Source organism: Kyrpidia sp., assembly GCF_023512215.1.
Lineage (GTDB): Bacteria > Bacillota > Bacilli > Kyrpidiales > Kyrpidiaceae > Kyrpidia > Kyrpidia spormannii.
Window position 1 is genome coordinate 1 of the sequence record NZ_JAILZZ010000025.1, and the last position, 40,411, is coordinate 40,411.

A 40,411-nucleotide genomic window follows, 5' to 3' on the forward strand; every position below is an offset into this window, starting at 1 on the left:
TAGATCGACAGGCTTGGGATCAGCCTCGGCATGGCATCGTAGGTGACGTAAAGCGGGCCGCCCGAGAAAATGATAAAAGCACAGGCCGGAGTGAGGAGCACTGCGTCCGCGAATAGGTAGATGATCTTCTGGAGTTCGCTGAGGCGCTTCACCCCCGCAAAGGGTTGGATCACCGGCAACCAGTTGATAAACGCCGCAATCATCATCACCAAGTGCACCCAGACGGCCAATGAGCCGTGGGACATGAGAAAATCGAACACGGACGGGAAATGGTAGGCCGTGAATAACAGGTTCAACGTGATCAACGCAAACAGGGGGCGGCTGAGGACCCGGATCAGCCGTTCAATCCCCCGGACCTGCATCCATGCCCGAACGATCCATTCTGGGAGGCCCAACAGCACCAGCGGCGGGACCACCATGTACTCCAGGGCCATGGCCGTCATGTGGACGCTGAACAGGTACATGTGCCCAATGTAGTCGACAGGACTGCCGGCCACCAGGTAAAACAGGGTCAAGCCACTATAGAAGGAAACTTTCCGGCCCACCCCGGCCGATCGGTCTCCGGTGCCGCCCGAGGCCCGCCACCTGCGCCATGTGGCCCAGTACCACACTCCTATAGCCAGAACGACAGCCAGCAGCGGAATGTTCCAAGAGGACCACAGGGATCCATCAATGGGCGTGCCGCAAAATGGCAACGGGAATCCCCCCTTATCCTAGGGCCACAAAACCAAAACCAACACGAAAATGAATCCCAGCAGCGCCCCGGACGTGATAAACAGCGTGGGAAAAGAGTGACCTTTTTGGTTCAGGTGCATGAAATCCCACAGCTGCAGAATCACCTGAATGACCGCTAACGCCAGGATCACCGGGATGACCACTGTAGGGGACATGCCGGCGCCGACCATCGCAAAGGCGATCACCGTAAACAAAATCATAATCGCGAAGGAAATGATGTGTTTCCGAACCGACCCATGCCCGGAGCCGGATTCGGTACCGGTGTTGTGGGTCTCCGTCGGTACGTTCGTCATCCTTGCACCATCCTTTCACACCAAACGCGGACTTGGTGGATTCAGGAAATCCCCAAGATGCCCATGAGATAGACCACGGTAAAAATGAACACCCACACCACGTCGACAAAATGCCAATACAGGCTGGCGATGAACACCTTAGGCGCTTTCCTTGGGGTAATTCCGCTTCGCCTCAACTGGAGCATCAAGATCGAGATCCAGATCACCCCGAAAGCCACGTGGCCACCGTGAAATCCGACCAGGGTAAAGAATGCGGAAGAGAAGGCACTCGTACCGAAACCGAATCCCTCTCCGGCGTAGGTGATGAATTCCACTACCTGCACGGCCAAAAACCCTAGGCCGAGCAACACAGTGACCCCCAACCAACGGAGAAGCGAGCGAAGGTTGCCCCGGTGCATGGCATTGATGCCGAGCACGCCGGTCAGGCTGCTCGTCAAAAGCAAGATGGTGGCCAGGCCGATGATCGGCAGGTGAAACAACTCGTGGGCAGTCGGACCGTTTAGGGTGTGCCCTCGAAGGGTCAGGTAAGTGGCAAAGAGGGAGGCGAACAGGGCGCATTCGCCCCCCAGGAATACCCAGAATCCAAGAACCTTATTTTTCCCCTCAAGGGTCGCTGTTTCTGGTCCTAATTCAAGCCGATCCCCGGCATTGACCAGCCTGGGCTGAGTTTCCATGGCTTCCATTACGCCCGCACCTCCCTCACCCGAGTGCTCTCCTCCGGAAGAATGTGATGTCCTTCGTCGTCATTGAGGGAGTGATAAAACATCGCCAATGCAATCACCTCAAGTCCCAGCACGATGAAGAAGAGGCGATGGTAGATAGCCGCAAATCCGGCGATAAACAGTCCGACGGCCATCACCAAAGGCAGAAACGAATTCGACGGCATGTGAATGGGACCCAAGGGTTCGGCTGCCGGGACCGTCGAGCCCTCTTCTTTGGCGATCCACAGGGGATCCAGGCCGCGCACCAAAGGCGTCTGAGCGAAGTTGTACTCCGGAATCGGGGATGGAACCGCCCACTCCAGGGTCCGGGCATCCCAGGGATCGGCCCCCGCCACCTTGCCCTTGGTGAAGGCATACACCACATTGGCAGCGAAGACGATCATCGACACACCCATGATAAAGGCGCCGATCGTCGACAATTGGTTCCAGATCTCCAGCCCCATACCAGGGTTGTAGGTGGGTACCCGGCGTGGCATGCCAAACAGTCCGGCCAAGTGCATCGGGAAGAACGTCAGGTGGAACCCAATGAACATCAGCCAGAAATTGATATGGCCCAGCACCTCGCTCATCATCCGGCCGGTGATCTTCGGGAACCAGTAATAAAGACCTGCGAAGAAACCGAACACCACGCCGCCGATCAACGTGTAATGGAAGTGCGCCACCACGAAGTAGGACCCGTGATACTGAAAGTCCGCCGGAGCAGCCGCGAGCATCACGCCCGTGAACCCGCCGATCACGAAGGTGGGCAGGAATCCCAAGGCGAACATCATGGGGGGCTTGAACCGGATCTGACCGCCCCACATGGTGAACAACCAGTTAAAGACTTTCATCCCGGTCGGGATACCGATGAGCATCGTGGAAATCGCAAAAATCGAGTTGGCCATCGCCCCCAAGCCCACCGTGAACATGTGGTGCACCCACACCATGAAGCCGATAAAGCCGATCAACACTGTCGCAATGACCATGGAGGTGTAACCGAAAATGCGCTTCCTGGAGAAGGTCGCCACCACTTCGGAGATCATCCCGAAAGCTGGGAGCACGACGATGTACACTTCTGGGTGTCCGAAGATCCAGAACAGGTGCGTCCACAACAGCGGGTTCCCACCCATGGTCGCATCGAAGAAGTGGCCGCCAAAAAGTCGCTCGAACATATACAAGAACAGGCCTACGGTCAACGGCGGAAATCCGAACACGATCAGGCCGGAGGTCACCAGGCTGGTCCACGTGAACAGCGGCATCCTGAGCAGGGTCATGCCCGGCGCCCGCATGTTGAGAATCGTGGCGATGAAATTGATCGCGCCCATTAACGACCCGAAGCCCGCAATCTGTAGGCCGATGACGTAAAAGTCCATCCCTGTGCCGGGAGTATACTTATCGAGCCCGATGGGGGTATAAGCAAACCAACCGGCACTTGGAGCAGGGCCAAAAAACCAGCTGATGTTTACGAGCAAAGCCCCCACGAAAGTGAACCATAGGCTGACGGCGTTCATGAAGGGGAACGCCACGTCCCGAGCCCCGATCTGAACCGGCATGATCAAGTTGACCAATCCGAAGATCAAAGGCATGGCTGCGAAGAAGATCATGTTCGTTCCATGCATGGTGAATAATTCGTTAAAGGTCGGGTAACTCACAAACTGATTATTGGGCACAAACAGCTGAATACGCATCAGAAGCGCTTCCACGCCCCCGACGAGCAGATAGAACACCCCGATCAGCACATACATGATCCCGATCTTTTTATGATCCACCGTCGACAGATAGTCCAACAACCAGTGGCGCTTATGAGGCGCTTCGACGGTATGCACGTGATGGCTCAACACTTCTTCCAGCGGTTTTGCCATCCCATAACCCTCCTTTTCGACCGAACTGCCCCCTCGAAACAAGCCGCCGTGGGATGAGTCGTTATTTCAACCCCTCCAAGAATGCGGAGAGCGCCGAGATCTGCTGCTGATTCAAGGGCAGTTTGGGCATCTTGGTGCCCGGTTTGATCGCCGCCGGATCGCTGATCCACTTCTCCACATCGGTGGGGTTATTATCCAGCACCCCAGCCACTTTCGGACGATCCGCAAAACCCGTCAAATCCGGCCCCAGAACCCCTTTGAAGTTGGTTCCCGCAATGGCGTGGCATGTGGCGCAATTTTGCGCGAACAACTTCTCGCCCTCAGCCGCCTGCGCACTCGTCGGCTGCACCTGGGGATTTTTCATCTTCTGAACCCAGGCTTGGAATTGCTGCGGCGTGTCGGCAATGACAACAAAGTCCATCACACCGTGGCTCGGGCCGCAGTATTCTGCACATTTCCCTTGATACTCGCCCGGTTGACTGGCCTCGAACCACATGGTGTTCACCCGGCCGGGGATGAGGTCGGTCTTGCCGGCCAGTCGGGGCACCCAAAACGAATGCATGACATCGGTGGTTTCCAGCTTGAGGTTGACCTTGGTTCCCACGGGGATATGTAAGGCTTGCGCCGTTACAATTCCCAGATCAGGATATTCAAACTGCCACCAAAACTGAGACGCCTTAACCGTGACATTCATGGTGTTCGGACCCGTCTGTTTCTGATCCAGCGCAAAGGCGGTGGACACCGTCGGAACAGCCAGAATCCCCATAAGAATGAGTGGAATAATGGTCCAGGTCAACTCCATCCAATTGTTTCCTTCCACCTGTTTTGGCGGCAAATCCTGCCCCTTCCGCCGACGGAAGCGGATGAGCACATAAACGAGAATCGCCATCGCCACAATAAATACTCCGGTCATAATGTACACGCTGGTCATAATCACCGATAATTCCATCTTGGCCACCGGCCCGGCCGGATCGAAAACGGACATATCGGTCCTTCCGCAACCGGTCAGCCCAAACAGGAGCCCTACCATGACAAACAGTAGTCCGATGCGATGTTTCGGCCTCACCCACCAAACCCTCCCTTTCCCTTATCTCCTAGTGCGGCCAATCCCCTGCTCAGGAGTCTATTTCCATAATATCAAAAAATCCTGGGAGTTAATATGGCCAAAATGTGACAGTATGGCCGATCCTTTGCGTTTTTTCCCGATGTCGAGTAAACGGGGAAGGGTTTGTCATCTAAGGTAAATAGTGAAGGTTCAGAATCTGCCGTCCCGACCGGTGAGAGCCCATCACGTCCCGAGCTCTTCCCGGCCCGCCTGTCGGCGGCCGCTCCCGTACACCCAAAGGGCTGTGAGGAAAAAGACCACCATCGTGGTCCAGAACACCGAACTAAACCCCAGAGTTGTTCCGAGCGCCCCGCCCACCAAGGGGCCCAACACCGTACCCATCATTTGAAAACTCGTGGTCATTCCGAAAGCCGTGCCCCGTTCGGATTCCGAGACGAGCTGGCCAATCAACGCATTGGAAGTCGGAAGAAGTCCCCCAATAAAGAGTCCCGCCGCCGTCCGCAAGGCGATCAACTGCACAATTGTCTCCGCTGTCCCGGTCCACCCGAACACAATGGCGGCGCCAATACACATGAAGACGAGCAAGCGGCGATGGCCGTAACGATCCCCAAGCTGCCCCGCCACCACCGCCGACACCGAGCCCGCCACCCCCGCCAGCGCCACCAAAAGGCCTGTCACCGTCCCCACGAACCGCGAATCACCGAGTAAATGCCTGACGAACAAGGGAATCACCGGCGCGATGACCACCACGCCGAACTGGACCATGGCGCCCGTCATCGCCAGACTCAGCAACCCCGGGCGTCGGACCAGGGTCCATATTTTACCGAAAAACCCCTGTTCGGCCCCCCGGCCGACCGGCCGAACACCGGAAGGTTCGGCCACCCCGAGCCAAACCAGCAGGGCGGCCACCACGTTCAACGCGCCAAGCAGGACGTAGGGAAACCGAATGCTCACGAGATCGGCCAGCAATCCCCCAAAGAAGGGCCCTATCGCAGCCGCCGTAAAATTCGACGTCTGGTACAGCCCCAAGGCGGACCCCAAGCGATCCGCCGGGGTGATGGACGTCACCAAAGACAGGGACGCCGCCGCCACCCCGCCCAGGGCCCCCTGAAGAATCCTGAGAATGAACAGCTGCCACGGCTGATGTACAAATCCCATGGCCCCGATAATGAAAATATTGGCGAGATAGACCTGGATCACCACCCGGCGACGCCCGTGCTTGTCTGCAAAATTCCCCCACAGCGGACCAGTGATCGCCGCCACCAAGGGAGTGACCGCCATGATCGCCCCGGACCACACCCCCACCGCCCGGGTGGAGGTCACCCCCAGATGAGGAAGATAGAGGGGGATAAACGACCACTGAAAATTGAGCCCCAACACCGCAATAAAATTGCTGAGCCACAGAAGGTAGAGTGGTCGCCGCCAAGAGGTTTCCGGATCCTCAACGGTCTCCCGCCGCCCGATCCTCATTCCGCCACCCCGAGGGCGCGGCGCACAAAGGCGGGCAAGGCAAAACTCCCCTCCGCAAGATCGGCGGTTACATACCGTGTACTCTCCTCGCGAATCCGGCGGGTCCATCCGGAATCCTCAAACGGATCGAACAAACACCCCAAAGTAAAGGTCCACAAAGCCCCAGGATATGTCGGTACCGGGGCCCAATAGGTCCGGGTAACGGGAAACAACTCGTTTAGCACCCGGCGGGTATTTTGAAGCACCGGCAGATAAAAAAGCGGGGACTCACTCTGGCAAACCATGATTCCGCCCGGGCGAAGAGCCGCTTTCACCGAGCGGTAAAACGGTTCCTCAAAGAGAACCGTGGCGGGGCCAATGGGATCCGAGGAGTCGACGATGATCACATCGTACTGATTCTCGACGCCCTTTACATACTGCACCCCGTCTTCAAACCGCGTGCGCACCCGGGGATCGTCCAACTGTCCAGCGAGCTCGGGCAGATACGTCCTGCAAGCACTGGTGACCTGCTCATCGATCTCCACCAGATCCACCCGCTCCACCGAAGGATATTTTAGACACTCCCGCACCGCGCCCCCGTCGCCTCCGCCGATCACCAGGACTTGCTTCGGATTTGGGTGCAAGGCCAAGGGGACATGGCTGATCATTTCGTTATAGATAAACTCATCCCCCGCCGTGGTCTGCACCACGCCGTCCAGGACCAGCGCCCTGCCGAAGGTTTCCGTGTCCACGATAGCGATCTCTTGAAAGGGCGACCGTTCCACGTGAAGAACGTTTTTTAATCTCCAGTTTAATTTCAGATGACCCGATTCCACTTCAGTCAACCACAAAGCCCCGTCTCGCTCCTGAATGTATTCAGGCCGGTTCATCTCCTTCACCCCCCCGCACATCGCCAAAAGCCAGTATAACAAAAGCGTTGCCCGACGACAAAAAGGCCGGCGCGCGAGGCGCCGACCCTTCTGCCTTCTACCTCCTTGTACCGCCGGGGTACCGCCCTCGCGGACCGGAACTCACCAGCCTCAATCGGCGAGAACTTTCTTCAATTCCTCGGTGAGCATGGGAACCACTTCGAACAGATCGCCGACAATCCCGTAATTCGCCACTTTAAAAATCGGCGCTTCCGGATCTTTGTTGATGGCCACGATCACCTTAGAGTTCGACATGCCGGCCAGGTGTTGGATCGCACCCGAAATTCCGCAGGCGATGTACAGATCCGGCGTCACCACCTTGCCGGTCTGCCCGATCTGCATCGAATAATCACAGTAACCGGCATCACAGGCCGCCCGGGAAGCACCCACCGCCGCCCCGAGAACCTCGGCCAGTTCATACAGCGGCTTGAAGCCCTCCGCGCTCTTGACCCCCCGACCGCCGGAAACGATAATCTTGGCCTCGGTCAAATCCACACCGGAAGTGGCCTTTTGCACCACTTCTTTCACCACGGTCCGCAAGGAGGCGCCCGATAGACCCGCCCCCACCGTTTCCACAGTGGCACTCCGTCCCGCATCCGGCTCATCAGCGGACAGGTTGTTCGGCCGGACGGTCGCAAACACCTTGCCGTCTGAGATCGTCACCTTGGTAAAGGCTTTCCCGGCATAAATCGGCCGCGTAAACACGATCTTGCCGTCTTCCAGCCCCACGTCCACCACATCGGACACTTGACCCGCGCCAAACCGGGCCGCGAGCTTCGGCGCCAAGTCCCGGCCAATAGCGGAGTGGGCGAAGAGCACCACGTCGGGATCTGCCGTTCGGATCAGCCGCTCCATCACCGAGGCATAAGCGTCCGGTGTATAATACTTCAACCCGGCATCTTCCACGACGTACACTTTATCGGCGCCGTACGCCCCCAGCCCCTGGGCAAATCCGCTTACGCCATCCCCGACGAGAGCAACAGAAACTTCTCCGCCCTCCGCCAAGCGCCGGGCAGCGGCCAGAGCTTCATAGGTCACATTCCGGACTTTGCCCCCGCGCAGGTCCGCCATCACCAAACATGTACGCGCCATTGTCGTCTCTCCTCTCTCTATACCTTACAGGACTTTTTCGTCTGAACGCAGGGCCTGAACCAATTCCTTCACCTGATCGGCCAAATCCCCCTGGAGAATCCGCCCGCCAGCCTTTGGCTTGGGCAGGAAGGTCTCCAGAATCTCCGCCTTCGCAGCGACGCCTGCGGCGTCGAGGCCGAGGTCAGCCGCCGTATATCGGGTGATCGGCTTCTTGTTCGCCTTGCGAATACCGATCAACGACGGATACCGCGGCTCATTGAGCCCCTGTTGGGCGGTGACCAGGATGGGCAAGGTGCCCTCCACCACCTCGACGTCCCCTTCCGCATCCCGCTCTGCCCGCACCTTCCCGTCCGCCACCTCGAGCTTTGTAACCGTGCCGATATGCGGGATGCCGAGTAGCTCGGCCAGCCGGACAGCCACCTGACCCGAGCCGTCGTCCACCGCCTGATTCCCCGCAAGAATGATATCGTACGGATGCTTCTCGACGGCCTTGGCCAACACTTGAGCCGCCGTGAATTCATCTCCCAGCAAGCCGGGATCGTCGACGATAACCGCTTCGTCCGCCCCCATGGCCAACGCCGTCCGCAACGCTTCCTCCGCCCGGGCCGGCCCGAGAGTGATCACCGTAACCTGGCCTCCGTGCTGTTCCTTGAGGCGGATCGCCTCTTCCACCGCGAACTCGTCATAGGGGTTGATCACGAACTTGACCCCGTCTTCCTTAATCTTTCCATTGTCGAGAACGATGCGTTCCTCGGTATCGAAGGTCTGTTTCATGCACACAATGATGTTCATCCCAAGGACTCCTTTCTGTCCGGTTCTCTTCGCCATCGCTCATCTTCGCGGCGGACCAGCCCTCCGAGTAACAAGTCTACCACCGGACCCGCCAAAGCGACCAGGTCATATTTCGCCCCAGTTAAAACCCAGGCGGTGACCGTTTCGTCCATGGTGCCAAAGATCATTCGCCGGGCGATGCGCCGATCGATGGTCGGTCGAAACATCCCCCGCTCCACTCCCCGCTCGATGATCCTGTCGATGATTCGATAATACGGGCGCATAATGTCGCCGATCTTGCGCCTCACGTCGGGATTGGTCTGACGGAGGTGGACCTGGGTGACCATGGCCAGGTCTTTCGTTTCCGCAAGTCCCCGAAAGTACAGAAACACCAATCGATGCAACATTTCGGCGGGATCCTCGAGCCCGGTCAGGGCCGCCTGGACCCGTTCGATGATCTCCCCGATGGTCTCCCGGAGGATGGAGATGAGAATATCCTCTTTGTTTTTAAAATAGAGGTACACGGTGCCGTCCGCGACCCCGGCCTCCCGGGCAATCCGGGACACCTGGGCATTGTAGTACCCGGACTCGGCCATGACTTTTACGGCCGCCTGCAGAATCGCTACGTACTTTGCTCGATCCTTGCGCAGCGCAATCGCTCTCACCCCGATAAAATGAATGGTGATTCATTCATTCTTATTCTATCGACCGACCGTTCGCTTTGTCAATAAAAAAGACGAGGGCGGCGCTGGGCCGTCCCCGCCTCTGCTGTCGAATCCCGAGACTACCAGGTCCTTATCCCCGGGGCCCCGGGAGGTGCATTCTGGATCACGTCGATCAATGGATATGCGTAGGCGACGAGGATGAGCACCGCAGCCAGGGAAATAATCACCGGCCAACGTTCGTACAGTCGTGGTACTTCTTCCTGCTGGGCCGGCTCCCCGACCGGGTATTCTTCAAAACCTTTCGGAGCAAACCAGGTCAAGTAGATTACGTTTCCGACCATGATCATGGCACCAATGAACAGCAGCACACCACCTACGGCCATGACGCCCTGAAGAGGCATCCAACTCAGTGCGGTGGGATCGTTCATGTACGTTGTGTAGGCTGTGCGCCGCGGCACGCCCAACAAGCCTAGGTAATGCATGGACCCTGACATGAGTAGCATCCCTGTTCCCCAGACCACCGCTTGGATGAGTCCCGCTCGATTGGCTGCAGGAGTGAGTTTACGACCCGTGAGATGGGGGATGAGCCAATACGCGATGCCGAAAAACGTCATGGCCACTGCCGTCCCAACGGTCAGGTGGAAGTGACCCGTCACCCAGATGGTGTTGTGCACAACCTCGTCCAACTGGTAACTTGCGTTGACGATCCCCCCTGCACCACCGGGGATAAAGGCAACCATGCCCATGAACGGAACCATAAACCTCGCGTCGCCCCACGGGAGCTTCTTAAACCAGCCGAAAAGTCCCGTGCCGCCTTTCGCCCGACCTGCCATCTCGAAGGTTGCAAACAGGCTGAAGGCCGTCATCAAGGACGGAACAACCACCATCAGCGTCAGTACAACGTGAAAGAATTTCCACTGGGGCGGAATACCCGGATCCAGCAATTGGTGATGAAAACCAACGGGCGTAGATAGCAGGATAAACAAAAGAAAACTGGTGCGGGCCAAAGTATCACTGAAGACTTTACCGCCGATGATGCGTGGGATGTTGACGTACCACATGGCATAGGCCGGCAGCAACCAGAAGTAAACCAGTGGGTGGCCAAAAAACCACAACAACATGCGGCTGAGCAGGACATTTATGGTCGGCACCCATCCGAACGACCATGGGATCAACTGCAACAATACTTCCAGTGCCACGCCGATTGTCGCGATTTGCCACAGCACCATGGTGGCGACAGCCATAAACGCAAGCAACGGTGTGGGTTTCCCTCGATTTTTCTTTTTCCAGATGTGTGTGGCCACAAACATACCGTAGCCGCCGAACCAGCTTCCGACCACCAGGAGGGCTGCACCAATGTAGAAATACGGTGATGCTTTCATCGGAGCATAAAATGTGTAGAGCACCGAAGCATTCCCCGCAAGGACCTCCACCGTGGCCATCAATGTCCCAATAACCATCAGCCACCAGCCGATCCACCCGAGACGTCTGGCTGGTGCCGGTAACGATCCACCGGTGGTTCGAGCCACTCCTGAAAAGAGGAACCCAATGATGAAAAAGGTCGTGAAGAGTAACGCCATGTACACCCCATGCGCCGTCAGCACCTGGTAGTAATTTAACCACTTGGGTAAGGTGATGACGCCGCCCCGGTCCAAACCCTGCAGCATCCCGAAAATGGCTGCGATTCCGAACGCCAAAAACGCCACCAACACATGGGCCAAGCTCAGCCTGGCGGCCGGCCGATCGAGCTGAACATTTTGGAGGCCCACCGCTTGCGATTCAGCAGGCATCGCGGTTCACATCCTTCCCATTTCCTATTTCACGATCAAATGGGCTGCCATCAATTGATGTCCCGTTCCGCAGTACTCATTGCAAAGGATGAGATAATCCCCGGGCTGGGTGAAAGTGTGTGTGGCCGAGTTCACCAGGCCCGGCACCACCATCATGTTGACGTTGGTGCCCACAATTTCAAAGCCGTGAACCACGTCTTTGCTCGTCACATTGAACGTCACCGTGGACCCCACGGGAACCTCCAACCGATTCGGTGCAAAACTGAAAACAAACGAAGTCATATTTGCGACGTAGTTGTTAGGTCCCAACTGTTTGAGCCCAGGTTGGTCAAAGGGAGGTGTCTGACTTACCTTGGTGGGATCCATCGCTTGGGCGTCACTGGGCGGTTGCGCTCCCATGACGAATGCGAACACTCCCAGGACGACAGCAAACGCAAACATCGTGAGAAGCCCCACCGTCAACCAAATCTTTTCTGCGCGGGGCATGTGCATATTGTGAAACCCCCTTCCGCTGTTACACCCTGAAAACAGACGGCTTCTCGTCAACGGCCTCCTGTCGGGCGCTCGGCCCGGTCATCCTCTTTGCAAAAAGAGCGCAAACACTCCTACCCACACCGCCACAAGAATGGCACCCATGATGAGAACGGAAGCCAACGATCCGCTGTACGACTCCTCCTTTTCCTCCGGCTGTTTCCGGACGTCCTGACTTGACAGTTGAGCCATTGTGCCCCCTCCTTTCATAACCATGGCCGCTGAACAGATGAACCGCCTCGGCTAATTCCACCCTCAGTTTCCTGCTTCCCTCAAACCAGCGCATGATAAAAAGGGACCATTGCCGATAGTACAAAAATACCAGGAATGTTAAATAGACACATAACCGACACAAAGGTTTCACGTGAAAGACACAAACGCCATCTTTTTGCCAAAAATAAAAGCCCGCAGACGGGAAATTGACCTTCCCGTCCCGGGCTTTCCCCTTTTCCGACAAATTCTGCGCGGTGCTGTCAAAAAAGATTCGAAGGCATCACCGGTGCGCCCGGCCCCGAACGCCGGCCAGGGAGTACGCCCGATCCACCCCCACCGCCGCCGCCGCGGCAATCACCGCTTTGACGAGATCACCCGGAATAAAGGGCAACGCCCCCAGGGCGATGGCTTGTCCCGCGGTCAGATGCCCGACGTGGGCCAGCCAGGCCGCCCCGGGGATGTACGCCACCAGGGCGCCCCCGACCACACTCCCCACAAGAGCCCGAAAAATCGTCAACCGCCCTCGCACGAACCAACCGATGACGAAGGCACCGAGGATAAATCCGATCAGATATCCGCCCGTCGGCCCGAGCAGAACCCCGAGGCCCGCATGTCCCCGGGCGCCGATGGGTACGCCCAGCGCCACCAACAGAACGTATAAGACCATACTTAAACCGCCCCACCAGGGCCCGAGCAACAGCCCCGACAGCATGACGCCGAGGTTTTGCCCGCTGATGGGCACCTGGGTGAAAGGCAGCGGGACCGCCACATAGGCCAGCGCTCCGGTGACCGCGGCCATGAGCGCCGCCATCACCATTCCCCGGACCTGCATCTCCATTTTCCTCTCCCCCCTTCGCCGATCTACTTTACCATGGGAAACCGCCCGGGACAAACGGGTTGCCGAAGATCGGCCGATTCACTACAATGCTCGTGGACACGAGTGCTCGTCGACCCGGGATTCCACAAGGGATTCCAGGTCATCGCCGGGGACTTTGACGAGAGGATTTTGACACCATGCTGGCACTGAACTGCGCGACTATAGGATGGGACGACGGGGGAAACCATGCCCCCGTCCTAGAAAATGTGGATTTTCAAGCGCCCCGGGGGACATGGACCTGCGTGATCGGCCGGAATGGATCGGGCAAGTCCACCTTACTTCTGGCCTTGGCCGGCCTTCTGCCCGTGACCCCAGGAGGCCTCACGGTGGACGGACAACCGTTGGAACAAGTCAACTCCGCCGCCCGCTTGGTGTTGGGCCGGGGAAGTCATCAGATCGTGGGCAGCACCCCCGCCGAGGATATCGCTTGGGGCCTGCAATTGCAACGCCTCGCCCCGGACGCGATCCGGCGCCGGACTGCTGGGGCCCTGGAGGCATTCAATCTGGTGGATATAGCCGAACAGCCCATTCATCTTCTTTCCGGCGGTCAACTCCAAAGGGTGGCCCTGGCGGGGGCATGGGCGATGAAACCGGGATGGATTCTCGCCGATGAACCCACATCGATGCTGGATCCCGATCATCAGGAACGAGTCTTGGATCTCCTCGCCACCCTTCGGGACCGGGGGGTCGGCATTGTCCACACCACCCATTCATTGGAAGAAATGGAGCGCGCGGACCGGGTGTGGCTGGTGGACGGAGGCCGGGTGATTCCGCTGGGAACGCCCGAAAAAGCCCGAGAGGCATGGGAGCGGATCGCCGAAGCGGGTTTCCCAAAACCGTGGAAATGGAAAGTTATGGAGCACATGACAGTCCCCCCTCGGGAAGAAGAAGACTCCCGTCGACCTAAACCCGCGGGCGCAGACCCGGGAGTCCACCCCGGTGCGGCGGCCGGCCCGGTGTCCTGGATTTTTCTCGCCGGGGTCCTGCAGGGTGTGAATGCCGGGAAACCTGGGCCGGATCCGCGGCCACAAGATGCTGAACCCATCGCCACCCTGACCGATGTGGTCGTGGAGGGCCGGCTGCAATTGGAACGGTGTGAACTCTACCCGGGCATCACCGCCCTCCTCGGACCCAGCGGGGCAGGCAAAACGACGCTCCTCGCCCTCCTCGGGGGGCTCCTGCCGCCGAACTCCGGCAATTTTCACATGAAGGAAGGCGACCCCTACCGGGCCCGCCGGGCCCTGACACAGCTCAGGCAAAACGCGGCCATGGCTTTGCAGTTTCCCGAGCAACAACTTTTTGCGCCGACGGTGTACGAAGACATGGCCTACGCCCTGCGGCGTCGGGGCCTTCGGGCCGAAGAAGTCGACAAAAGGGTTCGGACGACGGCGTCCGATCTCGGCCTTACCCACCTGCTGGAGCGCTCGCCTTTTACCCTCAGCTTTGGCGAACAGCGCAGGGTGGCCCTGGGGGGCATTTTGGCCCTCAACCCGCGCATCCTGCTGCTCGACGAGCCCTTCGCCGGGATCGATCCTGCCGGCCGAACGGCCCTGGCCGGGCTTCTTAAAAATTGGGCAAAACGAACCGGAGGGGCTCTCGTGGTGGCCAGCCACCACATCGAAGAGCTCCTGGATGTGGCCGACCGGTGGTGGCTGCTGGAGGGTGGGCGACTGACTGCCGCAGGTTCCTTGTCCGCCGTCGCCCGGGCTGCCTCGTCCGGAGGGGACCACCCCATCGCAGCGGCCAAGCTTCGCCTCGCCGCCCGGTGGTCTTCCCGGGTTTGAGATGGCCTCCAGGGCTGCGAGGGAGAGGAGGGAGAAATCCATGAAAACCGAACTGTTACTCGGACAGTACCTTCCAAGGCAAACTTTCCTCCACCGGCTGGACCCTCGAAGCAAACTGTTGATCGCTCTCCTCCTCACCATCGATCTCATGAAGGCCCAGTGGCCATGGGAAGTGTTGGGATTGGGTGCATTGGCTCTTCTGGGCATGGGGGCCGCACGGGTGCCTCTGCGGGCCGCTCTCAAAACTTTACGCCCCATCCTTTTTCTGATCGCCTTCAGCGCGGTCATGAATCTCACCGCCCCGGGAACCCGCTGGATCGAGGTCGGCCCAGTCACTCTCACCCGCACGGGCCTGGTTCTCGCCCTGGACACCTTGACCCGGATCCCGGCTTTGATTCTCCTGGCCTCACTTCTGGTCTGGACCACCTCCCCCGGGGCGTTGGCCGAGGGACTCGCATCCGCTGTCCGCCCCCTGGAGCAATTGGGCCGCCCGGGTCGGGCGACGGCAGCGAGCTTGCGGGACGTGGTGTTTTTCGCGGGGCTGGCCCTGCGCCTGATCCCACAAGTGCACCAATCGTTCCGCCAGGTCCGCACATCCTTTCTGGCCCGGGGCCTGGAGGTGGACACCGGGCCAGCCCGGGTCAGGTGGCGCTACCTCGCGGAGATGATCGTCCCTTGGCTGGTGGCGATCCTCCGGAGCGCCGACGACATCTCCCTGGCCCTGACCGCCAGGGGTTACCGCCGGGGTGCCGCCCCCACCCCGCTGTACGTCCAACCCTGGTCCCGGCGCGAAATCCTCTCGGTGGCGGCCGCTGGCCTCGTCACCCTGTGGGTCTGGCGACACGCCTTCGTCGGCCTCCTCGGCATCGCGGCTCTCCCTTTCTAGCCGCCTGTCCCGGATCGCCACCATCGAACCGAAACTAGACGATCTCGCACTTCAGCACGTGCTCCATGTGATTCAACGCCATCTCGTGAGCCTGGGCATTGAAAGACGCCACCCCTTGGCGATGAACGACAACCTCCAGATCTCCCCGTTTCGTCACCCGGTGTTTGTACAAGCCCAGGCAGGTGCTGACCACGCAGATGTCTGTGCAAACCCCGGCCACGTGCAATCGGGTGATCCCTTCTCGATCTAAGTAGTCCAGCAGCGGCGTCTCGTAGGTGGCGTCATACGTTTTCTTCGGCCAGGTCACATACCCCTCGTAGCCCTCCACCGCCGCGGCCAGCCGGTCTTCCAGCTCCCGACCCGGGGTCCCGGTCAAACAATGGGGCGGAAAAAGTCCGGCCCGGATCTCATAATCGGACTTCAGATGATCGTCCCGGATATCCAGGATCGGGCGGCCCTCCCGGCGGAACTCTTCGACGAGCCCCTGAACATAAGGGATGATCTCCTGTCCCGCAGCTCCACACGTCAAAGCCCCATCCATATCGATAAAATCTTTCGATAAGTCGATCAAAAGCAGAGCTTCTCGCACAGCCGGCACCCCCTCTGCGAATGTTGTGCATTTATCATAGCAAAAAATGGCTGGCGGGCCAAGGACCCGCCCTACGCCCTATTTTCCCGGCCAATCGGTGCGAAGGCCCGCGAACAGCCGCTCCTGGTCCCGCTCCGGCCGCACTGCCACGCGAAAGTATCGCTGGTCCAACCCGACAAACGTTCGGCAGTCCCGGACGAATACCCCCCGACGGGCAAGGCGGGGCCACGCCCGACCGATGTCAAAATCCTCCCGCCACGCTAACAAAAAATTCGCCTTCGAGTCGGTGACAGAAAACCCGAGCTGCCCGAAAGCCCCCACCATCCGCCGGCGCTGCTCGATGACCCACCGCCGGCTCCAGACCGCAAAGGCCTCATCTTGCAAAGCCGCCGTCCCCGCCGCCAGGGCAACACCGTTCACCGACCACGGGGGGCGCAAACCCTCCATCCGCCGGATCACATCCGGAGACGCCGCCCCGTAACCCAGACGCACTCCGGGAATACTGTAAAATTTGGTCATCGAGCGGAGGACGAAGAGCCCCGGCCGCCGGCCGACCCGGGGGATCTGACTCCGAATTTGCTCATCGGAGCAAAAATCGAGAAACGCCTCATCCAAAAGCACCCGCACTCCGGCCTCCTCCGCCTCATCCAACACCTTTTCCAGGGCTGCCGAATCCCAAAGAACACCTGTGGGATTATTGGGATTGGCAAGAACCAACAGATCCACCCCGGTCCCGAAGGCGTCCATCAGCACCCCGACATCGGGGACAAACCCCCGCTCCGGACGGAGTGGGATACGGTGGATCTCAGCCCCGGCCGCCAGGGCGGCGTCTTCGTATTCCGAAAAGGAAGGGGCAAGAGCCAGGATCCGCCGAGGCCGCCACGCAAACATCAAGAGAAAAATCAGTTCCGCCGCTCCATTGCCCACAATTACCGCGTCCGGGCTCATGCCCCACCGCTCGGCCACCTGCCGGCGAAATCCCTCCTGGCGTGGGTCCGGGTAGCGATGGACCTCTTCCAGGGCCGCCCTCATGGCCGACCTCACCGACTCCGGGGGACCCAGGGGATTGATATTGGCGCTAAAATCAGCCAGGTCCTCGGGATCGCCGCCCCAGCGCTCCCGATACTCCCGGACATTTCCCCCGTGATCCATGAATGGGCGTGTCATATCCACCGCCCGATCACCTCCATCGCCACCAGGGCGCACACCTGGGTGAACACGCACAAGGCTCCGTAGACGTCCCCGGTCAAGCCCCCCAATCGTTTGGCCACCCGGCCTGCCCAAAACCGGGCGGCAACAAAGGCGACCCCCGCACCGAGAAGCACCGACCACTGGCTGGAGATCACCGCCGGGACCCCGGGGATCAGCAGGGCCACCCCCGCCACGGCCACATCCCCAGGTCCTGCCCCCCGAAGGGCCGCCCCCATTCCTTCCGCCCGGGCGTAGGGCAACGCCACCACCGCCCAGACCATGATCCAGCGGGCGATGCCCCAGGCGGCCGCCGTCACCTCAAAGGGCGCCCCTTCGGCGATCCACATATCCAAGAATGCCCATTCCGTCAGGAGCGCCCCGATGGCCGTCATGACGCCAAAGGCGCCCACCCGGCTGTCCCGCATAATTTCCAGGGCCCGCTCCCGCTCCCGGCGACTGCCCAGCCCGTCTGCCGTATCCATCCACCCGTCCAGGTGAAGCCCCCCGGTGAGCCACAGATCTGCCGCCACCACCAGGGCCGCCGCCCCGGGCGCCGGCACCCGCAGAACGTGCAAAAGCTCCGCCGCAACCCACAATAGGGCTCCGAGGATGACCCCGACAAAGGCGTACCAGCGAAGGCTGCGCTTCTGCCGTTCCTCTCCCGTCTCCCCCAAAAGGGGCACCGGAATTCGGCTGAGAAACCGTACGGCGGTGGTCAGGGCCGCCCCTTCCCGGGCCGCCCATCGTCCAATCCCGGCTACCGCCACCCGGCCATCCCCTCCGCCAATAAAATCAACACCGCCATCTCTCCGGTGGTCCAGGCCATGAGTCGCACAGTCCGGGGGATATCTTCCGGTTCCAGGGGGCGTGCGTCAGGGCCCAAGTAAGGGCGGAAGGATCGCCGCCCGTGATAAAGGTTCCAGCCCCCGAGCCGCACTCCCAGAGCCCCGGCCGCCGCCGCCTCCGGAATACCCCCGTTGGGGCTGGGATGCCGCCGGGCATCCCTCCGTATGGCGCGAAAGGCCCCCCGCACGTCCAGTCCAAGCACCCCCGCCGCCCCGAGCATCAGGACCCCGGTGATCCGGGCCGGAATCCAGTTGAGTGCATCATCCAGCCGGGCCGCCACCCGGCCGAAATCCAGGTATCGAACATTGCGGTACCCAATCATGGCATCAAGGGTGTTGGCCGCCCGGTACGCCATGGCCGCCGGCCCCCCGCCGAGGGCGGCGTAGAATAAAGGGGCGATGATGGCGTCCACGATATTTTCCGCCACACTTTCCACAGCCGCCCGGATCACCTCCCCTTCGGGAAGACCGCCGGTGCTTCGACTCACCATCATCCCGGCCGCCTTCCTGGCTCCCTCCAGGTCCCCCGCCAGGAGGAACCCGGACACCCGCCTTGCCGCCTGGGCGAGATTTCGAGGCGCCACCGCCACCCAGACCCACAGGGCGGACACCACAAACCCGAGGGCAGGATGAAAATGCCCTCCTAGCCACACGGTCAGCCCCGTGACCGCGTAGGTCAGTCCCACCACCCCGACGGCCAAAATACCACCTGCCCATCGTTCCCGGACCCCACGACCAAAGGGAGCCTCGGAGGCGTTCCCACCTCCGCGCCCAGCACCGGGAACTGAGCCGGATGGGCCCACGCCGCCCGGATCGCCGCTCTCTCCCTCAAGTGGAGGCACCCGAAACAGACGGCGCAACCCCCTCTCCCCGGCTTCGATGCAGCGCCCGAGTCCCACCACCGGATGAACCGCCCCGGGCGGTTCTCCCACCAGGACATCGAGAATCAGGCCGGCCAAAGCCTCCATCACGGCGCTCCGCCTCCCAGACCGGCTTCAACACGGCTGTCTATCGCCCTGGAGCGAATCTCGACCGGTAGACCCGCCGTCATCCGGTACACCCGCCCAGAGGCCCGGGCCAGGGTTTGATTGGCCAAGCCCAGGGCATCCCGGAACAGGCATCCCACCGCCGTGGCCGGGACCACCCCTTCCCCCACCTCGTCGCTCACCACCACCACGGGATAAGGGCTCCGCCGGCACCGGCGGATCAGCGCCTCCATGGTTTCCTTAAGATCTCTTTCCTCTTCGGGGGACCATTCGGGAACGGGTTCGCGGTGGGACCCGTCCAGGGACGGGGATCGCAGGGCCAACCTCCGGCTCATCCAGGCCGTGACCCAGTGGGTCAAACTGTCGATGAGCACCACTCCCCCGGGGCCCGGCCCGTCCCACAGTCCGGCCAGTACATCTCCTTCCGGCGCTTCGATGGTCTTCCATCCCGGCGGGCGCCGCCTTTGGTGGCGCCTCACCCGCTCCTCCATTCCCTCCCTCGGGGCTGTGGCGACGTAGACGACCTTCACCCCGAGCTGTCGCGCCCAGTGATCGGCCAAACCTTCCGCCCATTCGCTTTTGCCGCTTCTCGCCCCGCCGATCACGAAGGTAAGAGACGGCAGCCCCCCCCGGCGATCATCTCTCTCCCGGAGCGCCCGGTGGAGCAAGCGATGGGCCTCCCGAGCCAACATCCAGCCCGCCTCGGACCCCGGGCCCGCGTACGCCGCAGATCGTCCGCCCCTGCGAAACAGCACCGCCACCGCATCGGTACTGGTCCCCGTCGCCGGGAGCCCGGACTCCGCACACCGGACCCCCCGCTCCCGCAAAACCCGGCTTTTGACCTCGGTCAACGTGATGACGGCGTTCACCGCCGCTTGCTCGGACAGCGCCCCGTCGAACACCGCCGTCATATTGATCGTCCCGGGCCCGGCATCGAACCATCCCGGCTTCTCCCCGGCGCACAAGGCATTGCTCGTCCCCGCCGTGAGGGCGATCAGCCACCGGCCCCCGGGGCCATTCACCACCGACCACTGGGTCTCCCTCACGTCTACCGCGGTCATCATCCCCACGGCGGGCGTCGGCACCCGGACCGACTTCAGCCTTCGAGCAATGTCCCCCGCGGGGTCAAGGCCCTTGTATCCGAGATCCACCGTTACGTTTGCCACGGCGCGGATGCCGCTTTGGCGTCCGCCGCCGTACACCGCCGACGACAGGCTTTCCCAAGCCTCCTCCGACTCCAGCCACCAGCACCCTTCCCCCCACCGAAGGGTCAGCCCCAACTCCGTCACCCGCCGAATTTCACGATCCATCTCCGACACCGCACCTCGACCACCCATCCTGTGCAGCCCCCATCGCCCGCCCCGCGCCCTTGGCGTCTTCACGCCCCGGGTTCCCCGGGCACCGCCTGCGGATCCCTTCCCCTGCGCCGGGGCGCGCCCGGAGGCTCCAGAGCCAAGAAACGATAAACCCGCTCCCAGTCGACATGTTGTCGCAACAAAGCCGCCAACCGATCGAAAGCTTCCTCCCGGACAGCATACATGTCCCGCACCTTGCCTTCAAGAGGGGGCAGACCCTTCTCCCGGCGCAGCCCATCCAGCCAGCGGCGCCGGAAGGCCCAGCTGTCGAAAATCCCGTGGACATACGTCCCCCAGACCTTTCCATCCCGGGACACGGCGCCCTCGGGATACCCCGCCTCCCCTCCGGCAGACTCAAGCCACAATAAAGAGCGGGGCTCGTCGCACCAGGACGTCCGGCCCATGTGAATCTCGTACCCCTCCACCGGCACACCTTGCAAATCCGGCCCCAACTCCTCCGCCGCCACCCGGCCGGCCCTGCGCAAGACACGCTTGGTCGGGAAAAACGCCGTCTCCGCGGGAAGGAGGCCGAGCCCAGGCACCTCCTCCCCCGGGCGCCCCCCTTCGATCCCCTCCGGGTCCATCAAGCGAATACCCAGCATTTGATAACCTCCGCACAACCCCCCCCCCCGGCCCCCCCGGGCGGCAAAATCGCCGATGGCCGCCGCCAGCCCCCGAGCCCGGAGCCAGACCAAGTCCCCGATGCTATTTTTCGTGCCGGGCAGGATCACGGCGTCCGGATCCCCCAACGCCTCCGGCCGCTCCACCCAGCGAATCCGCACGTCGGGTTCCAGTCGCAGGGGATCGAGGTCCGTATAGTTCGACAGGTGAGGCAAACGGATGGCGACAATCTCCAATGGCCCCTCCCCGAAGCCGCCGGGAAGGGCCAGGGAATCCTCGCCATCGATAGGCAAATCCTCCCAGGGAACCACCCCGATCACCGGCACCCCGGTCCGCGCCTCCAGCCACTTCAGCCCCGGTTCGAGCAACGACGGGTCGCCCCGGAATTTGTTGATCAAAAAGCCTTTCACCCGCCGCCTCTCCTCCGGGTTGAGCAGCTCCAGGGTCCCCACGAAGGAAGCAAACACCCCGCCCCGGTCGATGTCTCCCACCAGGAGAACCGGGGCGTCGGCCAGGGCGGCGATGCGCATATTCGCGATGTCCCGGTCTTTCAAATTGATTTCCGCCGGACTGCCCGCCCCTTCGATCACCACCACTTCCGCCTCTTGACGGAGCCGGTCCAGGGATTCTTTCACCGCACCTAGAAGTTCGGGAATCAGGCGTTCCCGGTATTCCCGGGCGCCGGCGTCCGTCAAGGGTTTCCCTCGGAGGATCACCTGGGCCGAGGCGGGGCCGCACGGCTTGAGCAAAATCGGGTTCATGTCGACGGTGGCGATCACGCCGGCGGCCTCGGCCTGAACCCCCTGGGCCCGGCCAATCTCCCCGCCGTCCATCGTGACATAGCTGTTTAACGCCATATTTTGCGACTTAAAGGGCGCCACCCGCCAGCCGTCCTGGGCCAGAACTCGGCAAAAGCCGGTGGCCAGCCAGCTTTTCCCAACGTTAGAGGCCGTGCCCTGTAACATGATGCACCTGGCCGGGGGAGAGACCGCCGCCTCAGGCCTCGGCATCGGAGACCCCTGCCTCCTCAAAGGTGGCCATCTCATCGAGGATTCGCGCAGCGGCCTCCATCATCGGCATGGCCAGGACCGCGCCCGTCCCTTCCCCAAGGCGAAGATCGAGATCGAACAAGGGCTCCCGCCCCAGCCAGCGAAGGATTCGACCGTGCCCGGGCTCCACCGACCGGTGCGACGCGAACATGTAGGGCAACGCCCTGGGGTCGATGTGAACCGCCGCCAACACCGCCGCCGACGCGATGAACCCGTCCATGAGCACCGGCACCCGCCGGGCGGCGCCGGCCAGAGCCGCCCCGGCCAACCCGGCGATCTCCAGACCGCCCACCTTGGACAGCACGTCCACCGCGTCCGAGGAATCCGGCCGGTTCACCGCCAGAGCCCGGCGGACCGCTTGGAGCTTTTTCTGCCGGCGGACCGGATCGATTCCGGTTCCCAGCCCCACCAGGTCCCCCTCGGGCCACCCGGTCAGTGCGGCAGCCACCGCCGCGGCCGCCGTGGTGTTGCCAATGCCCATTTCTCCCAGGGCGAGGAGCCGGATGCCGGAGTCGATCATCTCTATGGCCACACTCCAGCCAACATCCAGGGCCCGCTCCGCTTCCTCCCGGGACATGGCCGGCCCCCGGGTCATATCCGCCGTCCCGGGTCGGACTTTCCGCACCCGGAACACCGCCCCGGAACCGGCCGCCCCGGTGGTGGAGCGGACCCCCGCCGGGTTGATCTCGACCCCCACTCCGACATCCACCACCCAGACCGCCGCCCCGGCCACCCGGGACAGGACGTTCACCGCCGCCCCGCCGCGAAGAAAATTCAACACCATTTGGGCGGTGACCTCCGGGGGGTAGGCGGACACGCCGCCCGCAGCCACCCCGTGATCCCCGGCCATGACCAGCACCCCCGCCGGCCGGACCTTCGGACGCTCCTCCCCCGTCGCCGCCGCCAATTCCACCGCCAGACCCTCCAGGCGCCCCAGACTGCCCTGGGGTTTGGTCAACCGGTCCAACCGCCGCCTCGCGGCCTCCGCCGATTTTTCAGAGGGAAGGGGGATTTCCCGGGACATCCAAGAATACAATTCGATCACCTCACAAAAGGGGTCTTCATCCATTGAAACTCCCGGCGCCGCGGATCCTTTTTTATCGGGCCTCTCGCCCTAGTCCTTTGTTGAGCCCAACGCCCAGGGCATGGGATCCAGGCGCCCCCGCTCATTCGCTCCGGTCAATGTATACTTGCGCTGGTAACCCCGGGGGGTCACCATCCGCCCGTGATACTCCCGGGTGGAAGAGTTGCCGATAATGAGAGTAGTCAACATCCCGATCTCGTGGTTCAACATGTCTTCCAGCGTGGTCACGTCCACACGCTGCCGCTGTCGATAGGCGCTCTTCACGATCCCCACCGGCGTCTCCGGAGCCCGGTACCGCAAAAGAATGGACTGAGTTTCTACAATTTGTTGGGTCCTGCGCCCGCTTTTGGGATTGTATAAGGCGATGACAAAATCGGCCGCAGCTGCGGCCTCCACCCGGCGGGCGATCACCTCCCAAGGGGTCAGGTGGTCACTCAGAGAAATGGCGGCAAAATCGTGCATCAAGGGCGCCCCGAGGAGCGCCGCCACGGCGTTCACCGCCGAGATGCCGGGAACCACCTCGATCTCGGGATCATCGCCGGGCTCCCAGCCCTGCTCCATCAGAACCTCGTAAATCAGACCGGCCATGCCGTATACCCCGGCGTCTCCACTGGAGATCACCGCCACCGTCCTTCCCGATTTCGCTTGCTCCACCGCCGCCTGGGCCCGGGTGACCTCTTCGGTCATCCCCGTGCGAAGGACCTCCCGGTCGCCGATCAAATCCCGGACGAGATCCACGTAGGTCTTGTACCCGACAATGAGATCGCTTTGTTCGATGGCCTGACGGGCCCGGAAGGTCATGTGTTCCTCACTGCCCGGCCCAAACCCGACGACGAAAATCTTCCCCATCCCCGTCCCCTCCTCGTGCCATCTCATGCATTAACTCCTGCAGCCGCCCCGCGACAATGTCCTCCAACTTCGGATGTCCCGCGAGATACCGGGCGAGCCGAAATTCCACCTCCGGCATCTCCGCCTGGGCCTCCTCCACCCATCCCGCCAGCCGCTTCATCAGGACCCCGGTGAACAACAGGTACGGCAACACCACCACCCGGCGCACTCCGGACAGGACGGCCCGGCGGAGAGCCGTGGGCACATCCGGGTATGTCACCCCGACAAAGCAGGGCTCCACCCAGTCCGCGCCGCACTTTTCCCAGAACAGGCGAGCCAAGCGATACAATTGCCCATTCGCCTCGGTATTGCTCGATCCCCGGCCGACGAACACCACCGCCGTCCCCTCGGCCTTCCCGGTGGACAACTCCCATTCCCCAGCGGCCTCGGCCAAGCGGTCCACCAACATGTCGAGGACGCCGGGGTGAAGGCCCAAGGGGCGCCCGTAACGCACCCGAACCCCCCACTCCCGGGCAGACCGGGCGAGAATCTCCGGAATCTCCTCCCGGACGTGCCGGGCCGGCAAGAGAATCACCGGTATCGCCCACACTTCCCGAATTCCCCGAGCGGCGAGCCGCTCCATCACGTGGGGAATCCCGGGCTCAGCCATCTCCAGAAATGCCCCGGCGACGGTGCGGTCCGGCCACCTGTGGCGGAGGTTCTCCACCAATGCAGAAAACTCCCGGTTTCCCTCGGGATCCCGACTGCCGTGACCGATGAGAAGCACCGCCCCTTGCTCATTTTCCATCCTCATCCCCTTCACCCCTCCCAAGCCCCGGCCCGCTCCGCCCGGTGGCGGGCGCAAAGATCCAACCAACGGTCGACCATATCGGGATGGGAGCCAAAATGCAGGTGCGTGTAGGCAGCGAGAAGCCGGTCTTCCGCGTACCCATCCCGGCCCCAGCCCCGGCGGGCAGATACCCGGTATGCCCAGGGATACGGCTCCTCGATCTCCACCAGATGCGAATAGTGAAACTCGTGCCCCCGGGCCTTTTCACCCGCTTTCAAAAGCACCGTATCCCGCTCCGCCACCACCTCCCGGTACCCGAGAGCGGCGAGAGTCCGCTGCATCCTCACCCAAGCCGGGACGAGCCCCGCCATGGGATAGCGACGCCCTTCCGCCGTCTCGATGCCCCGGGACAAGTACATGAGTCCCCCGCATTCCGCGTAGATGGGCAGCCCCCCGGCGTGCCGCCGGCGCAGGTCCTCTAGCACCTGACGATGGGACGAAAGTTCCTGGGCGAACTCCTCGGGGAAGCCCCCGCCGATGTACAGGCCGTCCGCCTCCTCGGGCACTTCCTCCCCGGCGAGAGGCGAGAAAAAGAGCAGCCTGGCTCCCCGGTGCTCCAATAACTCCAAGTTCTCGGCGTAATAAAAATGAAAGGCCGCATCCCAGGCCACGGCGAGGTTGACCCGGGGCGGGCGCGGGGGCCGGGCAAAGAGCACGGGATCCGACGCCCCCAGGGCCGGTGCGCTCCGGGCCAATTCCACCACCCGGTCTACGTTCACCGACTCCCGGACCATTTGGGCCAACTCGTCAAACCACCCTGACAACTCCCCGCGCTCCAGGGCGGGAATGAGACCGAGATGGCGCTCGGGAGCGGCGAGATCCAGCCGCCTGGGCAGTGCGCCCAGGACGGGGATGCCGCACGCCCCTTCCACGGCGGTCCGGATGATCTCGGCGTGGCCCGGGGATCCCACCCGGTTCGCCACGACCCCGACGATGCGGACCCGGGGGTCGAGGCGCTGAAAGCCGAGCACCACCGCCGCAGCGCTCCGGGCCATGCTGTGCACATCCACCACGAGGATCACCGGAACCTGGAGCAGCCGGGCCACCTGGGCGGCACTCCCCCGGTCATTCCGGGGGTCTTTGCCGTCGTAGAGCCCCATGACCCCCTCGATCACCGCCACATCGGCCCCGGCACACCCGCGGAAAAAGCTTTCGCTAAGCGCTTCCTCGGGCACCATCCACGTGTCCAGGTTGCGGGCCGGCCGGCCCGTCACCGCCCGGTGAAAGGTCGGGTCGATATAATCCGGTCCCACTTTAAACCCCTGCACCGTCAATCCCCGCCGGCGCAATTCCGCCATCAGCCCCACCGTGAAGGTGGTCTTCCCCGCCCCGGAGTGGGTGCCGGCAATGAGAAGGCGCGGGCAGGAACTGCCGGAACTTGGTTTCGCAAGGGCCTTCCCTTTCACGGGCCAGCCCCCCTTTCCACCGCCCCGTTCTGGAGATCCGGACATTTTCTCGCCACGGACAGAGTGACATTTCCAGAAACGATTTTGTCGACGAGCAGCCGGTCGGTGCCCGCCGCCCGCATGGCCGCAGGTTCACTGACTCCGTAAGCCCCGGTGTAGCGATACACCATCTCCGAAGGGTGCCGCATGGGCATCTCGTTCAGTTCAACCGGAGTGTAGGCAATCAGGGGCCAACCGCGATCTCGGCACAGCGCCACCAGACCCGTTTCATCTTTTTTGCGGTCGATTGTCGCCACCGCCGCCACGCTGTCCACCGCCAATCCCTTCGCCCGGAGGGTCCCTTCCACCACCTCCTCGATCTCCGCCCGGGGGGTGCCCCGGTTGCACCCGATCCCCAGAATCAGGGATTTCGGGCGGTAGACCACCCAGTAAGGAGCAAACTGACGCAGCTCCTCCTCGGACCAGATCCGGTCGGTGATGAGGAGCAAAGCCCCAAAGCCCGGCAACCCTTGCCGGGCACGCTCGGCCACCGCCCCCCGGGCTTCCTCCAGGCTGTCACACCGGTGGATGGTGGGCGGCAAAGGGGTCGGGCGGGTCCACCAACCCCGCTCTCCGGCCTCTTGGAGAACCAAGACCGGCTCCTCGTTGACCACCGCCGCCGATGCCGGAGTGACGTGGCGGTCGTCGGCCAAAGTCCAGCCAAAAGATCGACCCAGGAGGTCCACGGCGATGGTCCGGCCCACATCCGAAGCCGTGGTGATGACGGGCTGGGCACCGAGAACCTCGGCCACGCGCTCGGCCAGGCGGTTCGCTCCCCCCAGGTGTCCGGAGAGGACAGAGATGGCAAACCGCCCGGCGTCATCCACCACCACCACCGCAGGATCGGTCTTTTTGTCCCGCAGCACCGGAGCGATCATCCTCACCACCGCTCCCAGGGAGATAAACAAAATCCAGCCCTCGTAGCGGTGAAATCCATCTTGAAGCAACTCCCGGACACTCCCGGAAAAGGGCGTCGCCCGAAAGGAACTGAACGTCTCGCCCTCCTGAGCTCCCCCGGCTGCCCGGAGGTCAAATTTCTCACTGTAGTACACATCGACGCCGCCCAGCCCTTCCGCCGTCCGCCAGGCCAATTCCACCCCGTGTTTGGTGATCGCCACCGCGGCGTAAGGCTGGGGATGATCCGGCCACGGCATCACGGCTCCTCCCCCCCGGGGGCATCCCCGGCCCGTACCGCCCGCCGGTACCGATGGGCAAAAGTGGGATCGTAAAGCCGGGATTTTGGCCCATCGGGACGGCGCAGCCCGGGGTCCAGGGCCGGCCCGGCCAGGATCAAGGCGTGACTTCGGATTTGGGCGTCCCGCATGTCCTCGACAATTCGGCCCAAGGTGGAGCGGACAACCACTTGGTCCGGCCAGGTGGCTTTGTACACCGCCGCCACCGCGATATTGTCCTCCCATCCCGCCTGCCGCAGGGCGTTTCGGACATCCCCCATGAGCCCCGCCGACAGGAACAGCGCCAAGGTGGAGCGGTGCCGGGCCAGGGCGGTCAACTCCTCGCCCGGCGGCACCGGCGTCCTCCCCGCGGCCCGGGTGAGGATCACCGTCTGGGTCACTTCGGGCACCGTCAGCTCCGCCCCCAAAACCGCCGCCGCGGCAAAAACTGAGGAAACGCCGGGAACGATCTCCCAGGGGATCCCCGCAGCGTCGAGCCGGGCGGCCTGCTCAAGGATCGCCCCGAACACCGACGGGTCCCCGGTATGGACCCGGGCCACCCGCTGGCCCTGCTCGGCGGCATCGATCATCCGCCCGGCGATCTCTTCCAGGGTTAGCCCCGCGCTTTTCTCAATTCGGGCCTCGGATTTCGCTCCCCTCAACACCTCGGGATTCACCAGGGAATCGGTGTACAGAATGAGATCGGCTTCCTCGATCAGGCGCTTGCCCTTGACGGTGATGAGTTCCGGATCCCCCGGCCCTGCACCGATAAAATACACTTTGCCGATCCCCGGGCGGCTCATCGTTCCTCCCCCTTTTTGACGATCATCAGGGTGAGGTATTCCAGTTCCCGGCCCCGGAGCTCCCGGACATCCCGAAAGACCTGCTCATCGGGGGTCCCGCATTTGGTCACCACCGCCGCCCGGTCCACCAAGTGCAGCTCTTCCAAAAGATCCACCATCATATCCATGACTTTTGCCACTTTCAAAAACACCACGGTGTCGTGGTCCGCCAAGGCCCGGCGCATGGCCTCCCGGTCATTCACCGCGGGGATGATGCCCACTCTCTCGTCCCCGTCCGCCAAGGGAATATCCAGCCGGGCCGCCGCTCCGCCCGGAGAAGAGACCCCCGGGACCACCTCCACCTCCACCCCGGGGTGAAGCCGGCGCAGGAGCCGGACCAGATGAATGGCCGTACTGTACAGATACGGGTGACCCTCGGTGATAAAGGCCACGTCCCGGCCGGCCGACAACTTCTCCCACACCCGGTTCACCGTCTCCTCCCACTGAATCCGCAATTTTTCCGGATCCCGGGTCATGGGAAAGACCAAACCCAACCGCTCCGGGCCCGGGGTGGGCAGCAGACTTTCGACGATGGAAAGGGCATAGCTTTCCCCGGAGCGCATTTTTTGCGGATATGCCACAACCGGAGCTTCCCGCAGAATCCGGTGGGCACGCAGGGTTAGCCACTCGGGATCCCCCGGCCCCACCCCGAGCACGAACAATTTCCCCAGTCGATCAGCCATTCTCGTTCCCAGCCCCTTCCTCCGCCCGTCGGGCGGCCACGATGTACACCGGATCAAAAGCTTCAAACCGGGTGAGATCCTTAATGGGGCGGCTGCGGGCCACCTGGATCAGCGTCACGTCCACCGCCATCCCCCGATTTCGCAGCCCCTCCACCGCCTGATAGAGATTTTCAAGCGTCGCGGCGTTCACCACAATGCGGCCCCCGGGCCGCAGGCGCCGGACGCAGACGTCCAGCAACTCCTCCATCCGCCCGGCGGTGCCGCCCAGAAACACCGCGTCGGGGTCAGGAAACGCCTCGAGTCCGTCCGGGGCCGTGCCATGCACCCAGTGGACCGGGCGGTGGAATTTTTCCACGTTGCGGCGGAGGTTCTCACAATCTTCCTCATTTTTCTCGATGGCGTACACCCGTACCCCCTCCGCCAACCCCGCCGCCTCGATGCCCACCGAACCGGTACAAGCCCCGATATCCCACATCACGGCACCCGGGCGAATGTGCAACTTCGCCAGGCTGACCACCCGGACTTCCTGTTTGGTGATCAGCCCACGCTTGGGTTTGCGCTGAAAAAACGCCTCATCGTCAATCCCCAGGGGCCAAACCGCCTCCCCCGATGCTCCTTTTTTATGGGCCTCCGCCCCAGTCCCTCCTCCGTCTTGCCGGCGGCAGATCACCACCACGTTGAGGGGGGCGAACTCCTGCTCCGCGGCGTCTGCCACCGTGTACCATCCCGTCCGCTCATCCGGCGCTCCGAGGTTCTCCGCAACGAACACCTCCACCTCCGAAAGCCCCGCCTTCTGGAGTGCCCGGGCAATTCTCCCAGGCGTACTCCCGTCCGACGTCACCAGGGCGACTTTCGCATGGGTGCGCACCCAGTCCACCACCGGCTCCACATCCCGCCCGTGCACCGAAGCCAAAAAGGCGTCCTGCCAAGGCTCTTTCATCCGGGCAAAAGCCAACTGAACCGAAGAGACGTGGGGGTGGATCTCCACCTGTTCGGGGCCGAGTTTTTTCGCCAAGTACCCCCCGATGCCGAAAAAATTCGGATCGCCCGAGGCCAGTACCACCACCCGGCGGCCTTCCCGGCGGGCCTGATCAATGCGATCCACCGCCCGGGAAAGCCCCTCTTGCACCGCCAGGACCTCCCCGGAGTATTCGGGAAAATAGTCCAAATGCCGCCTTCCCCCCACCAACAGGTCAGCCTGTTCAATCCATCGCCTCACCGGGACGGGCAGTCCCTCAGCCCCGTCCGCTCCGATGCCGATGATCCGGACCGGTTCCACGGCCTCTCCCCCCTTCCGATCACGCGCCCCTCCAAATCGCAGAGGATCATTTCCACCCCGAAGGCTCCCCCGACGTGCTCAGAAGCGCGTGCACAGATCTCTTCGCACAATCGCTCAAAAAATGCATGGTACCCCTTCGACCAAAGGACATCCCCGATCTCCTTGGCGGTATTCGCCCGACGAATTCCTTCCGCCTCGGAGGGCGGCACTCCGGACTGAACGGCCAGGTCGGCCAGCCACCCCGGGTCCACCGACGATCCTTTTGAATGGAGATGCATGTGTCCCGCCGCGGCCTTGGAGAATTTTCCAATCATGCCGCAAAGGGTCACTTTTTCCACGCCCCGTTTGGCGCACTGCTTGAGAGAAAACCCCAGAAAATCCCCCATTTCGATAAAAGCCTCTTCCGGGAGATGGGAAAGCTCCCGCATAGCCACCTTTTCACTGCGCCCCCCGGTAGTCAACACCACCTGCCGGCACCCCGCCGCCGTGGCCACACTGATGGCCTGGGCTACGCTGGCCATCCACGCCGCCGTGGAAAAGGGCTTGACAATCCCCGTGGTACCCAGGATTGAAATTCCTCCGATGATCCCCAGCCGGCCGTTCATCGTCTTTTTCGCGATCTCTTCGCCCCCGGGGACGGAAATCACCACCCGAATCCCGCGCCGCCCCAGCATCTCCGGCCCCGCCGCCTCTTCTGCGGCCTGGCGGATCATCCTCCGGGGCACCGGATTGATGGCCGGCTCCCCCACGGGCACGGCCAGCCCGGGCTTCGTCACCCGACCCACTCCCTCGCCACCCTCGAGTTCAATCCCCGGCTCTCCCCGCCAACTCACCGTGGACCAGATCCAGGCGCCGTGGGTGGCATCGGGATCGTCCCCGCCATCTTTGATCACGGCGCAGGCGGCGCGCTCCGGCGTAAACGATAAACCTTCCACGGCGAATCGCACCCTTTGCCCGGCCGGGAGCCCGATCTCCACCTCGGACAGCGGCTGTTGGTGAACCAGGGCCCATACGGCTGCTTTCGTCGCCGCCGCAGCGCAACTGCCAGTGGTATAGCCGTGGCGCAGCGGCCGCTCCGGCGGTTCGGTCATCTCGCCCCCGCCTCCGATACGGCCAACAGAGACAGGGCATTGACGATGGCCACAGCCACCGGACTGCCCCCTTTGCGGCCCTCATTGGTGATAAAAGGCGGCTGATCCAGACCGGCCAACTGCGCTTTCGATTCCGCCGCCGATACGAACCCCACCGGCACGCCGACGATCAGCGCCGGGCGCGCCTCCCCCGCCCGGACGAGGCGAATCAACTCCAACAGGGCGGTCGGGGCGTTACCGATGGCCACGATCCCCCCTTCCGCCATCCGGGCCGCCTTGCGCATCGAAACGATGGCCCGGGTGGTTCCCCGGCGCCGCGCTTCCTCGGCCACGTCCGGATCGGAGATGAGGCAGTGCACCCGCCCCCCAAACCGCTCAATCCGCGCCTTGGAGATCCCCACCTGAACCATCTGGACATCGGCCACCACCGGCCGTCCCTCCCGGATGGCCCGAATCCCCGCTTCCACAGCCTGGGGATGAAACCGCAGCGACCTCCCCAGATCAAAATCTGCACTGGCGTGAATCACCCGTTGGACAATGGAAAATTGTTCTTCCGTAAAAGAATGCTCCCCCAGTTCTTCCGCAATGATGGCAAAACTTCGGGCCTCGATCTCCTCGGGCCGGACTGTCGACGGCACAAACTCGCTCACCCCATCTCCCCCTCCCCCTGCGGGTACAAAAAAACCCCCGACCCATCGGTCGGAGGCAATATGCGTTGACGCCTGGTGGGCCTCAAGAGCCCGGAATCGGCACACCGCACCCCATACCGCGAGGGTCTTCCGGCGTTTCCATCAAGGTAGGTCTCCTGGCTCCCGGGTCATCGCGGCCCTCCGTCTTCCCCGCAGCTAAGCGAGTGACGTCGTCCTCGGCGGACGTGGAGGGCAACTCGTCCGGTCACAGTGGCGGGTCCGCTCGGGATTCTCACCCGATTCCCTGTTACCTTCCGCCGCAGCGGAAGCACCTTGACGTCGTTGCCACAAACAGTCATTCTTGAAATTGGATGAAGATAAGATTCGTTGTAAGCATAACTCACGATCCGGGACTGTGTCTAGAGCCGTTTTCGCCGATCCCATCTGTCCTGCCACCGAGATCCTGGCTTTTCAACTTTTTTGACCGAAAAATGTTCCCGTGAAGAGGTGGTTCTCCGATGCTGTTTCTCCTTGCCGGTACCAGCGACGCCCGGGCCCTCGGCGTTCAGTTGCAGAACGCCGGCTACCCGGTATTGGCCTCGGTGGTCACCGAAAGTGCCGCATCCTCTTTGCGTAAGGAGGGGCTCTCGGTCACCGTGGGCCGCAAATCCGCCAATGAAATGGCTAGGCTCTTTTCCGAAAACGGAACCCGGGCGGTGGTGGACGCCAGCCACCCCTTCGCCGAAGAAGCGTCGCGAAACGCCATGGAAGCGGCCATGATTGCCGGCATTCCCTACATCCGGTATGAACGTCCGAGCTCGGAATTATCCGAACATCCAAACTTACACTTAGCGCGGGACTACCGCAACGCCGCAGAGCTCGCCGCCTCCTTCGGCGGCACCATTTTCTTGACCACCGGCAGCAAAACCCTGCCCATCTTCGCCGAAGTCCTGTTGAAAGACCCGACCATCCGGATGATCTGCCGCATTCTCCCCACCGAGGAAAATATGCGCACCTGCACCGCCCTCGGCATTCCTCAGCGAAACATCGTGGCCATGCAGGGTCCGTACACCTCGACGCTCAATGCGGCCTTCTATGAACATTTCGGCGTGACCACCCTGGTCACCAAGGAGAGCGGCTCTGAAGGCAGCGTCATGGAAAAAATTCAACCCGCTCTGGACCGCGGCATTCATACTATCGTGATCTGCCGTCCGGGCATTCAATATGAGCACCTGTGCCACAGCGCCGGCGAAGTACTGGAAACACTGGACCGCCTGCTTTAGGGGGGCGGCCGTTTCCACTTCGCACCAACCGCTGGATCCCCTTGATCACCCGGCCGATCGCAGCCACAACGATCGAAAGGGACAGGGCGGATGCCCAGAAGCTCCTTTTGAGATCTCGCACCGCCTGAGCCTTCAACCGGGCGTCGTCCACATCATCTCCGTTTCCAGGGCGGTCTTCTCGGCATCTCGCCGATCATCGATTCTTCATCATATAAATCTCCCGATCGTGCTCGCCGATTTTGCGATCGTAAAAAGCCAAATCCGCTTTCGTAACCATGTTCGTTTCGACGTGTTGCAGCCGCTGATCGATACCGATGGTTCTGGCGTCGATCTCCAAAACGGCCTGGCGCATATGCGGAAATTCTTCCAAGATATGCTCGACATGTACGACCCGGCAGTCCACATCTCTCACCCGCTCTTCGACAGTGGACAACCGGCTCTCGACCACATCCAAGCGGCGTTCGACCGCGTCCAAGCGCTGCTCCACCGCATCCAAGCGCTGCTCCACCGCATCCAGGCGCTGTTCCACCGCGTCCAAACGCTGCTCCATCGCGTCCAGGCGCTGCTCGACCGCATCCAGGCGCTGTTCCACCGCGTCCAAACGCTGCTCCATCGCGTCCAGGCGCTGCTCGACTGCACCCAGGCGCTGTTCCACCGCATCCAAGCGCTGCTCCACCGCATCCAAGCGCTGGTCGATTCTATCAACTCGCGCTTCCATCCGGTCGAATCGCCCATGCAAACTCCGAACCTCTTGAAGAATGACCTCCAGAACCTCGTTGACGTGACGATCGTCCATCCGGCACCACTCCTCATCTGTGGGTGTCGGCCGCATCTTCCGCGTTCATCTGAGCTGCCACAAACAACATCGGCCTCCCCTTCCACTTCGACACCGAACCCGGAAACTCCTGTCCACCGGGAGGATACACCACCACCGCCAGATGGGGATCCCCGACCCCCGCGAGCTGTCGTTCCTGAATCCATGCGCTCGCATCGAAACTCACCCACTCCAAGACGGCGTGTTTCAACAACGCCGTCTCCCCCAGTTCCAGCCGGGCAAACTCCGGGCCCAGAATCTCCGGCCGTTCGGCCAACCTCCGGGCCCACCCCAGCACCCCCCCTTTGTCCAGGGTCGGCACCCACCAGGGGGACCGCGGACGAACCCGGCGTGTCAACAGATAATCGATTTTTAACAGATCCTCCGCCACCATGGGCCGCCTGAGACCCTTGTCGCGCAAAAAATCGCGCATGCGCAGAAACAGATCCTCGGGCTGATATCCCAACGTCCCGTACCCCTGCCGATCCCAGTAATCCCCCAGTTCCTGATACAAATCAAAGGCACTGGAAAACTCCCAGGCCCTCAGATACCGCAGGGTGTGATCCATCCAGTGCGAATTCCAATATTTGTCCACCATATCCTCGACCCGCTTGATCCGCCGGACGTCCTCGTAGGGCAACACGTCGTTGGCCAGCACCTCATAGGGGGGCTCGTCCATGTACACGTACCCGAACTCCGCCGCCCGAGCCCTGAGCCCCGTTCCCCGCAGTAGTTTGAGAAACCCGAGTTGCAGCTCGTCCGGTTCCAAGGCGTACACATCGTCGAAGGTTTTGCGGAACGACCGGTAATCTTCCCGGGGCAGCCCGGCGATCAAGTCCAAGTGCTGCACCACCCGACCGGACTCCCGCAACCGCCTCACCGTGCCGGCCAACCGATCGAACCGCTGAATCCGCCGAATCAGTCGGTTCGTCTCCTCGTTTGTCGACTGGACCCCGATCTCAAAACGAAACCGTCCGGGCGGCGCTTCCGCCGCCAAAAACTCCACGATCTCCGGGCGCAGGATATCTGCCGTGATTTCAAACTGAAACACCGTCCGCCCGGGGTACCGGGCCAAAAACTGAAACAACTCCAAGGCATAATCTTTTTTCAAATTGAACGTTCGGTCCACGAATTTAATTTGTGAAACGCCGTAATCGATCAACCGGGCCAAGTCTTCTTTGACCCGCTGCAATGAAAAATACCGCACCGCATCATCGATGGACGACAGGCAGAACTGGCAATGAAACGGACACCCCCGGGAAGCCTCGAAGTACACAATCCGATTGTCCAACTCCTCCAGGTGGCCCCGGTAAGGAGAGGGGATCGCGTCCAAAGGTTCAATCCAGCCCCGGCGAGGCGCAATCTTCACCCGGTCCCCCTCGCGGAAGGCCAGGCCAGCGATCTCGCCAAGATCGCCTCCGTCCCTCCAGGCCCGGAGCAACTCCATAAACGTTGCCTCCCCTTCTCCGATGACGATGGCGTCCACCTCCGGCCACTTTTCCATCCACTCCCAGGTGTCATAAGAGACCTCCGGTCCCCCTAACACCACCCGTGTAGCCGGAGACACTTTTTTCAAGAGGCGCACGATTTTCAGTGTTTCAACGACATTCCAAATATAACAGGAAAATCCGACGACCTCCGGGCGGTCGCCCACCACCTCGGACAAAACCCGCAACGGATCGTCCTTGATGGTGAACTCCCGGAGCAGTACGTCGAACTCCCCTTCCGCCGCGGCCCGAAGATAGCGAAGCGCCAAGGAAGAGTGAATGAATTTCGCGTTCAGCGCCGCGAGCAGGACCTTCACTCCGACCCCCCCTAGTGCGTAATGCCGGTTCCACTTTGCACCAGCCACTCTTTGACTTCTTCCGCCAACTGCCGCAGGCCTTCAAAATCTCCCGCCAACCCGTGCAGCCGTTCCTGAAAGGCCGTCGCCATCTCCACCTGTCCCGAGGATTCCAATTGTTCCAGATCCCTCAGAATCGAGGAAACCAAATTCGACTTCCTTTCAAACAGCCGCTGGGCCTGCTTGATTTCTTCGCGAATCTCGGACATCTCCCGATCTAGCTGAAACGCCGCCTCGGCGGCCGCCCGGAGGCGCTCCCGAACTTGGGTCGGCAGATTGCCTTTGTATTTATAGTTCAGGGAATGTTCGATGGTCGCCCAGAAGTTCATCGCCAAGGTTCGGACCTGAATTTCCGCGAGCAGCTTTTTTTCCCCTTCGGCCGTTTGGATGGGGTACCGAATAATGATATGGTAGCTGCGATAGCCGCTGTCCTTTTGGTGCCGAATATAATCGCGTTCCTCCACGATCTCCATGTCCCTGCCGTCCCGCTGGCGAATGAGCTGGACCACCCGATCAATGTCGTCGACAAACTGACACATGATGCGAATACCGGCGATATCGGGCACCTCTTCCACCCGTTCAAGGGGGATGCCCAACCGGGCCGCTTTATCGAGGATGCTGGAGACTTTCTTCAGCCGCCCGGTCACAAACTCGATGGGCGAATACTCTTCCTTTCGCTTGAGTTCATTCCGGATACTGCGAAACTTCACCTTGAGCTCTTCAACAGCCTGCTCATAGGGCAACAAAAACCGATCCCAGTCAATGGTGTGCACGCGCCTATTCACCACCCCAGGCCCCGTGGGCCGGAACTTTCGCGGACCAACGTCCTCCCTTTATCATACCGGAATTCCGGTTCGTCCTCCAAGGGATGAACACGCTGTTCAAGGACCCGCCAGGCTCGGCAATCCTACGGCTTGACCGATCAAAAACACGATGCCCACCACCACACTGTATACCGATGTACAGCCCGCCAAGACCACCCTCCAGCCCATCCGTCGCCCCGCCAGTCCGTACCCCATCATCGTCAACAGGGAAATCAAAAGATTGGCCACCAGCATGCCCGCCACGAACAGGAAAAATACCCCCAGGGCGGCCGTGCGCCCCCCGGCCTGCATCGCCGCAGCGAATACCATCAATTGGGTGGGCGTTTCGGCCCCGGCCCCGTGAATCACCCCGACGGTAAAGGCTCCACCCGCCCCCAACTCCGGGTCGGCGCCCCCGGAATCTTTGCGCCAGAGCCGTCTCCACCCCCGCCGCACCCCTTGGTACAACAGCATCCAGCGGCTCCGGACCGCAAGCTCATGCCGTCCCGTGAACAACATCACCAACACCCAGCCGCCCAGGGCGATCAACGTCGCCCCCACCACCGGTTCCATGACACGCCCCAGCCACCCCGGCACGTGAACGTCCGCGACGATGACCGGAATCCCGAGCAACAGAACCACCGTCCCATGGCCGAGGGCATACAACATCGCAAAAAAAAGACCCCGAAGCCGGTGGGTTCCTCCGGCAATCAAGTCCGTAATCGCCGCCACGTGATCCCAATCAATTCCATGCCGAAATCCGAGGACCAGCGCCAATCCGCCGAGGGCCACCACCGAGATCGTCATGACCGGCCACCCCGCTTCCGCCCGTCGAATCCGGCTCCAAACACAAAAATGCCCCCCGAGCGCCGCCCGGGAGTGTTCTCCATAGAAAACACCACGACCATGTTCGCGCCCCCCTATCCGCGTAGGTGTGCGGCCGGTTGTCGGACAGGGCAGGTCTCCTGGCTGAGGATCTTCACCTTTCCGCGTCTTCTCAGGCAACGTGCCCAATGACCCCTGCGGATCGCTCCCCATCACAGTGGCGGGACCGCGCCGGACTTGCACCGGACTTCCCTTTTCAGCGCCGATCAGGCGCACCCTGTCTTCCATCCATTGTCCGTCGTCCAAAGTATACTACAGTTCCGTCTTTAAGAAAAAGATCCCGAAACGGGAATCTACTCCTCCACAAACCCGGAGCCAATGCTTTGCAGCCGCTGAAGGGCCTCCGCCCAAAGCACCGGGCGCTCACAGGCATTTCCCCGACAGATGTACACCTGGGTCTCCCCACCCTTCGACCGGTGGCCACTCACCCGGGGCAACACCTCCGACACCCGATCCCCCTCCGCGCCATCCGGCCTCACCACCCACAGAGCCCGGGGGAGATACAGGCGCCGAACTTCTGCCGGCCAGCGGGCCGCGGCAAAAGAGCCCTGAGCCTGCGGTCCCCCGACGAAACCCTCCCCGCTGTCCCCCGCTTCATCGCGAACCGGTTCGGCCACCACGATCTCCTCGGAAGGCCCCACGGCGAAATCCCAGGCCGTCAAGAAAAACGTGTATCCGGCAGGATAACGGGACACCGCCCCGGCAAAAGCCCGAAGCTGGGCCTCCGCCCACCGCTCCCAGGCCGGATCCCCCGTCAGGCGGCCTAGCCACAGCAGGTCCAGGGCCAGGACGGAGTTTCCGGAAGGCAGGGCTCCGTCCTCCGCCGTCTTGGGCCGGGACCAAAGCGCCTCCGCATCCGACCCGGTCAGAAAACAGCCCCCCTCATTCTCATCCCAAAACAACGTCCGCACATCTTGCGCCAGCCGAATCGCCCGCCGCAGCCACGCCACATCTCCGCCGGCCTGGTACAACTCCAACAAACCCCAGATATAAAAGGCGTAGTCGTCCAAATAACCCAGGATCCCCGCTTCGCCATCCCGATACCTCGCCAACAGCCTGCCATCCCCCTGGCGCAAAGTCCGCCACAGCCACTCCGCCGCCCGCCGGGCGGATACCAGATAGTCCGCATCCCCGAGCACTCGAGCCCCCCGGGCCAAGGCCGCGATCATCAGCCCGTTCCAAGCGGTGAGAATTTTATCGTCTTTATGAGGGTGTACCCGACGATCCCGCACCGAGCGCAGAATCTCCAGCCCCCGGCGGACCTTCCCATCAATCTCTTCGGGAGTCATTCCCAGTTCCCGGGCCAGCAAATCGACATCCGTATCGATCTCATTCAACACCGATCGGCCGCCTTCAAAATTCCCCTCCTCCGTCACACCAAAGTACCGGCAGAGAACCTCACCATCCTCCGGCCCCACCGCTTCTGTGATCTCCTGGGGCGTCCAGACGTAAAATTTTCCTTCCTCCCCTTCTGAATCCGCATCTTCCGCCGAGTAAAATCCACCCCCGGGATCGGTCATCTCCCGGCGCACGTAAGTAACTATCTCCCGGGCTGTCTGCGCCCATCGCTGGTCGCCCAACGCTTGGTACGCTTCGAGATAGGTCAGAACAAGAAGGGCATTATCGTACAGCATCTTCTCAAAATGCGGGATGAGCCAACGCCGGTCGGTGGAATACCGGGCAAATCCAAAGCCGACGTGATCCCAGATCCCCCCTCGGCGCATCCCCTCGAGGGTTCCCTGCACCATATCGAAAGCCTCCCGCCGCCCGCTGCGCACCCCGTACCGCAACAAAAACAAAAGATCGTGGGGCCGGGGGAATTTCGGGGCTTGGCCAAACCCGCCAAAGGTGTGGTCATAGCTGGCTAAAAGCTGCTCGAAGGCCCGGGTGAGCGTTCCCGCATCCACCTCTCCCTGAGCGGCCCGTCCAAGAGCTTCCCCGATCTGTCCGGTGAGATGCCTCCCGGCGTCTTTGACGCGGTCCGCCCCCTTTTCCCACAACTGCGCCACCCGGGTCAACAGTTCCATCAGCCCCGGGCGGCCATATCGACTCCGCTTGGGAAAATAAGTTCCGGCGTAAAAGGGTTCTTTTTCCGGTGTTAAGAACACGGTGAGCGGCCAACCTCCTTGCCCGGTCAGGGCCTGGCACGCGGCCATGTACAGATGGTCGACGTCCGGCCGCTCCTCCCGGTCCACTTTAATCGCCACAAAATGGCGGTTCAGAAGTTCCGCCACCTCGGGATCTTCAAAGGATTCCCGTTCCATGACGTGACACCAATGACAGGTGCTGTATCCGATCGACAAGAAAATAGGCTTATTTTCCTGCTTGGCCTTCTCAAAAGCCTCCTCGGACCAAGGGAACCAGTCCACTGGGTTATACGCGTGCTGGAGCAGATATGGCGATTTTTCCCTGGCCAAGCGGTTGGGTTTATTAGTTGTTGTCATGGGGAACACCCCTTATTTTTGTACAGGATCAAAGACCCTTGATGAGGAAAGGATCCGGGTTGCGGCGGCAATCCCCGCCACTATGAGAAAAGACCCCCGAAAGGCGCCAATCATAGCACCGAGGGGCGCTGCAATTTCCTGCACGACTCCTTGCAA

37 protein-coding genes, 1 pseudogene and 2 riboswitches are annotated in these 40,411 nt (G+C 61.9%); of the genes and pseudogenes, 3 read left to right on the forward strand and 35 right to left on the reverse strand.

Annotation, left to right across the window (positions count from 1 at the left end):
- The 14 genes from K6T64_RS09955 to K6T64_RS10020 form a co-directional block, all read right to left on the reverse strand.
- A partial coding sequence (locus K6T64_RS09955) for a cytochrome c oxidase assembly protein (RefSeq protein WP_288009961.1) occupies positions 1-695 on the reverse strand: 695 nt, incomplete at its 3' end.
- Between the two features lie 18 nt (positions 696-713).
- Entirely contained in the window at positions 714-1,028 is a 315-nt protein-coding gene (locus K6T64_RS09960; protein ID WP_100666997.1) for a cytochrome C oxidase subunit IV family protein, read from the reverse strand.
- A gap of 41 nt (positions 1,029-1,069) precedes the next feature.
- On the reverse strand, positions 1,070-1,711 hold the full coding sequence (locus K6T64_RS09965; RefSeq protein ID WP_483306141.1) for a cytochrome (ubi)quinol oxidase subunit III: 642 nt from the start codon (positions 1,709-1,711) through the stop codon (positions 1,070-1,072).
- Complete coding sequence (gene ctaD, locus K6T64_RS09970; RefSeq protein WP_100666996.1) at positions 1,711-3,591, reverse strand: cytochrome c oxidase subunit I; 1,881 nt, start codon at positions 3,589-3,591, stop codon at positions 1,711-1,713. Before ctaD ends, K6T64_RS09965 begins: the two co-directional genes overlap by 1 nt.
- Positions 3,592-3,652: 61 nt before the next feature.
- The gene (coxB, locus tag K6T64_RS09975) at positions 3,653-4,657 is read right to left on the reverse strand and encodes a cytochrome c oxidase subunit II (protein ID WP_100666995.1); all 1,005 of its coding nucleotides are present in this window, start codon (positions 4,655-4,657) and stop codon (positions 3,653-3,655) included.
- Between the two features lie 222 nt (positions 4,658-4,879).
- Positions 4,880-6,127 (reverse strand): MFS transporter, encoded by a 1,248-nt coding sequence (locus tag K6T64_RS09980; protein ID WP_288009963.1) that lies wholly within the window; start codon positions 6,125-6,127, stop codon positions 4,880-4,882.
- Positions 6,124-6,996, reverse strand: a complete 873-nt coding sequence (gene speE / locus K6T64_RS09985; protein ID WP_288009966.1) for a polyamine aminopropyltransferase — start codon at positions 6,994-6,996, stop codon at positions 6,124-6,126. Before speE ends, K6T64_RS09980 begins: the two co-directional genes overlap by 4 nt.
- A gap of 150 nt (positions 6,997-7,146) precedes the next feature.
- Entirely contained in the window at positions 7,147-8,127 is a 981-nt protein-coding gene (locus K6T64_RS09990) for an electron transfer flavoprotein subunit alpha/FixB family protein (protein ID WP_100666992.1), read from the reverse strand.
- A gap of 24 nt (positions 8,128-8,151) precedes the next feature.
- Positions 8,152-8,919, reverse strand: coding sequence for an electron transfer flavoprotein subunit beta/FixA family protein (locus K6T64_RS09995; RefSeq protein ID WP_170085025.1), 768 nt, complete (start codon positions 8,917-8,919; stop codon positions 8,152-8,154).
- Positions 8,916-9,548, reverse strand: a complete 633-nt coding sequence (locus K6T64_RS10000) for a fatty acid metabolism transcriptional regulator FadR (RefSeq protein ID WP_100669145.1) — start codon at positions 9,546-9,548, stop codon at positions 8,916-8,918. Before K6T64_RS10000 ends, K6T64_RS09995 begins: the two co-directional genes overlap by 4 nt.
- A gap of 134 nt (positions 9,549-9,682) precedes the next feature.
- Positions 9,683-11,353: a b(o/a)3-type cytochrome-c oxidase subunit 1 gene (locus K6T64_RS10005; RefSeq protein ID WP_288009969.1), complete on the reverse strand. Its 1,671-nt coding sequence runs from the start codon at positions 11,351-11,353 to the stop codon at positions 9,683-9,685.
- Between the two features lie 24 nt (positions 11,354-11,377).
- On the reverse strand, positions 11,378-11,845 hold the full coding sequence (locus K6T64_RS10010) for a cytochrome c oxidase subunit II (protein WP_288009970.1): 468 nt from the start codon (positions 11,843-11,845) through the stop codon (positions 11,378-11,380).
- Positions 11,846-11,926: 81 nt separating this feature from the next.
- On the reverse strand, positions 11,927-12,076 hold the full coding sequence (locus tag K6T64_RS10015) for a cytochrome c oxidase subunit 2A (RefSeq protein WP_170085022.1): 150 nt from the start codon (positions 12,074-12,076) through the stop codon (positions 11,927-11,929).
- Between the two features lie 301 nt (positions 12,077-12,377).
- Positions 12,378-12,935, reverse strand: a complete 558-nt coding sequence (locus K6T64_RS10020) for a biotin transporter BioY (RefSeq protein WP_170085021.1) — start codon at positions 12,933-12,935, stop codon at positions 12,378-12,380.
- Positions 12,936-13,111: 176 nt separating this feature from the next.
- Between K6T64_RS10020 and K6T64_RS10025 the strand changes: the two genes are divergently transcribed.
- Together K6T64_RS10025 and K6T64_RS10030 are read left to right on the forward strand one after the other, a co-directional pair.
- Entirely contained in the window at positions 13,112-14,758 is a 1,647-nt protein-coding gene (locus tag K6T64_RS10025; protein WP_288009971.1) for an ABC transporter ATP-binding protein, read from the forward strand.
- A 40-nt stretch (positions 14,759-14,798) separates the two neighbouring features.
- Positions 14,799-15,644 carry an energy-coupling factor transporter transmembrane component T family protein gene (locus K6T64_RS10030; RefSeq protein WP_288009973.1) on the forward strand — a complete coding sequence of 282 codons (846 nt, stop codon included), beginning with the start codon at positions 14,799-14,801 and terminating at the stop codon, positions 15,642-15,644.
- A 34-nt stretch (positions 15,645-15,678) separates the two neighbouring features.
- On the opposite strand, the gene K6T64_RS10035 is transcribed toward K6T64_RS10030, so the two are convergent.
- The 16 genes and pseudogenes from K6T64_RS10035 to K6T64_RS10110 form a co-directional block, all read right to left on the reverse strand.
- Positions 15,679-16,233 (reverse strand): cysteine hydrolase family protein, encoded by a 555-nt coding sequence (locus K6T64_RS10035; RefSeq protein ID WP_288009974.1) that lies wholly within the window; start codon positions 16,231-16,233, stop codon positions 15,679-15,681.
- Positions 16,234-16,311: 78 nt separating this feature from the next.
- Complete coding sequence (gene cobD / locus K6T64_RS10040; protein ID WP_288009994.1) at positions 16,312-17,400, reverse strand: threonine-phosphate decarboxylase CobD; 1,089 nt, start codon at positions 17,398-17,400, stop codon at positions 16,312-16,314.
- Positions 17,397-18,191, reverse strand: coding sequence for an adenosylcobinamide-GDP ribazoletransferase (gene cobS, locus K6T64_RS10045; RefSeq protein ID WP_288009975.1), 795 nt, complete (start codon positions 18,189-18,191; stop codon positions 17,397-17,399). Before cobS ends, cobD begins: the two co-directional genes overlap by 4 nt.
- Positions 18,182-19,237 carry an adenosylcobinamide-phosphate synthase CbiB gene (gene cbiB, locus K6T64_RS10050; RefSeq protein ID WP_100666981.1) on the reverse strand — a complete coding sequence of 352 codons (1,056 nt, stop codon included), beginning with the start codon at positions 19,235-19,237 and terminating at the stop codon, positions 18,182-18,184. The genes cobS and cbiB overlap by 10 nt, the downstream gene beginning before the upstream one ends.
- The gene (locus K6T64_RS10055; protein ID WP_288009976.1) at positions 19,237-20,592 is read right to left on the reverse strand and encodes a bifunctional adenosylcobinamide kinase/adenosylcobinamide-phosphate guanylyltransferase; all 1,356 of its coding nucleotides are present in this window, start codon (positions 20,590-20,592) and stop codon (positions 19,237-19,239) included. The genes cbiB and K6T64_RS10055 overlap by 1 nt, the downstream gene beginning before the upstream one ends.
- 41 nt (positions 20,593-20,633) lie before the next feature.
- Positions 20,634-22,241, reverse strand: coding sequence for a cobyric acid synthase (locus tag K6T64_RS10060; protein ID WP_288009978.1), 1,608 nt, complete (start codon positions 22,239-22,241; stop codon positions 20,634-20,636).
- Positions 22,228-23,349 (reverse strand): nicotinate-nucleotide--dimethylbenzimidazole phosphoribosyltransferase, encoded by a 1,122-nt coding sequence (gene cobT / locus K6T64_RS10065; protein WP_483306142.1) that lies wholly within the window; start codon positions 23,347-23,349, stop codon positions 22,228-22,230. The genes K6T64_RS10060 and cobT overlap by 14 nt, the downstream gene beginning before the upstream one ends.
- A 51-nt stretch (positions 23,350-23,400) precedes the next feature.
- Positions 23,401-24,213: pseudogene (cobJ, locus tag K6T64_RS10070) on the reverse strand (precorrin-3B C(17)-methyltransferase); the annotation flags it as partial.
- Positions 24,173-25,006 carry a sirohydrochlorin chelatase gene (locus K6T64_RS10075; RefSeq protein ID WP_288009979.1) on the reverse strand — a complete coding sequence of 278 codons (834 nt, stop codon included), beginning with the start codon at positions 25,004-25,006 and terminating at the stop codon, positions 24,173-24,175. The pseudogene cobJ and the gene K6T64_RS10075, both read right to left, overlap by 41 nt.
- Before the next feature lie 5 nt (positions 25,007-25,011).
- Positions 25,012-26,448: a cobyrinic acid a,c-diamide synthase CobB gene (locus tag K6T64_RS10080; protein WP_288009980.1), complete on the reverse strand. Its 1,437-nt coding sequence runs from the start codon at positions 26,446-26,448 to the stop codon at positions 25,012-25,014.
- Positions 26,445-27,641, reverse strand: a complete 1,197-nt coding sequence (locus K6T64_RS10085; protein ID WP_288009982.1) for a cobalt-precorrin 5A hydrolase — start codon at positions 27,639-27,641, stop codon at positions 26,445-26,447. The genes K6T64_RS10080 and K6T64_RS10085 overlap by 4 nt, the downstream gene beginning before the upstream one ends.
- The gene (gene cobM, locus K6T64_RS10090; RefSeq protein ID WP_170099151.1) at positions 27,641-28,462 is read right to left on the reverse strand and encodes a precorrin-4 C(11)-methyltransferase; all 822 of its coding nucleotides are present in this window, start codon (positions 28,460-28,462) and stop codon (positions 27,641-27,643) included. The genes K6T64_RS10085 and cobM overlap by 1 nt, the downstream gene beginning before the upstream one ends.
- A complete protein-coding gene (gene cobI / locus K6T64_RS10095; RefSeq protein ID WP_288009984.1) occupies positions 28,459-29,184 on the reverse strand; it encodes a precorrin-2 C(20)-methyltransferase in 726 nt (241 codons plus the stop codon). Before cobI ends, cobM begins: the two co-directional genes overlap by 4 nt.
- Positions 29,177-30,463, reverse strand: coding sequence for a precorrin-6y C5,15-methyltransferase (decarboxylating) subunit CbiE (gene cbiE / locus K6T64_RS10100; RefSeq protein ID WP_288009986.1), 1,287 nt, complete (start codon positions 30,461-30,463; stop codon positions 29,177-29,179). The genes cobI and cbiE overlap by 8 nt, the downstream gene beginning before the upstream one ends.
- Entirely contained in the window at positions 30,400-31,554 is a 1,155-nt protein-coding gene (locus K6T64_RS10105) for a cobalt-precorrin-5B (C(1))-methyltransferase (protein WP_100666970.1), read from the reverse strand. Before K6T64_RS10105 ends, cbiE begins: the two co-directional genes overlap by 64 nt.
- Positions 31,551-32,204 (reverse strand): precorrin-8X methylmutase, encoded by a 654-nt coding sequence (locus K6T64_RS10110; protein WP_288009987.1) that lies wholly within the window; start codon positions 32,202-32,204, stop codon positions 31,551-31,553. The genes K6T64_RS10105 and K6T64_RS10110 overlap by 4 nt, the downstream gene beginning before the upstream one ends.
- A gap of 128 nt (positions 32,205-32,332) precedes the next feature.
- Positions 32,333-32,534: riboswitch (cobalamin riboswitch) on the reverse strand.
- A 167-nt stretch (positions 32,535-32,701) separates the two neighbouring features.
- On the opposite strand from K6T64_RS10110, the gene cobK reads away from it, so the two are divergent.
- On the forward strand, positions 32,702-33,466 hold the full coding sequence (gene cobK / locus K6T64_RS10115) for a precorrin-6A reductase (protein ID WP_288009988.1): 765 nt from the start codon (positions 32,702-32,704) through the stop codon (positions 33,464-33,466).
- Positions 33,467-33,659: 193 nt separating this feature from the next.
- On the opposite strand, the gene K6T64_RS10120 is transcribed toward cobK, so the two are convergent.
- The 5 genes from K6T64_RS10120 to K6T64_RS10140 all read right to left on the reverse strand — a co-directional run bounded on the left by K6T64_RS10120 (position 33,660) and on the right by K6T64_RS10140 (position 40,255).
- On the reverse strand, positions 33,660-34,262 hold the full coding sequence (locus K6T64_RS10120; protein ID WP_288009989.1) for a tropomyosin: 603 nt from the start codon (positions 34,260-34,262) through the stop codon (positions 33,660-33,662).
- Positions 34,263-34,275: 13 nt separating this feature from the next.
- Complete coding sequence (locus K6T64_RS10125) at positions 34,276-36,084, reverse strand: B12-binding domain-containing radical SAM protein (RefSeq protein ID WP_288009990.1); 1,809 nt, start codon at positions 36,082-36,084, stop codon at positions 34,276-34,278.
- 11 nt (positions 36,085-36,095) lie between these two features.
- Entirely contained in the window at positions 36,096-36,911 is an 816-nt protein-coding gene (gene yjbM, locus K6T64_RS10130) for a GTP diphosphokinase (RefSeq protein WP_407928384.1), read from the reverse strand.
- 93 nt (positions 36,912-37,004) lie between these two features.
- Positions 37,005-37,733: a HoxN/HupN/NixA family nickel/cobalt transporter gene (locus K6T64_RS10135; protein WP_288009991.1), complete on the reverse strand. Its 729-nt coding sequence runs from the start codon at positions 37,731-37,733 to the stop codon at positions 37,005-37,007.
- A 131-nt stretch (positions 37,734-37,864) separates the two neighbouring features.
- Positions 37,865-38,046: riboswitch (cobalamin riboswitch) on the reverse strand.
- A 58-nt stretch (positions 38,047-38,104) separates the two neighbouring features.
- The gene (locus tag K6T64_RS10140) at positions 38,105-40,255 is read right to left on the reverse strand and encodes a thioredoxin domain-containing protein (protein WP_288009992.1); all 2,151 of its coding nucleotides are present in this window, start codon (positions 40,253-40,255) and stop codon (positions 38,105-38,107) included.
- Positions 40,256-40,411 lie beyond the last annotated feature (156 nt).

What these genes read in the sequence shown, in the direction of transcription:
- K6T64_RS09960 (WP_100666997.1), bottom strand. Translation starts at nt 1,028, where the DNA reads ATGACGAACGTACCGACGGAGACCCACAACACCGGTACCGAATCCGGC.
- K6T64_RS09965 (WP_483306141.1), bottom strand. Translation starts at nt 1,711, where the DNA reads ATGGAAGCCATGGAAACTCAGCCCAGGCTGGTCAATGCCGGGGATCGG.
- ctaD (WP_100666996.1), bottom strand. Translation starts at nt 3,591, where the DNA reads ATGGCAAAACCGCTGGAAGAAGTGTTGAGCCATCACGTGCATACCGTC.
- K6T64_RS09980 (WP_288009963.1), bottom strand. Translation starts at nt 6,127, where the DNA reads ATGAGGATCGGGCGGCGGGAGACCGTTGAGGATCCGGAAACCTCTTGG.
- speE (WP_288009966.1), bottom strand. Translation starts at nt 6,996, where the DNA reads ATGAACCGGCCTGAATACATTCAGGAGCGAGACGGGGCTTTGTGGTTG.
- K6T64_RS09990 (WP_100666992.1), bottom strand. Translation starts at nt 8,127, where the DNA reads ATGGCGCGTACATGTTTGGTGATGGCGGACCTGCGCGGGGGCAAAGTC.
- K6T64_RS09995 (WP_170085025.1), bottom strand. Translation starts at nt 8,919, where the DNA reads ATGAACATCATTGTGTGCATGAAACAGACCTTCGATACCGAGGAACGC.
- K6T64_RS10005 (WP_288009969.1), bottom strand. Translation starts at nt 11,353, where the DNA reads ATGCCTGCTGAATCGCAAGCGGTGGGCCTCCAAAATGTTCAGCTCGAT.
- K6T64_RS10010 (WP_288009970.1), bottom strand. Translation starts at nt 11,845, where the DNA reads ATGCACATGCCCCGCGCAGAAAAGATTTGGTTGACGGTGGGGCTTCTC.
- K6T64_RS10015 (WP_170085022.1), bottom strand. Translation starts at nt 12,076, where the DNA reads ATGGCTCAACTGTCAAGTCAGGACGTCCGGAAACAGCCGGAGGAAAAG.
- K6T64_RS10020 (WP_170085021.1), bottom strand. Translation starts at nt 12,935, where the DNA reads ATGGAGATGCAGGTCCGGGGAATGGTGATGGCGGCGCTCATGGCCGCG.
- K6T64_RS10025 (WP_288009971.1), top strand. Translation starts at nt 13,112, where the DNA reads ATGCTGGCACTGAACTGCGCGACTATAGGATGGGACGACGGGGGAAAC.
- K6T64_RS10030 (WP_288009973.1), top strand. Translation starts at nt 14,799, where the DNA reads ATGAAAACCGAACTGTTACTCGGACAGTACCTTCCAAGGCAAACTTTC.
- cobD (WP_288009994.1), bottom strand. Translation starts at nt 17,400, where the DNA reads ATGACACGCCCATTCATGGATCACGGGGGAAATGTCCGGGAGTATCGG.
- cbiB (WP_100666981.1), bottom strand. Translation starts at nt 19,237, where the DNA reads ATGGAGGCTTTGGCCGGCCTGATTCTCGATGTCCTGGTGGGAGAACCG.
- K6T64_RS10055 (WP_288009976.1), bottom strand. Translation starts at nt 20,592, where the DNA reads ATGGGTGGTCGAGGTGCGGTGTCGGAGATGGATCGTGAAATTCGGCGG.
- K6T64_RS10060 (WP_288009978.1), bottom strand. Translation starts at nt 22,241, where the DNA reads ATGCCGAGGCCTGAGGCGGCGGTCTCTCCCCCGGCCAGGTGCATCATG.
- cobT (WP_483306142.1), bottom strand. Translation starts at nt 23,349, where the DNA reads ATGGATGAAGACCCCTTTTGTGAGGTGATCGAATTGTATTCTTGGATG.
- K6T64_RS10075 (WP_288009979.1), bottom strand. Translation starts at nt 25,006, where the DNA reads ATGAGGATGGAAAATGAGCAAGGGGCGGTGCTTCTCATCGGTCACGGC.
- K6T64_RS10085 (WP_288009982.1), bottom strand. Translation starts at nt 27,641, where the DNA reads ATGCCGTGGCCGGATCATCCCCAGCCTTACGCCGCGGTGGCGATCACC.
- cobM (WP_170099151.1), bottom strand. Translation starts at nt 28,462, where the DNA reads ATGAGCCGCCCGGGGATCGGCAAAGTGTATTTTATCGGTGCAGGGCCG.
- cobI (WP_288009984.1), bottom strand. Translation starts at nt 29,184, where the DNA reads ATGGCTGATCGACTGGGGAAATTGTTCGTGCTCGGGGTGGGGCCGGGG.
- K6T64_RS10105 (WP_100666970.1), bottom strand. Translation starts at nt 31,554, where the DNA reads ATGACCGAACCGCCGGAGCGGCCGCTGCGCCACGGCTATACCACTGGC.
- cobK (WP_288009988.1), top strand. Translation starts at nt 32,702, where the DNA reads ATGCTGTTTCTCCTTGCCGGTACCAGCGACGCCCGGGCCCTCGGCGTT.
- K6T64_RS10120 (WP_288009989.1), bottom strand. Translation starts at nt 34,262, where the DNA reads ATGGACGATCGTCACGTCAACGAGGTTCTGGAGGTCATTCTTCAAGAG.
- K6T64_RS10135 (WP_288009991.1), bottom strand. Translation starts at nt 37,733, where the DNA reads ATGACGATCTCGGTGGTGGCCCTCGGCGGATTGGCGCTGGTCCTCGGA.
- K6T64_RS10140 (WP_288009992.1), bottom strand. Translation starts at nt 40,255, where the DNA reads ATGACAACAACTAATAAACCCAACCGCTTGGCCAGGGAAAAATCGCCA.